Raw genomic sequence first — 57,157 nt, forward strand, 5'->3', positions numbered from 1 at the left:
CAGGTCAGCGGCTCAGGTCAGCGGCTCAGGTCAGCGGCTCAGGTCAGCGGCTCAGGTCAGCGGCTCAGGTCAGCGGCTCAGGTCAGCGGCAGGGTCTTGCCGACGGCGGTGCGCTCCTCGATCGCGGCGTGCGCGTCGGCGGCGCGTGCCGGCGGGAAGGTCCGCCCGATGAGCGGCCGGACGAGCCCGGCGGCGGCCTTGGACATCATCCGCTCCGCCCACCGTGTCACGGTCGGCCCGAACTCGAAGAGCTGCTCGATGCCGAGCACCCGCACGCCCTTCGCCACCAGCTCCTCCGGACCCCCGAAGCGGACCACCCGAACCACCCGCATACCGCCCGACTTCCCTTCGTTCACCGACCTGCGCCGACCTGGGCTTCGAGCATGCGACCTTAACCCGGATCGAGGTCAACCGGGCCGACGAGCCTGGAGTGATTACCATTCGCCATCGATCGGTTACCATGGGTATGGGTGGGCGTTGACCTCGACGAAAGACGGCCGAAATGAACACCGAACCGCTCACCTACCCTTTCCAGCGGCCCGGCCCCCTGGCCGTCCCCGCCGAACTCCGCACGATCCGAGACCATCCGGTGCACCGCGTGATCCTCCCCAGCGGGGACCAGGCGTACCTGGTGACGCGCTACGACGACGTCAAGACGCTGCTGACCGATCCCCGGATCAGCCGCAACATGAACCGGCCCGGCGCGCCGCGGATGCTCGGCGGCAACAAGATGTTCCAGGATCCGAGGATCGACCCCGACCCGCCGGAGCACACGCGGATCCGGCAACTGGTGATGAAGGCGTTCACCCCGCGCCGGGTCGAGCGGCTGCGGCCGCGCGTGCGGCAGATCACCGGCGAGCTGGTCGAGGCGATGGCCGCGAAGGGCCCGCCGGTGAACCTCTGCGAGAACCTGTCGTTCCCGCTGAGCATCCGGGTGATCTGCGACCTGCTGGGCGTCCCCGTCGCGGACCAGACCCGCTTCCGGAACTGGACCGACCACTTCCTGTCCACCGGCAAGTACGACGGCCGGCAGATCCGCGGCGCGCTGGCGGAACTCGACGCCTACATGGCCGAGCTGATCGGCTCCCGCCGCGAGCACCCCGCCGATGACCTGGTCAGCGCGCTGATCGGGGTCCACGACGAGGACGACACCCGGCTGAGCGGATACGAGCTGCACTGGTGGTGCCGGCTGCTGCTGATGGTCGGCTACGAGACCACCGCCAGCCAGCTCGGCCTGAGCGTGGCCAAACTGCTGGCCGAGCCCGCCCAGCTCGCGCTGCTGCGGGCCGATCCCTCGCTGCTGCCCCGGGCCGTGGAGGAGCTGCTGCGCTGGAAGCTGATGAGCGGCTCGCTGTCGATGCTGCGCTATGTCACCGAGGACATCGACATCGGCGGGGTGCGGATCCCCGGTGGCACGGGCGTCATCCCGGCGGTGGAGTCGGCCAACTGGGACGAGCGGGTGTTCGACCGGCCAGGCGACTTCGACATCACCCGCGAGCACAACCCCCACCTCACCTTCAGCGCCGGGCCGCACTTCTGCGTCGGCGCCGCGCTGGCGCGGGTGGAGCTGGAGACGGCGCTGGGCGCCCTGCTGCGCCGGTTCCCCCGGGTGCGGCTGGCCATCCCGGCCGGGGAGCTGCGGCGCACCCAGGGCACCCTCATCGAGAGCCTGATCGAGATCCCGATCACCTGGTGAGGCCCGGGCCGTCAGCCGAGCCGCTGGGCCAGCGCCACGATGACGCCCTCGGGGCCTCGGACGTAGCAGAGCCGGTAGATGTCCTCGTACTGCGTCACCTCGCCGACGAGTGTCGCGCCGTGGAGGCAGAGGCGGGCCAGGACCTCGTCCACGTCGTCCACGGCGAACATGATGCGGCGGATGCCGAGCGCGTTCGCGGGGGCGTTCTCCGGCTGGGTGGCGACCGCCGCCGGGCTGCGGAAGCTCATCAGCTCGAGCCGGCCGTGGTTGTCCGGGGTGCGCATCATCGCGACGTCGACCCGGACGCCGTCGAGCCCGACGGTGCGGTCCACCCAGGACCCCTCGACGAGCGACTCGCCGTCCAGCTCCATGCCGAGCGCGGTGAAGAACGCGACGGCGGCCGGGAGGTCGTCGAAGACGATGCCGACATTGTCCATTCGCTCGATCACGGTGATTCTCCTTCATGCTCACGCGGCCCTCCATGGCCGCCGGTCTCCCTGGGACGGAGCCGGCGCCACGCTCTCGACACGTTCAGGGCGTGACGACGGCGAAGTTTCGCGTCGGCTCGTCCAGCACGGCGGCCAGCCGGTGCAGGACGGCGATGTCGCCGTCGTGGTCGAGGTCGTCGGGAAAGCCCTGGATGAGCAGATCGAGCAGGCGCCGGCTGGTCAGCCGCAGGGTCAGGTCCGCCCCGTCCTGCCCGTCCCCCCCGCCCTTCCCGGACGGCGTGCGCCGGTGGGTCAGCGCGCCGTCCGACATCGTGGTGCGGTGGCGCTCGTCCAGGTCGGTCAGGTGCCAGTCGATGACGAAGCGCTCGTCCCAGGCCCGGGGCCCGTCCACGCGGATGGCGAGGGAGTCGAAGACCTGTTCCGGGCTGAGCGCGCCGAGCATGTCCGGTGAGGTGGTGTCGGTCGGTGGAGACGAGGGACCGCCGGCCAGCTCGGCCGCGCCGGTCAGGTAGACGTTGCGCCAGGTGGCGTTCTCCGCGCCGTGCCCGAGACGGGTGTAGACCCGCGCCAGCAGTTCACGGGCCGCACGGTCGCCCTCGTCGGCGAACACCACGTGGTTCACCAGGGTCGCCGCGAAGCGGAGATCGCCGTCCTGGAGGTAGCGTTCGGCCGTCTTCAGCACGGCGGCGGAGCCGCCCAGGCACTCGACGTACCTCCTGGCCTGTTCCACGGGCGGATGCTCCCACAGGTGAGCCGGGTTGCCGTCGAACCAGCCGAGGTAGCGCTGGTAGATCGCCTTGACGTTGTGGCTGACCGAGCCGTAGTAGCCGTGGGTGTGCCAGGCCTGTTCCAGGGCGGGCGGCATCCGCATGACCTCGGCGATCTCGGTGCCGTTCAGGCCGCGGTTCAGCAACCGCAGGGTCTGGTCGTGCAGGTAGGCGTACAGGTCGCGCTGCCGGGTCAGGAAGCGGACGATGTTCGCCCTGCCCCAGGTGGGCCAGTGGTGGGACGCGAAGGCCACGTCGGCCCGGTCGGCGAACAGCGTGATCGCCTCGTCCAGGTAGCGGGCCCAGACGCGCGCGTCACGGACCAGCGCGCCGCGCAGGGTGAGGATGTTGTGCAGGTTGTGGGTGGCGTTCTCGGCCATGCACAGGGCCCGCTGGGCGGGGAACAGGAAGTTCATCTCCGCCGGGGCCTCGGTGCCGGGGGTGAGCTGGAAGACGATCCGCACGCCGTCGATCGTCTCCTCCTGCCCCGTATGGGTGATGTCCAAGGTGGGCGGGATGAGGGAGACGGTGCCCGACGAGGTGCCCATGCCCAGCCCGCAGCCGAGCCGGCCCTCGGGGGAATGCGGCAGGAGCTGGCCGTACATGTAGAGGGCCCGGCGGTTCATGGCGGTGCCCGCGTAGACGTTCTCGGCGACGGCGTGCTCGATGAAGTGCGCCGGGGCGAGGATCGGGACGTCCTCGGCGTCGATGACGCCTCGCGCTCCCCCGAAGTGATCGACGTGCGAGTGGGTGTAGATCAGGCCGGTGACCGGGCGTTCGCCCCGGTGATCCCGGTAGAGCCGCAGCGCGGCGGCGGCGCACTCGGTGGAGACCAGCGGGTCGATGACGATGACGCCCCGCTCCCCCTCGACGATGGTCATGTTGGACAGGTCGAGACCGCGCACCTGGTAGATGCCGCCGGTGACCTCGTACAACCCCTGCTTGGCGCAGAGCCGCGCCTGCCGCCACAGGCTCGGGTTCGCCTCCGGCGGAGGGTCCCCTTCGAGGAAGGCGTAGGAGTCGTTGTCCCAGACGACCTTGCCCCCCGCCGCCCGGACCACGCCGGGGCTGAGCCGCGCGACGAACCCGCGATCGGCGTCCTCGAAGTCGGCCCGGTCGTGAAAGGGAAGATCTGCCATGCAACGGTGGTGCCCCCGGCCACCTCGGATAAGGCAACGACATCTTCAATTGAAGTGCTCCCCACGGCTAAGGCCCAGGGGATTCCAGCCGGCTCGGGCTCCGTCTGCACGGTGGCCTGAGCTGCTGTTGCTTGGCGGTTCGCCGTCCGGCCCACGCGATTGCGTGGTTTGCGCGCCCCGGCTCGCGCACCCGTTCTGGGTTGCGCGCACTCCGCCCTCCCGGCGGAAGGGCTTGCCCCCATGGCTGAAGCCAGGGTCCGCGCCCTAGATCTCCGATCGGCGAACGCCGCCGTGCGGCCGTTGAACGAGACGCGGCCCGGCGGTTCTCGCCGGGCCACGGTCATCTCATCGATGGCGATTTTCAGATCCGCGTCATGGTGGACTCGTATCCGCCGCCGCCGGGGTAGACCCACTCGCCGATGACGGTCGCGCCGTCGGCGCTGAAGGTGCCCTCGTAGTAGGCGGGGCTGCCCTTCGCGCCGCCCCAGATGATCAGCTTGTCGCCGGTCAGCTCGTACACGTAGTCGAGCGTGTTGCCGGTCGAGTCGTAGAAGCGCGACATCACGTCCGCGCCGGCGGGCTCGCCGAACGGGCGCAGGTTGCCGATCACTTCCAGGCCGGTCACGGGCTGTCCGAACTGAGTGAGTTCGACGTGCTGAAGCATGAAGAAGCCGCCGGGCATCCACTCGTACCGAACGGTCCCCTCGGCGCCGCCGGTGATCGCCCAGGTGCCGACCAGGCGGTCCAGGGCCTTCAGGTCGGCGCTCGGCTCGTAGGTCTCCGACATCTCGTTCTCCTTGTGGTCTCGGTGCGTGTTCGCCGGTACCTCGGAGGCCGCCCGGGGGCTTTGACACATCCCGGGTGTGATTCACATCACATCACTCTCGCGTCAAAGGCGGCGGGTCGGCTCCGAGGTAGCGGCAGAAACCATCAAGGAGGAAGTCATGACCACCACCACCGCGACCGCCGCCCGGGTCCCGGCCGCCCGCCGCTCGGCGCAGCGCCTGCTGCTCGCGGGGGCCCTGGCCGGGCCGGTGTTCTTCGCCTCGGCGATCGTGCAGGGGCTCACCCGCGAGGGCTTCGACATCACCCGCCACCCGATCAGCCTGCTCGCGACGGGCGGCCCCGGCTGGATCCAGATCGCCACGTTCGCGCTCGCCGGCCTGGGCGGGGTCGCACTGGCCGCCGGAATCAGGCGAACCCTCACCGAAGGGCTCGGCCGTCGGGCACTGCCCGTCCTGGTCGGGGTGTTCGGGGTCGGGATGATCGCGGCCGGCGTGTTCCCGATGGACCCGGAGAACGGCTTCCCGGCCGGAACCCCCGACGGGCCGGTGGCCCAGATGTCCTGGCACAGCGTCACGCACTCGGCCGCGGCGGCCGTCTCCTTCACCGCGCTGGCCGTGGCAGCGGTCGTGCTCGCCGTCCGGCATGCCCGCCGCCGGGCCGTACTGCCGTTGATCGGCAACGGCGCCGCCGCGCTCGTCCTGCTGCTGCCCATGTCGCCGGACCACATGAGCATCCAGATCGCCGTGAACGGCGTGGTCGCCTTCACCTGGACGACCGTCCTGGCCCTGAGCCTGGCCCGGTCGTCGCGGCGTCCAGCCTGACCTCGCATAACCTTGCCGGAACATTCGAAACGAGGACTCATCATGAAGTACCTGCTACTCGGTTACACCCCGGCCGCCGCCTGGGACGCCGCCACCGCCGACTCCCCGACCGACGAGGCAATGGCGGCGTTCGCCGCCTACCAGGAGTTCGAGCGGGAGCTGATCGAGAGCGGCGAGTTCGTCGGCAGCGAGGGCCTCGGCCACCCGGCGGTCAGCACCACGATCCGAAAGACCCCCGACGGCGTGACGGCGACCGACGGACCGTTCGCCGAACTGAAGGAGGTCCTGGCCAGCTTCGCCGTGATCGACGTGAGCGGCCGCGAACGCGCCGTTGAGATCGCCTCCCGAATCGTCGAGGCCCTCGGCGAGCCCATCGAGATCCGCCCCATCATGGGCGAGGACTTCATCACGTGACCCCCGACGCCGGACCCCAGCAGGACGACAACCGGCGGACCGACGGCGGGCCACGGAACGATCGTGGGCGGCGGGGTGGTGGGGAGGGGGCGTCGGCCGTGGGCGCGGATGTCGAGCATCTGTTGCGTACTGAGGCGCCGCAGGTGCTCGGTGCGCTGGTGCGACGGTTTGGGCGTTTCGATGTCGCCGAGGACGCGGTGCAGGAGGCGCTGCTCGCCGCGAGCCGGGCCTGGCCCGCCGACGGCGTGCCTGAGAACCCGCGGAGCTGGCTGATCCGGATCGGCTACCGGCGCATGGTCGACCTGCTGCGCGCCGACCAGGCCAGGCGGCGGCGTGAGCAGGAGGCCGGCGTCGCCGAACTGGCCATGCGCGAACCGGCCCGCCGGGCGGGCCCGGCCCCGGAGACCGACGACAGCCTCGCCCTGCTGCTGCTCTGCTGCCACCCCGCGCTGGGCACCACCGCGCAGGTCGCGCTCACGCTGCGCGCGGTCGGCGGCCTGACGACGGCCGAGATCGCGCACGCCTACGGGACTCCCGAGAACACCATGGGCGCCCGGATCAGCCGCGCAAAGCAGCGGCTGGCCCGTGCCGGGGCCCGCTTCACCCCGCCGACCGACGCCGACCGGGACGGCCGGATCGCCGCCGTGACCCAGGTGCTCTACCTGATCTTCAACGAGGGCTACACCGCGTCCGCCGGCGCCCATCTGGCCCGCGTCGACCTGACCGGCGAGGCCATCCGGCTGACCCGCATGCTCCACCGCACCCTGCCCGATGACCACGAGGTCACCGGGCTGCTCGCGCTGATGCTGCTCACCGAGGCCCGCCGTCCGGCCCGCGTCGGCGGCCACGACGAGCTGGTGCCGCTGGACGAGCAGGACCGCGGCAAGTGGCACCCGGCTCTGCTCCGCGAAGGCACCGAGCTGATCGACAGTGTCTGGAACCGCCGCGAGGTCGGCCCCTACCGGTTGCAGGCGGCGATCGCGGCACTGCACGCCGCGGCCATGTCGCCGGAGCAGACCGACTGGCCGCAGATCGCGATGCTCTACCTGTGGCTCGAACGGCTCAGCCCCACCACGCCGGTACGGCTGAGCCGGGTGGTCGCGGTGGCCAAGGCCTTCGGCCCCGAACGGGGGCTGGCCCTGCTCGACGACCTCAACAGGCGCTACCGGCTCGACCAGGACCCGCTGGTCGAGCAGCGCGAACGCGCGGTTCGCGCCCATCTGCTCCAGATGACCGGCGCGGCGGCGGACGCGGCCCGGCTCTACCGCGAGGCGGCCCGCATGACCGCCAACCAGGTCGAGCGGCGCTACCTGCTCGACCGCGCCGACCACCTCACCTGAGCCGCGACGACGCGGCGACCTGGTCCTAGCGGAGGCTCAGGAGACGCCCGCCTCGCGCATGTCTCTCAGCTCGCGCTTGAGCTCCTTGATCTCGTCGCGCAGCCGGGCCGCGACCTCGAACTGGAGGTCGGCGGCGGACTGGTGCATCTGCTCGGTGAGCGACTCGACCAACGATTCGAGCTGGGCACGGGGCATCTCGCCCGCGATGGCCTTGGCGTGCTGCCCGGCCTGGCGGGACAGGCCGGGCACGGGGGCCTTGCCCCGGCTCTGACGGCGCCCGCCGCCGAGGAGCTGGTCGGTGTCGGCGTCTTCGCGGGAGAGCTGGTCGAGGATGTCGGCGATCTTCTTGCGCAGCGGCTGCGGGTCGATGCCGCGCTCGGTGTTGTAGGCGACCTGCTTCTCGCGACGCCGGTTGGTCTCGTCGATGGCCCGCCGCATCGAGGGGGTGATGGTGTCGGCGTACATGTGGACCTGGCCGGAGACGTTTCGCGCGGCGCGGCCGATGGTCTGGATGAGGGAGGTCTCCGAGCGGAGGAACCCCTCCTTGTCGGCGTCGAGGATGCTCACCAGGGACACCTCGGGCAGGTCGAGGCCCTCTCTGAGCAGGTTGATGCCGACCAGCACGTCGAACTCGCCGAGGCGCAGCTCGCGCAGCAGCTCGACCCGGCGCAGCGTGTCGACCTCGCTGTGCAGGTAGCGCACGCGGATGCCCAGTTCGAGCAGGTAATCGGTGAGGTCTTCGGACATCTTCTTGGTGAGCGTGGTGACCAGCACCCGCTCGTCGCGGTCGGCGCGCTCGCGGATCTCGTGCACCAGGTCGTCGATCTGGCCCTTGGTGGGCTTGACCACGACCTCGGGGTCGATCAGGCCGGTGGGCCGGATCACCTGCTCGACGACCTCGCCCTTGACCCGGCCCAGCTCGTAGGGGCCGGGGGTGGCCGACAGGTAGACCGTCTGGTCGATGCGGTCGAGGAACTCCTCCCACTTCAGCGGGCGGTTGTCCATCGCGGACGGCAGGCGGAACCCGTGGTCGACCAGTGTGCGCTTGCGCGAGGCGTCGCCCTCGTACATCGCGCCGATCTGCGGGACGGTCTGGTGGGACTCGTCGAGGACCAGCAGGAAGTCTTCCGGGAAGTAGTCGAGCAGGGTGTTGGGGGCCGAGCCCGCCTCGCGCCCGTCGATGTGGCGGGAGTAGTTCTCGATGCCCGCGCAGGTGCCGACCTGGCGCATCATCTCGATGTCGTAGCTGGTGCGCATGCGCAGCCGCTGCGCCTCTAGCAGCTTGCCCTGGCGCTCCAGCACGGCCAGCCGGTCGGCCAGCTCCAGCTCGATGCCGGAGATCGCCCGCTCCATGCGCTCGGGACCCGCGACGTAGTGGGAGGCCGGGAAGATGTAGAGCTCCTGGTCCTCGGTGATCACCTCGCCGGTGAGCGGGTGCAGGGTGGCGAGCTTCTCGATCTCGTCGCCGAACATCTCGATGCGCACGGCGAGTTCTTCGTACTGCGGGATGATCTCGATGGTGTCGCCGCGCACCCGGAAGGTGCCCCGGGTGAAGGCCATGTCGTTGCGCGCGTACTGCATGTCGACCAGGCGGCGCAGCAGGCGGTCGCGCTCGATCTCCTGGCCGACCTTGAGCCGGACCATCCGGTCGACGTACTCCTGCGGGGTGCCCAGGCCGTAGATGCACGAGACGGAGGCGACCACGACGGTGTCGCGGCGGGTCAGCAGCGAGTTGGTGGCCGAGTGGCGCAGCCGCTCGACCTCCTCGTTGATCGAGGAGTCCTTCTCGATGTAGGTGTCGCTCTGCGGAACGTACGCCTCGGGCTGGTAGTAGTCGTAGTAGGACACGAAGTACTCGACGGCGTTGCCGGGCAGCATCTCGCGCAGCTCGTTGGCGAACTGGGCGGCCAGGGTCTTGTTCGGCTGCATCACCAGGGTCGGCCGCTGCAGCCGCTCGATCAGCCACGCGATGGTGGCGGTCTTGCCCGTGCCGGTGGCGCCCAGGAGCACGCTGTCCTTCTGGCCGCCCCCTACCCGCGTCTCCAGCTCGGCGATGGCCTGGGGCTGGTCGCCGGACGGCGTCATCTCGGTGACGACCTCGAAGGGCGCCACGCTGCGCTGCAGATCTGTAACTGGCCTCACGCACTCCACTGTAGGTGGCGCCGCCGACAAAAACGGACGGCCGGCGGCCGCCCCCGCGCACCCCTCGCGACCTGCTCGGCGGCCAGGCGGGCAGTCACGTCGATCGGGATCAATCAGGCGTTAAGCGGATCGCAAGCGACGTTCCGTTAACTGTCGCCCGAAATCGGGATGCCTGGTGTACCTGCCGTGATATATCCGGGCTCTACTAAGGTCTCAGGTTCACCGTAGGTGACAATCCGGAGGTGTAATGGATGTCCCGTCCACGACAGGCGGTCATCGACAGGGCGAGGGGCGTGGCCCAGCAGGTCGCCGGGGGAGGTGATCTGCGCGGCGCGGTCGGGCAGGCCATCGGTGATCTCACCGGGCAGCTCTCCGGCGAGAAGGGCGAGAGCTTCACGCTGAACCCCGACGACTTCATGGCCGCCCGCGAACAGGGCAGCTCGGTCGGCACCCTCATCGAGGCGCGCTCCGCCTCGCTGAACGAGGCCGGGGAGATCGTCAACCGCAGCTTTTCCGGCAAGGGCCCCAACGGCGAGCCCGCGCACGTCATCTCGCCGGTGATCATTCCCAAGGCGGGCACCGCCAAGGTGATCATCCCGCTGGTGATCCTCGCCGGCCTCGGCCTCGTCGGCCTGGTCGTCAGCGGCCTGCCCATCGAGGCCGGTGTGCTGTTCGGGCCGCACTACTGGGTGGTGCTGGTGCTGGCCGCCGCCTTCCTGTGGTGGCGCAGGAGCGTCGTCATGGTGCCCGAGGGCTGCCGCGCGCTGATCACCAAGTTCGGCAAGCTCGTGCAGGTCGCCGAACCGGGCAGGGTGACGTTGTTCAACCCGTGGAAGCGGGTCAGCTACATCGTCAACACCACCCGCGAGTACCCCTTCAACGCGCCGATCCGCGAGGCCCCCACCCAGCAGGGCGTCAAGGCCAGCGTGGACCTGTTCCTGCAGTTCCGCATCGAGGACCCGGCCGAGTTCATCTTCGTGCTCGGATCGGTGACCGGCTTCCAGGCCAAGCTGCAGAACGCGATCAGCGAGGTCACCAGGAGCCTCATCTACGCCCAGCGGGCGGAGGACATCTACGACCTGGTCGGCGAGAGCACCCTGGGCATGCTGGAGAACCTCAACCAGCAGTTTCTGCCCGCCGTCCGGCTGACCGACGTGAACATCACTCACGCCGAGCCGTCCAGCCAGGAGTACCGCATGGACCTGGCGGCCCCCGAGATGGTGCGGGTGGCCAAGGAGGCGTACACGTACGAGTACGAGCTCCAGCTCCGCAAGGAGCAGAACGAGGGCGACCTGACCAAGGAGCTGGCCGGGCTGCAGGAGACGCTGTCGGCCATCCACGCCGAGATCGCCGGCTACCAGGCGCAGATGGACACCGCCCTGGAACGTGCCTCCCACCAGGCCAAGGCACAGGCGCGGCAGCGCCTCGTGGAGGCCGAGAGCACCGCCAACGCCAACGCCGCGCTGCTGGAGGCCCAGGCCCTGGACATCCGGGCGCTGTCGGCGGCCGAGGCCCCGGAGATCCTGGACTACCGCTTCCAGACCGACCTGCTGGACAAGCTGGAGGGCGTCGCCGCGCGGCTCCCCCAGGTCGTCCAGGTGGGCGACAGCGGCGACATCGACTTCCTGGAGCTGGCCAAGCAGCTCGTCGGCGGACGAGACGCGACGCTGTTCTCCAGCGAGGACATGGCGGCGATCCGGGCCAGGCTGAGCGAGATCCAGCGGCGCATCACCGAGCGGGAGGCGGAGATCACCTCGCTGCTGGCGGCGGCCGCGACGCCCGCCGTCCAGGAGGTCCCGCCCGCGCCCGCGCCGGAGCCGTCCGGACGGCACGCGTTCGCGACGCGTCAGGACGCGGTCGCGCCGCACGCGCCCGGCGGTGACGAACCTCCCTACACCGCAGCCTCGATCCCGAGCGTGGAGCCCCGATGAACCGCGACTTCTCCAAGATCAAGGAATCCCTGGCCTCCTGGTCGGAGATCCGCCAGTTGCTCAGGGGCGGCGAGCACGGCCAGCTCGTCCCCGTCGTCATCCCCAAGGACCGGCGCGGCTTCTCCTGGATGGCCCTGCTGTTCTTCGCGCTCTACCTGGCCGGTACGGCGGTGCTCTCCACCATCACCGTGATCACCCTGCTCGCCTGGATCGGCGCCGCGTTCTTCCTGTTCGTCGCGCTCGTCTGGATGTGGCGGCGGTCGATCATCGAGATCGAGCAGGGCACCACCGGCGTCCGCAGCCGCTGGGGCGCGATCACCGGGACGCTCGACCCCGGCCGTCACTACCTCTGGCTCCCGTGGGACCGGGTGGACGCCGTCGTGGACACCTCCACCGAGATCCCCTACACCGCGCCCATCACCGCCTGCCCGACGGCCGAGAACGTCCCGCTCAAGGCCATCGAGTTCTTCCTGAAGTTCCGCATCGTCGATCCCGTCGCGTTCGTGCGGACCATCGGCGCGGGCAACTTCGACCTGGTGCTGTCCAGCGCCGTCCAGGACGCCATCCGCCAGCGCAGCCGCAGGGTGAACACCGAGCGCGCCTACGACCTGCGCGGCTCCGACGTCAACGACATGCAGGACGCCCTCAACCGCCAGCTCGGCCGGTACGGCGTGCGGGTCATGGGCTGCAACATCCCCGATGTGCAGCTCCCCGACCAGTACCAGCAGCACCTGTCCACCCGCGAGAAGGTCGCCAAGGAGCTGTCGGCCTACGAGCGGGAGTGGGAGCTGACCAGGAAGCGCCGCATCGACACGCTCCTGATGGAGATCGAGCGGGCCAAGAAGACCCGCGACGCCCGGATCGTCGAGGTCAAGGCCGCCCACAACACGGCCCGCAAGGACGTCGCCCGCATGCTGGAGGAGCACGAGACCGAGGCGCAGCGGGTGCGCTGGGAGATCGAGGCGCGCGGCCGGGCCGAGCTGACGTCGGCCGAGAACGAGGCCAAGGCGCAGCGCAGGCTGGCCGAGTCGTACCGCGACAACCGGGCCATCCTGCAGTACGAGCTGGCCAGGCGCCGCCTGGAGGTGGGCGCCAAGCTGGCCGAGAGCGCGCCGCAGCCGCTCGTGGTGCGGACCGGCGCCTCGTCGGGCGAGTCGTCCGCCCTGTCCACGCTGCTGCTCGCGCAGATGCTCCCGCGGATCACCAGTGGGAACGGGCCCGCTCTACCGGCCGTTGTACAGGCGCCGGCGCCTCCCATGCAGTGACGACTCCCGCGCCGGCCGTCCCCCGTCCCACCCGCCTCTAGTTCACCGTTCACAACACAGTTGGTCACTTCATATCTGGAGACGCCCCCATGGTGTTCCGCAAACTGATGGCCGCGTTCGGCGCCGGCGTCGAGGTCGACACGGTCCTGCACAACGCCAACGTCCGCCCCGGCGAGCCTCTGCGCGGGGAGGTGAACTTCCGCGGCGGGTCCTCCGACCAGCGGATCGACGGCATCTTCATCGACTTCACCGCGAAGGTCGAGGTCGAGAGCGGTGACAACGAGTACCACGCGACGTACAGCTTCCTGCGCCACCAGGTGTCCGGGCCGTCCGACCTGCCCTCGGGCGTGGCCCGGTCGGTCCCGTTCCAGATCCAGGTGCCGTGGGAGACGCCGATCAGCGCGATCGGCGGGCAGCCGCTGCGCGGCATGCGGCTCGGCGTGGCCACCGAGCTGTCCCTGGCCGGGGCGCTCGACAAGGGCGACCTCGACCCGCTCTTCGTCAACCCGCTGCCGGCCCAGGAGTACCTGCTGGGGGCACTGGACCGGATGGGCTTCGGCTTCAAGAAGGCCGACCTGGAACGCGGCACGCTGCGCGGGTCGAGCATGCCGTTCTTCCAGGAGATCGAGTACTACGCGGGGCACGAGTGGCGCCGCCACTTCAACGAGCTGGAGCTGACCTTCATCGCCGGGCCGCACGCGATGGACATCATCCTGGAGGCCGACAACCGGGGCGGCTTCCTCTCGTCCGGCGGCGACACCTACAGCCGGTTCACGGTCGGCTACGGCGACAACCCGGGGTCGGTGGAGCAGACCCTGCAGAGCGCGCTGCAGAGCATGGCCCGCCGCCGCGGCTGGTTCTGACCTACGGCGGGCCGGTACGGCAGGCGCTGTGCTGCCGTACCGCCCCGCCCGTTCCACGTTCCACCGTTCCACGGGGACGGCACGGCGCCGGGGGTCGTCAGGCGCGTTCGGCGGCCTGACGGCGCAGCGCGGCCCAGATCTCCCCCACACGAGCCTCCAGATCGGCCAGAGAGCCCTCGTTGGGCACCACGTGGTCTGCCAGTGCCAACCTGGCCTCCCGGGTCGCCTGAGCGGCCATACGGGCCTTAGCGTCGGCCTCGCTCATCCCGCGCACCCGCACCAGCCGTTCGAGCCGGACCTCGTCGGATGCGTCGACCACGATCACGGCGTCGTACATCCTCGACAGGCCGTTCTCGGCCAGCAGCGGCACGTCGTAGACGACGATCGCGTCGTCGGGGGCGGCGGCCTGCAGGGCCGCGACGCGCTCGCCGACCAGCGGGTGGACGATGCCGTTCAGCGTGGCCAGCCGCTCGGGGTCGGCGAAGACGACCGACCCGAGCCGCTCACGGTTCAGGGTGCCGCTCTCGGTGAGCATCTCCTCGCCGAACGCGGCCACCACGCGGGCGAGCCCCTCGGTGCCGGGCTCGACGACCTCCCTGGCGATCTGGTCGGCGTCGATCACCATCGCCCCGCGCTCGGCCAGCCGGCGCGCCACCTCGGTCTTGCCCGATCCGATCCCGCCGGTCAGGCCCACCTTGAGGATCACGACCGCTCCTGTCTGCGCATGTGGACCAGGGTGAGGTGGTCATGGACCCGCTCACGCCCGGTCTCCCGATAACCCTCCTGCCGGTAGAGCCGCAGGTTGGACTCCGAGAGATGACCGGTGAACAGGTCGAACGCGGTGATCTCGGTGTCCTGCGGCGCCTCCCGGTGTAAGGCGGTCAGCAGCGCGCGCCCGATCCCGCGCCGCTGCAGGTCCGGCGCGACCACCAGGCGTCCCACCAGACACGTGGTGCCCGCGATCCGCCCACGCACCGCCCCGGCGATCCTGCCCCCGTCCATCACCTTGAGCACCAGCGTGTCCTCGACGGCCTTGCGCACCTGCTCCGCGGTCTCCACCAAAGGCGGCAGGAACGGATCGCCGTACAACTGCGCCTCCGTCACATAAGCCGCCCGCTGCACCGTAAGGATCTCCCCCGCGTCCCCGACCCCGGCCCGCTCGATCCGCATCACGCCGCAACCCTACTAACGCCCCACCCACCACAGCACACGCCCCATCCACCGCCACCGCGGCCTGCCAGGTGCGGCATCGGGACGGGGGTAGGTACAGGCCCTCCACCGGCGAAGCCCGCGCCGACACATCCGACGCGGCACCCGGAACGCCCCCGGGTGGGCGGGTCCTCCTACGGCCCACGACCTGCCGGGCGCGGGATAGTGCGGGCGGGATGGGTGCGGGCCAGGGGCGGAGCCGACGCGGCCAGTGCGTTCGACGGGGCTCTTTCGTTGATGGGGGAACGCGAGGAGACCCCGCCCTGTCTGGGCGGGGTCTCCTTTGGTCACTTGAACCCGAGGGTCAGCTCTGGCCGCCGGCCAGCTTCTCGCGGAGGGCCGCGAGGGCCTCGTCGGAGGCGAGGGCACCGCCCGTGCCGCCGCCCTGGGACGGGGCGCTGCCGCCACCGGTGCTCTGCGACTCACCGGAGTAGGACTGCGCGGCCTCGCCGCCGGCCTCGGCCTCGGCCTTGCGGGCCTCCTCGACCTGGCGCTTGTGGGCCTCGAAGCGGGTCTGGGCCTCGGCGTACTGCCGCTCCCACTCCTCGCGCTGCTTCTCGAAGCCTTCGAGCCACTCGCCCGTCTCGGGGTCGAAGCCCTCCGGGTAGATGTAGTTGCCCTGGTCGTCGTAGGTCGCCGCCATGCCGTACAGCGTGGGGTCGAACTCGACGTCGGCTCCGATGGCGCCCTCGTTGGCCTGCTTGAGGGACAGCGAGATGCGACGGCGGTCGAGGTCGATGTCGATGATCTTCACGAAGATCTCGTCGCCGACCTGGACGACCTGCTCCGGGATCTCCACGTGGCGCTCGGCCAGCTCGGAGATGTGGACCAGGCCCTCGATGCCCTCCTCGACCCGCACGAACGCGCCGAACGGCACCAGCTTGGTGACCCGGCCGGGAACGACCTGGCCGATCTGGTGGGTGCGGGCGAACTGCTGCCACGGGTCTTCCTGCGTCGCCTTGAGCGAGAGCGACACGCGCTCGCGCTCCATGTCGACGTCGAGCACCTCGACGGTGACCTCCTGGCCGACCTCGACGACCTCGGAGGGGTGGTCGATGTGCTTCCAGGACAGCTCCGACACGTGCACCAGACCGTCCACGCCGCCGAGGTCGACGAACGCGCCGAAGTTGACGATCGAGGACACGACGCCCTTGCGGACCTGGCCCTTCTGCAGGGTGTTGAGGAACGTCTGGCGGACCTCGGACTGGGTCTGCTCCAGCCAGGCGCGGCGGGAGAGGACCACGTTGTTGCGGTTCTTGTCGAGCTCGATGATCTTGGCTTCGAGTTCCCGGCCGACGTAGGGCTGCAGGTCGCGCACGCGCCGCATCTCGACCAGGGAGGCCGGCAGGAAGCCGCGCAGCCCGATGTCGAGGATGAGGCCGCCCTTGACGACCTCGATGACCGTGCCGGTGACGATGCCGTCCTCGTCCTTGATCTTCTCGATCGTGCCCCAGGCGCGCTCGTACTGGGCGCGCTTCTTGGAGAGGATCAGACGGCCTTCCTTGTCCTCCTTCTGCAGGACAAGGGCCTCTACGTGCTCGCCTACCTCGACGACCTCGGCCGGATCGACATCGTGCTTGATCGAGAGCTCACGGGAGGGGATGACTCCCTCGGTCTTGTAACCGATGTCGAGCAAGACCTCGTCTCGATCGACCTTGACAACGGTGCCTTCGACGATGTCACCGTCGTTGAAGTACTTGATGGTCTCGTCGATCGCGGCGAGGAAGGCCTCTTCGGAACCGATGTCGTTGACCGCTACCTGCGGGGTGCTCGAGGTGGCCTCAGTGCTGCTCGTCATGTGTGGAATTGCTCCGAACGCGGACAGATGTCGATGTGTGGCTAGCGCGCGGCAGGCCCTCACTTCAACCCGAGGAATCGTTGATCGACATCGTCGAGCGCGAGCCCGCTCCGTCTGAGGCGCGCGCGAGCCCACAGCGCAGCGATCAGCATATGAGACGTGAGCAGCCTGGTCAATCCGGAGACGGAAGACACCTTGGGTCGCATACCCCCGCACGGCCCCGCCTAGTAGGCGTTGACCTGCTGGCTCCCCTTGACCGCGATATTACCGCGAAGTTTCTTCGGTACGGATATCCGCCCCGGGTCACCGTCGGACGTATACCGCTCGCCCGGCCGCTTGCCCAGCCATTCGAGCCAATATTTGGAGCACCAGCGACGGCACTCACCCTTCTTGCCGTTGCTCTGGACGCGCTGGATCCGGGTGCGGTCGAACTCCTTATCGTACGGCGAGCGCGAAGGCTCCGCCCCCGCGAAGAAGACCCCGCGATAGTCGTACTTGGTGCCGTCCCACTCGCCCTTGTAGGAGGTCTTGCCTCCCGGCCGCGCCCCGTACGGCAGCGCGAAGGTCTTGAAGGAGGTCACCCCGAGCTGCCGCAGCATCCGCTCGCCCCGGACGATCTGCTCCCTGGCCCGCTTGCGCGACATCGCGGTCAGGCTGGGATGCCCCCAGGTGTGGTTGCCCACCTCGAAGCCGCGCTCGGTCAGCCAGCGCACGGCCCGCTGCTGCTCGGCCTTGTCGCGCAGCCCGAAGGGCTCCCGGTTCACCCAGAAGGTAGCGACAGGCCGAAAGTCTGGGTATTTCTGGGCAACGTCGTAGATGATCCGCACGGCGGTGTCCTTCGCGGGCATGCCGTCCGCCCCGAGGGCGAAGTGGCTCTCGTGACCGTCGTCGAAGGTCAGCACCACCGGATGGGTGCCCGCCGGGATGTCGATCCGGCCGTCCACGAACTCACTCGCGGTGACCGGGACGTACCGCTGCTCGGCCAGGCGCTCCAGCTCGTCGCGGACGTCTGCCGGGGTGCGGTCGATGGAGGCGATCCGCTTCTTGAGGATCCGGTGGTACATCAGCACCGGCACCAGGCCCGCCTCGTTGGCCCGGACCGTCCGCGCGGACTCGGGCGTGGCGACGATCGGCGGCGGGAACCGCCACCGCTCGGGCTCGGCGGGCGTCTCCGCGGGCTTCGGGGTCACCGTGGCGGCGACCGAGGGCGGGCCGGCCGGCCGCCTGGTGGGGGGATCGGGGTCTGGAGGGTCGGGAATCAGCCACAGGGCCATCAGCGCGGCCGTGACCACGATGACATTGGCGACGGCCACTGTTCGCGTGACGAAGGCCGGACTGCGCACACCTCTCCCGTGCCGATCGGACATGAACCGATCACCACAGTAGAACGTTCCCCCGCCATGCGCGCGAAACCGGACAAACCCCCCAGGGCCCGGCCCCCGCCGGGCAGGGTCAGTGGCCCGCGTCCTCCCAGGTGCGGCCGACCCCGATGGAGACGTCGAGCGGCACGCGCAGCAGGTAGGCCGTGCACATCTGCTCGGTGACCACCTGGCGGACCCGCTCCAGCTCGCCCGGGACGACCTCGAAGACGAGTTCGTCGTGGACCTGGAGCAGCATCCGCGAGCGCAGGCCCTCCTCGCCCATCGCGCGGCGCACGTTGAGCATCGCGACCTTGATGATGTCGGCGGCCGACCCCTGGATCGGCGCGTTGAGGGCCATCCGCTCGGCCATCTCGCGCCGCTGGCGGTTGTCGCTGGTCAGGTCGGGGAGGTAGCGGCGGCGGCCCATGATGGTCTCGGTGTAGCCGTCGCCACGGGCCTGGGCCACGATGGCCTGCAGGAAGTCGCGGACCCCGCCGAACTCCTCGAAGTACTCGTCCTTCAGCGCACGCGCCTCGGCCACCGGGATGTTGAGCTGGCCGGACAGCCCGAAGTCGGACAGCCCGTAGGCCAGGCCGTAGTTCATCGCCTTGATCCGCGCCCGCAGCTCGCCGTCGACCTGCTCGGGCGGCAGGTCGAACACGCGGGCGGCGGTGGCCTGGTGGAAGTCGTGGCCCGACTCGAAGGCGGCGATCAGCGACTCGTCGCCGGACAGGTGGGCCATGATCCGCAGCTCGATCTGGCTGTAGTCGGCGGTCAGCAGGGTCTCGTAGCCCTCGCCCACCGTGAAGCCCTGGCGGATGCGCCGGCCCTCGCTGGTGCGGATCGGGATGTTCTGCAGGTTGGGCTTCTCCGAGCTGAGCCGCCCGGTGGCCGCGATGATCTGGTTGAACGTGGTGTGGATGCGCCCGTCGTCGCCGATCTCCTTGATCAGCCCCTCGACGGTGACCCGCAGCTTGGTCTGGTCACGGTGCCGCAGCATGATCGTCGGCAGCTCGTGCTCGGTCTGCGTGGCCAGCCAGGCGAGTTGGTCGGCGTCGGTGCTGTAACCGGTCTTGGTGCGCTTGGTCTTGGGCAGGTTGAGCTTGCCGAACAGGATCTCCTGGAGCTGCTTGGGCGAGCCCAGGTTGAACTGCTCGCCGACCACCCGGTGCGCCTCCTCGACGGCCTGCTTCACCGCGGCGCCGAACTGGGCCTCCTGCGCGGCGAAGTGCTCGTGGTCGGCGGCGATGCCCGCGCGCTCCATCTCGGCCAGCACGGTGATCAGCGGCAGCTCGACGTCGGTCATCAGGTGGGTGCCGCCGCGCGAGGAGAGGAACTCCTCCAGCCCGTCGGCCAGTTCCCGGACCGCCTGGGCGCGCAGCGCGAGGTCGCGCGCCTCGACGTCGTCGCCCTCCTCGCCGTCGGTGTCGAACAGCGTGCCCTGGCCGTCGGGGCGGGCCTCGGCGCGCAGCTCGCGCGACAGGTAGCGCACGGCCAGGTCGTCGAGCTTGAACTCGCGCTGGCCGGGAGTGGCCAGGTAGGCGGCGAGCGCGGTGTCGCAGGTGAGCCCGCGCAGCTCCATGCCCTGGGCCCACAGCGCCAGGATCGGGCCCTTGGCGTCGTGGACGGCCTTGGGCCGCGCGGGGTCGGCGAGCCATTCGCGCAGCGCCCGCTCGTCGGCCTCGGTGAGCGCGGCCGGATCGATGTAGGCCGCCGCGCCGGACGGCGAGGCGATGGCGACGGCGTCGATGCGGCCGGTGCCGCTGCCGTAGGAGCCGCGGAACTCGACCCCGGCGCGCCCCTCGGGCATGTCGGCCAGCCAGGCGCCCAGCTCGTCGGGGCCGGGAAGGGCCAGCTCGACCTCGAACCCCTCGTCGGCCTCGGCCTGCGTCTGGCCGAGCGTGGCGAACAGCCGCTCGCGCAGCTCGCCGCGGATCTGCAGGGTGTCGAGGAGCTTGTGGATGCCGTCGCGGTCGAAGACGCCCATGGTCAGCGTGCCGACCTCGGCGCCGACCGGGACATCGCGCTTCAGCTCGGTCAGGCGGCGGTTGAGCAGCACCTGGTCGAGGTGGTCGCGCAGCTTCTCGCCGACCTTGCCCTTGACCTCGTCGACGCGGTCGACCAGCTCCGAAAGGGAGCCGTACTCGCGGATCCACTTGGCGGCGGTCTTCTCGCCCACGCCCGGGATGTTCTTGAGGTTGTCGCTGGAGTCGCCCCGGATGGCGGCGAAGTCGGGGTACTGCACCGGGGTCAGCTCGTACTTCTCCAGGACGGCCTCGGGGGTGAAGCGCGTCATGTCGCTGATCCCCCGGCGGGTCATCAGGACGGTGATCCGCTCGTTCACGAGCTGGAGCGCGTCACGGTCGCCGGTGACGATCAGGACGTTCATGCCCTCGTCGGCGGCCTTGGTGGCCAGGGTGGCGATCAGGTCGTCGGCCTCGAAGCCGGCCTGGGACATGCGCGGCACCCCGAGGGTGTCGAGCACCTCGAAGATCAGACTGACCTGGCCGCGGAAGTCTTCCGGGGTCTCGCTGCGGTTGGCCTTGTACTCGGCGTACTGCTCGTGCCTGAAGGTCGGCTCGGACCGGTCGAAGCAGACCGCCACGTGGCTCGGCCGCTCATCGCGCAACGCGTTGACCAGCATGGAGGTGAACCCGTATACCGCCTCGGTGTGCTGACCGTCGGTCGTGACGAGGTTGGCCTCTTTCAGGGCGTAGAACGCCCGGTAGGCCAGTGAATGCCCGTCGAGCAGCATCAGGCAAGGGGACGTGGGGGTCACATCTGTCTTCGGCACATCACGCAGCCTAGCCGCACGGTAGGACAGAAAACCCGAGCTCGGAACTTCGCGGGGCCGCCCTTGACGCTGCCCACACCGCGCCGGCGGGGCCCTGGCGAGGCCGCATAACGGAGGATGGTGGGCCCGGGGGTGCCTTTGGTGCCGCGATGGGCTTCCCCGCCCTGCACGTTGTCTACTCAGCGGCCCCCGGGCTCCGTTGACCCCACGGTAGCGAGCCGAGGGGGTGATGCGCAAAGGGAGACCTGTCGCCCGTTTTGCGGATTTTGCCACCTATGGGCCCGTTGGGGTACGTGAGACGGGATGAGACTCCGTCCACGCACCTTCCTGACCAGGGCGATCGAGCCGAGCCGAAAAGGCGTAATCACTCAAAGCCCAAGACGGCACTGTCGGGCTTCACATGTTCAGTAAATATGCTCTGACCTGGTCGATTTTTCCTCACGCCGAAGAAACACCCTGGTCACCGATTGGTGACGAACGGCCCCTTACCGGGCGGCCCAGAGCTAAGCTCCGGCCCAGCATTGCACCTCATTCTTGCGATGTGGCGTGCCGGGATGGGGGCACAACCTCCACCACGACCTCATTAGGGAGCACCATTGCGCAGAGCCGTGATCGCGTTCACGGCGTTCCTGGGCGGACTCATCTTCCTGCTCACGTCCTCCACCACCTCGGCGTGGGCAGAGGGCGAGGGCCTGAAGGGGACACTCAGAAATCAGAGTCAGCCAGTGAACGGTGTGAAAATCAGCGTCGTCGACGAAGGCGGCGCCTCCGTCGGCGACGACACCACCGATGCCAAGGGCGAATGGGCGATCCCCGTTCCCAAGGCAGGCACCTACAAGGTCACCCTGGATCAGTCGACGCTCCCGCAGGGAGTCGCGCTCAAGTTCAAGGACAAGGGATCACTGACCGTCAAGGTCTTCGAGGGCAATGAGCGGAACGTTCTCTTCGCTCTCGTCCCGGCGGGCGGCGGCCAGCAGGGCGACCAGGGCGCCGAAGCCCCGCCCAGCGAGTCGGCCCAGTACTGGACCCGGGTGGCCCAGCTCGGCTTCGAAGGGCTGAGCCTCGGCCTGATCATCGCGCTGGGCGCGGTGGGCCTCTCCCTGATCTTCGGGACGACGGGCCTGACCAACTTCGCCCACGGCGAGCTGCTCACAGTCGGCGCGTTCCTCGCGTTCGTGCTCAACGCCTGGGTCGGGCTCCACCTTCTCATCGCCGCCCCCCTGGCGGTGATCCTGGCGGCGGGCTTCGGCTACGCCCAGGACCGCTACTTCTGGGGCGTGCTCCGGCGACGTAAGACCGGCCTCATCTCCATGATGATCGTCTCCATCGGCCTGGCGATCTTCCTGCGATACCTGCTGCTGTTCATCTTCGGCGGGCAGGGCCGGCCGTACGAACAGTACGTGGCCCAGGAGGGCATCCAGATCGGCCCCATCTTCGCCACGCCGAAGAGCCTGGTCGCGATGGGCATCGAGATCGCCGTCCTGATCGCCATCGGGCTCGCCCTGATCTACACCCGTATCGGGAAGGCGACGCGCGCCGTCGCCGACAACCCCGCCCTCGCCGCCTCATCGGGCATCAACGTGGACCGGGTCGTCCGAATCGTGTGGGCGGCCGGCACGGCCACCGCCGCGCTCGCAGGAATCCTGCTCGGCGTGACGCAGAACCTCACTTACCAGATGGGTCTGCAGGTGCTGCTGCTGATGTTCGCGGGCGTCACCCTCGGCGGTCTCGGCACGGCCTTCGGCGCCCTGGTGGGCTCCCTGGTCGTGGGCGTCTTCATCCAGGTCTCCACGCTGTGGATCCCCCCGGAGATGAAGACGGTCGGCGCGCTGGTGGTCCTCATCATCGTGCTCCTCATCAGGCCGCAGGGCATCCTCGGCCGCCGCGAGCGGATCGGTTAGGGGCCACGACATGGACTGGACTCTCATCATCAGCCGCGCCGTCGAAGCCGGCATCGGCACCGAGGCCGTGATCTACGCGCTCGCCGCGATCGGCCTGAACGTGCACTTCGGCTACACCGGCCTGCTCAACTTCGGCCAGGCCGCCTTCCTCGCCGTGGGCGCCTACGCCATCGCCGTGACGGTCTCCACCTTCGGGCTGCCGTTCTTCCTGGGCGTCGGCATCGGCCTGCTGCTCGCCGTGATCCTCGCGCTGCTGCTCGGCATCCCGACGCTGCGGCTGCGCGCCGACTACCTGGCCATCGTCACCATCGCCGCGGCCGAGATCGTCCGTCTGGTGGTCCGCGCCGTCGCGCTGGAGGGCACCTTCGGCGGCACCGACGGCCTGCAGGGCTTCTCGGACTCCTTCTACGCGCTCAACCCCTACCCCGCCGGGCAGTACGAGCTGGGCTCGATCATCGGCTTCGACCACCGCACGATGTGGGTGCTCACCGTCGGATGGGTCCTCGTCGCGGCGTCCTGCTTCGTGATCTATCTGCTCATGAAGAGCCCGTGGGGCCGTGTGCTCAAGGCCATCCGCGAGGACGAGGACGCCGTGCGCAGCCTCGGCAAGAACGTCTTCTCCTACAAGATGCAGTCGCTGGTCCTGGGCGGCGTCATCGGCTCGCTGGCCGGCTTCATCTTCGCGCTGAGCCGCGCCGCCGTGCAGCCCGACCTGTTCAGCACGGAGCTGACGTTCTACGCGTACACCGTGCTCATCCTGGGCGGCGCCGCGCGGATCCTCGGGCCCGTGGTCGGCGCGGCGCTCTTCTGGGCGTTGCTTATCCTGATCACGACCGGGTTGGAGGAGGCCGTCGGTTCCGGCGTCATCACCTTCCTCGCCGTCAACCAGGTCGGAGCCATCAGGTTCATGCTGGTCGGTCTCGGGCTGATGCTGCTGCTCATCTTCCGGCCGCAAGGCATCTTCGGCGACAAGAGGGAGATCGCGCTAGATGCACGCTGACGAAGCCGCAGCGGGCGGGACGGCGGACGCCGCCGCCGGCCGTACGGCAGAAGCCCCCGCGGGAAACCGCAGATCCGGAGCCGTGGCCGCCCTCGCCGGGCTGGCCACCGAACCGGGCGTGGCCAAACCCGACCCGATCCTGATCGTGGACAACGTGGTGCGGCGCTTCGGCGGCCTCACCGCGGTCAACGTCGAGCACGTCGAGATCCAGCGCGGGTCGATCACCGCGCTGATCGGCCCCAACGGCGCAGGCAAGACCACGTTCTTCAACCAGCTCACCGGGTTCGACACCGCCGATTCCGGCGAGTGGACCTTCAACGGCCGCCGGATGAACGGCGTCGCCGCGCACAAGATCGCCAGAATCGGGATGGTCCGCACCTTCCAGCTCACCAAGGCGCTGTCCAAGCTGACGGTCCTGGAGAACATGCGGCTGGGCGCGCAGGGCCAGATCGGCGAGGGCTTCCTGCGTGCCCTCATCCCCGCCCTGTGGCGGGGCCAGGAAGACGAGATCACCGAGCGGGCCGAGGAACTGCTCAAGCGGTTCAAGCTCGACGCCAAGCGCGGCGACTTCGCAGGAAGCCTGTCCGGCGGGCAGCGCAAGCTGCTGGAGATGGCGCGCGCGCTGATGGTCAAGCCCGAACTGGTCATGCTCGACGAGCCCATGGCGGGCGTCAACCCCGCGCTGACCCAGTCGCTCCTCGGGCACGTCAAGGACCTGCGCGAGCAGGGCATGACGGTGCTGTTCGTGGAACACGACATGGACATGGTCCGTGACATCAGCGACTGGGTCATCGTGATGGCCCAGGGCTCGGTGATCGCCGAGGGCCCGCCCGACACGATCATGTCCGACCCGCGAGTGGTGGACGCCTACCTGGGCGCGCACCACGACACGCCGCTGTCCGCCGAGGAAGAGGAGCGGCAGCTCGCCGAGGCCGAGGCGGAGCTGGAGGAGGGGGCCCCCGTTCAGGAGCCCGCCGCCGACGGCAAGGACGCCCCCGCGCCCGGCGAGGACGCCCCCGCTCAGGAAGGAGCAGGCCGGTGACCGAGGCGAACGGACAGCCGCTCACCCGGGCGGAGGACGCCCACGACAAGTCGGCTGCGGCCGTCACCGACCGCAGCGCGCACGTCGAGGCCGCCAAGGACGCGGTGCTGCGGTGCGACGAGCTCTTCGCCGGATACGTCCCGGGGGTGAACATCCTCAACGGGTGCGACCTCTACGTGGGACAGGGCGAGCTGATCGGCATCATCGGCCCCAACGGCGCGGGCAAGTCCACGCTGCTCAAGGCCATGTTCGGGCTGGTCGAGGTGCGCACCGGCACGGTGACGCTGAAGGGCGAGAACATCACCCGGCTCAAGGCCCACGCGCTCGTCGCGCGGGGCGTGGGCTACGTGCCGCAGACCAACAACGTGTTCCCGAGCCTGACCATCGAGGAGAACCTGGAGATGGGCGCGTTCCAGGCGCCCAAGAAGTTCAAGGAGCGGTTCGAGTTCGTCGCCGAGCTGTTCCCCGCGCTCAAGGAGCGCCGCAAGCAGCGGGCGGGCTCGCTGTCCGGCGGCGAGCGGCAGATGGTCGCCATGGCCAGGGCGCTGATGACAGAACCGTCGGTGCTGCTGCTCGACGAGCCCTCCGCGGGGCTGTCGCCCAAGCTGCAGGACCAGGTGTTCATCCGCGCCCAGCAGATCAACCGGGCCGGCGTCACGGTGATCATGGTGGAGCAGAACGCCCGCCGGTGTCTGCAGATCTGCGACCGGGGCTACGTCCTGGACCAGGGCCGCAACGCCTACACGGCCACCGGGCGGCAACTGATCAACGACCCGAAGGTGATCGAGCTCTACCTGGGCACCCTGGCCCGGGCCTGAGCGGTCCCCGGCACGACGGCCCCGTGAACGCCTGTCGCGTTCACGGGGCCTTTCGCCGTTTCGGCTCACCCGGGGGCTTCCGGTCATCGGGCTCGTCGGCGGACCATGGTGATCATGCGTACCACCGCCATGGCCGTCATCTGCCTCAGCGCGACCCTGCCGCTCCTCGCCGCCTGTTCGGCGGGCCGGTCCCACCGAGGGCCGTCCGGGCCGCTGAGCGCCGTACAGAGCCCTACGAGAGACCCCACGAACGGCCCCTACATGGTCGGCGCCGATCCGGCCGACGACCCCTGCGCCCGCGTCGTCTCCGCGATCGGCTTCGCCGACTCGGTGCTCGAACCGGCGGGCGAGGAGCGACGGCAGAACTTCGACGCGGCGGTCAGAGGACGGCTGGCCTACGTCGAGGGCGTGGTCCGCGAGTACGGCCCCCGCCTGCCTGAACGGGCCCGCAGATTCGAGGTTCCCCTCCGGGACGCCACCGACGGCCTGAGCCCGGCCGCCACCCCCCGCGAGGAGCAGCTCCGCCTGCTGAAGCAGTACCGCTCGGCCGCCCAGGGCGTACGACGCACCTGCCCCAAGCCCTGACCCGCCCCCAGGACCCGGGTCACGCGCGGCTGACCTTCACCCCGCCGAAGAGGCCGTACGCCCGGACACGGACCACAGGAGCCGATGGAGAGGACTCCCCCGGCTCCACGCTGCGCGCGCCGAACAGCCTGTGACGATCGTCATGGACGACGACGGCGGCGGCGGCTCCGGAACAGGGCAAGGGCCCCGGCCGGTGGCCGGGGCCCTTGGGGTTCGCGATCGCTTCGGGGGTGTCCCTAGGCGGCGTGGAGCTTCCGGCGAATCAGCCGGCGACCTTTCCGGTCTGGAAGCCCACGTTCTTGTGGGTGTTGCTGTCGTCGTACTGGAAGATGCCGATCGTGGCCTCGGACGGGTCGCCCGCGTCGCTGAACTCGATCGGGCCGCTGACGCCGTCGTAGTCGATGTCAGAACCGGCCTTCAGCAGCTCGGCGCACTTCTGGAAGCTGTCGCACTTCTCGCCGCCCTTGCTGACCTCGACGAGCTTGGCGGCCACGTCGGTGCCCACGTCGCTCTTGGCGGCCTCGGCGGCCAGCGCCAGCAGGATCGTGGCGTCGTACGACTCGGGACCGTAGTTGAAGTCCTTCAGGTCGGGGTTGACCTTGAGGAGCTTCGCCTTCAGGTCGTCCTTGACCTCCGCGCCGGGCTGGGTGCCCTTGACGCCGGTCAGGGTGCCCTTCGGGAAGTCCTTCGAGTAGTCCGCGAGGTTGCCGTCCACGAAGTAGATCTTGATCTTGTCCGGGCCCAGCCCCTGCTTCTTCAGCTCAGGGATGATCTTCTTGGCCTCGTCGAACGAGATCAGCGCCAGCGCCTTGGGGCTCTTCGCCTTGAGCTTGGCGACGTCGGCGGAGAAGTCCGCCGCACCCGGGTCGTAGGCGATCTTGTCGGTGATCTCGCCGCCGCCACCGGTCACGGCCCGCTCGACCTCGTTGGCGAGGCCGGTGCCGTAGGAGTCCTGGCGGTTGAGGATCGCGACCTGGTCGCTGCCGTCCGAGATGATCAGGTCACCGAGCACGCGACCCTGCAGGACGTCGGAAGGCGCCGTACGGAAGTACAGCCCCTTGTCGTTGTAGGTCGTGAAATCGGGCGAAGTGTTGGCAGGCGAGAAGTGGATCACGCCAGCGTTCACGATCTTGTCAATGACCGTGAACGACACTCCGGAGGAGGCGGCGCCAACGATGGCATCGGCCTTCTGCTGGAGCAGCTTGTCAACGGACTGCGAGGCGATGTCGGTCTTCGCGTCACCGGAGTCGGTGTGAATCTTGGCCACGGGCTTGCCGAGGACGCCGCCGGCGGCGTTGATCTCCTCAATGGCGAGGTCCACGCCGGCGAACTCCGGTGGTCCGAGGAACGCCAGGTCACCCGTCTGCGGTAGCAGAGTTCCGATGGTAAGCGTGCCGTCGCCCTTGGCCTGCGCCGCGGACGTCGATGGCACCGCGGACGTAGTGTCGGCCGGCGCGGCAGCGTTGTCGCCGCCGCCGCAGGCCGTCAGGGCGAGACTGGCGGCCGCTGCGACGGCCAGCACGCGCCCGACGGGGGCAATGCGGATCATGAAGCATCTCCTTCATCCAGGCCGGGATATGTCAGCGCTGCCGACCCGTCCCGATCGAATGACGGAAACGTATAAAACCGTGTGGCCCGCAAGCCATAGATCCGCCTGAACTGAGGACACTTGGATGCGGAGTCGTAATCACTCCTCAACTTACCGGGCGCGGTACCGGCAATATCGGCGTGACGTGTAACAACGCGCAACCGAGCGTTGCCAACGTCTCACCTTGTGACTACCGCGTCTCAGATGTCGGAAGCGATGGCGATCTACCCGCACCGGGGTCCGCGCCGGTCCGCCTTCGTCGGCCGTCCGTGGTCATTCACTGCTCTGTCGCGGGCCCCGCCACTGAGGCCCAATAATGCCCTATAACGCGATACTTTCCCATGTGTCGGGTTATGTAATCACGATCAACCGGCTATGGTGCCGATCGTGACCGGCCCCGCCGCCTCCAGCCCCCGAGCCCGGCGCACGCGCCGCGCCCGCTCCCTCCTCAACAGCCCAGCGGCCCTCGCTCTCACGGTCGCGGCGGCGGCCACCTCATGCGGCGCGCTTACTGCCCAGGGCGGCGAGACGAACGGCGGACGACCTGTGCCCCCGCTCACCGCGACACTGCAGCAGGCCCGCATCGACGAGGCCAAACACGTGCTCTCCGTGGCGGTGCGCAACCCCGGCCCCGAGCCCGTCCACATCGAGCGGATCCAGCTCGTCGCGCCGCCGCTGCCCGTCCTGCCGCCCGAGCCGGTGGACACGCTGGTCAGGACCACCCCCCGGGTGGACCTGCGCATCCCGTACGGCACCGCCACCTGCGAGGGCGCCACGGCCGTCCCCGTGCCCGGCCCGGCCCACGCCCTGGCGTGGATCAGGGAGGCGGGCGGCGCCCGGCAGATCAGGCTGCCGCTCCCCCACCCCGATCCGCTGCTGACCCGGCTGGTGCGCCTGGACTGCGGCGCGTCGCTGGTCCGCCGCTCGGTGGACGTGCGCCTCGGCGAGCGCTGGACCCGTGAGGGCGACGCGCTCACCGGCGTCGTCGTCGTGGAGCGCAAGGGCGCGGCCGGGGAGGTCACCCTGCAGGACATCGCCGGGAGCGTGGTCTTCGGGCTCGCCCCGGCCAAGGCGGACGGCAAGCCGCTGGCCATCCTCGCGGCGGGCCGGGCACGCGTGGACGTGCCGGTCCGCTTCACCGCGCCGAACTGCTCGGCGCACACGCTCGCCGACGCCAAGAAGCCCTACGCCTTCCCGGCCTGGGTGGGGATCACCGGTCTCGAACCGCAGTATCTGGAGTTCGCGGTGACCCCCGACCTGCGGCAGCGGCTCGACCTGTTGGTCCGGGAGACGTGCCGGGGCGAGTGACGCCCCCGGCCGCTCAGGACTCCGCGGGCTTGTCGCCGGCCTCGTCGGCGGGCTTGGCGGTGCCCTCGTCCACGACGACCTGGGCGACCTGGCGCATGCTCAGCCGCCGGTCCATGGACGCCTTCTGGATCCACCTGAACGCCTGCGGTTCGCTCCAGCCGTGCTGGGCCATCAGCAGGCCCTTGGCCCGCTCGACCAGCTTGCGGGTCTCCAGGCGGTCGGACAGCGTGCCGACCTCGCGTTCCAGCGCCTTGATCTCGTCGTGCCTGCTGACCGCCATCTCGATCGCCGGCACCAGGTCGGACTTGGTGAACGGCTTGACCAGGTAGGCCATCGCCCCGGCGTCGCGCGCCCGCTCCACCAGATCCCGCTGCGAGAACGCGGTCAAGATCAGGCACGGCGCCACCCGTTCCGAGACGATGCGCTCGGCGGCGGAGATGCCGTCGAGGATGGGCATCTTCACGTCGAGGATCACCAGGTCCGGGCGCAACTCCAGGGCGAGCTTGACCGCGGTCTCCCCATCCCCGGCCTCCCCCACGACGGCGTAGCCGTCCTCTTCCAGCATCTCCTTGAGATCGAGGCGGATCAGGGCCTCGTCCTCCGCAATCACCACTCGCCGCTGCGTACTCACGACCAGAAGGGTACCGACGTCCGGTACGCTAGGACCACGCTGACGGGCTCCCGCCGATCAACCTGGATGTTAGCCACACGATCAACAGCGGGCGTTTCCCATTCGCCCGAATTGATGCCCCGGTACTCCAATTGGCAGAGAGAGCGGATTCAAAACCCGTAAAGTGTGGGTTCGAATCCCACCCGGGGCACCTTCTCGCCGCCCGGCCGCACAGGCCGGGCGGTTTTTGCTTATATGGCCGATGACCTGGTGATATGAGCCTGATTGCGCCACCATCTCGGGCCCGCTCCGGCCCGAAAACGGCCTTGACCGCCGGTTGATGGAATGCCCCGTCCGAGGCCCCTCGCACGGCCGTCCGGACGGGTTCACGGAACCGCTCGCGCCGCGCCGCGCGACGGCATCGGCGGTGACGAAATCGGTATCCCATCGATGCGCATCCGAATGCGTCGGCGCGGTCGCGGGGCAGGCGGGAGGGCGTTCCGGTCTCCTGGTGACGCCGTTTCGGTCTCACGCCGAAAGGAGTCACGCGGCAGCCGAGTTCGGCCGCGAAATACCGGACGGCAGGCATGAAGAATTCGGTGAACGCCGCAAATCTCCGCGCCGTCGCCGCCCTCGGACGAGGCGGAGTGATTATGCGCGGAAAACGCGGACTCCCCTCGCGGCCCCGTTCAAGACCGGGGCCGCGCGCGGAGGAGAACGCTAGCTGGGGTGAGAGACGGCCGACCCGATGGTGTGGACCCGAAGCGCGTTGGTCGAGCCGTGGGTGCCGGGCGGGGACCCCGCCACGATGACGACCTTGTCGCCCTTCTCACAGCGGCCGAGGTTGAGCAGCGACGACTCGACCTGGCGGACCATGTCGTCGGTGTGGTGGACGAACGGCACGTGGAAGGTCTCCACGCCCCAGGTCAGCGAGAGCTGGCCGCGGACGTGCGGGGCGGAGGTGAAGGCCACCAGCGGGATCGGCGAGCGGTAGCGGGCCAGCCGCCGCGCGGTCTCGCCCGACATGGTGAAGGCCACCAGGACCTTGGCCCCGACGATGGCGCCGACCTCGGCCGCCGCACGGGCGATGGCCCCGCCGGTGGTCTCGGGCATGCGCTCCAGGGTGTGCGTGGCGTGCAGCGAGGCGCGCTCGGCGGCGCAGGCGATGCGGTCCATGGTCTGGACCGACTCGATGGGGTAGTTGCCGACCGAGGTCTCGCCGGAGAGCATCACCGCGTCGGCGCCGTCCATGACGGCGTTGGCGACGTCGGACGCCTCGGCGCGGGTGGGCCGCGGCGAGTGCATCATCGAGTCGAGCATCTGGGTGGCCACGATCACCGGCCGCGCCTTCTCGCGGCACAGCTCGATGGCCCGCTTCTGCACGATCGGCACGTCTTCGAGGGGCAGTTCGACGCCGAGGTCGCCACGGGCGACCATGATGCCGTCGAACTCCTCGACGATCTCCGGGAGCCGGTCGACGGCCTGCGGCTTCTCGATCTTGGCGAGCAGCGGCAGCCGGACGGCCTCCTGCTCCATGATGTTGCGCACCACGTGCGCGTCGGACGGGCGCCGCACGAAGGACAGCGCGATCATGTCGAAGCCGGTGCGCAGCGCCCAGCGCAGGTCGGCCTCGTCCTTGTCGGTGAGGGCGGGGGCGCTGACGTTGACGCCGGGGAGGTTGAGGCCCTTGTTGTCGGAGATCATGCCGCCGACGACCACGCGGGTGGTGACGCGCGGGCCGTCGACCCGGGTCACCTCCAGCACCAGCCGGCCGTCGTCGACGAGCACGGTGTCTCCGGCCCTGACGTCGTTGGGCAGCCCCGCGTAGGTGGTGGAGACCTGCTGGCGGTCGCCGGGGACCTGCTCGGTGGTGATGGCGAAGACGTCACCGAAGCCGAGCCGGACCGGTCCTTCCTCGAAGGTGCCCACTCTGATCTTCGGCCCCTGGAGGTCGGCGAGCAGGCCGACGCCGCGGCCGAGGTCGGCCGCGGTCTCCCGCACCCTGTCGTAGATCTCCTTGTGCAGCTCGTGGGTGCCATGGCTGAGGTTGAACCGCGCGACGTCCATGCCCGATGCGACCAGTTCGCGAATGCGCTCGGGGGAGGATGTGGCGGGACCTAGGGTGCAGACGATCTTTGCGCGACGAGTCACACGACTACTTTAATTGGTACAGACCACTTGGTGATGACGATGGCGATAGCGGGCCGGAAAAACCCGGTGACGTCACTCGACCTGGCACGACTCACCGCGAGCCCTCCGGTGCCCGGCGCGGCGGCGCATGACGAGCCCCGTCCACGACGTCAGGATGAGCGCCACGACGACCCATCTGACGAGGGTCGTGTACTCCTCGGGATAGATGACTCCCTTGAGGTAGGTGTCGATGAACCCGCCGGGGCGCAGGCCCGCCAGTCCTGCGCGGTGCCTGGCCCAGTTCTCCAGGACGGTCAGCGGGCACTCCAGGGGCGTGCTGATCGAGGCCAGGCCCCAGGCGGCCATCGCCAGGTGCGGCCAGATCAGCAGGGGGCGCGGCCAGGCCAGGAATCCGCCCAGGGCCAGGTAGATGAGCACGAGGAGATGAACGCCCATCGTCACCTCCGCCAGGATGCGGTACCCCATATATCCGACGTTAGATGCATCACAGGGGGGCTCGTATCCGCTCGCGTACTCAGTTCGGCCGTCAGGGCTTCACGGTCGCGGCGTTGGCCGCGTCCACCAGCCCCCGGCCGTAGAAGCCGTTGCGCACCGAATCGCCCTCGCACTCGTGGCTCTGGTTCTGGTAGCTGTGCCGCCGGGGCACGGGGCAGGCGAGCGGGACCGCCGTCTGGTAGAGCAGCCGCTGGACCTCCGCCGGGTCCATGGTCAGGCCGTCCGCCCCGCCCTTGGCGCCCTGGCCCCCGCGGCCGAACCGGCTGATCAGGATCGCGGCCACACCGGTGGCGTGCGGGGCGGCCATCGAGGTGCCCTGCAGGTACTGGTAGTAGGCGCAGGTCGCGCCCTTGCAGTCGCGGACCACCGAGGAGCTCTTCGGCATCCCGTCGGCGCCGACCAGGCCCTGGGCGCGCACCACGTTCTCTGGGGCGGCGGCCAGGATGCCCTTGGTGGCGTCGCCGTCCGTCGCGTCGCCGCCGGGGGCGGTCAGGTCGGTCTGCTCGATGCCGTAGTCGGAGTAGCCCGTCTTCACCTTGTCGGGGCCGACCGCCGAGACCGAGATGACGCCCTTGGACTCGGCGGGGACGTTCAGGCAGGAGTTGTCGATCTTCCGGGTGCGCTCCTTGCCCAGCGGGTAGTCGGGGCTCGTCGCGTCGCGCTCGGGGTTGCCCAGGTCGGTCGCGCCGTTGCCGATCGCGCTGATCAGCGTGACGCCCTTGCCCCGCGCGTAGTCGAGCGCACGCTGCATGCCGACGATGATGCCCCGCTGCTCCAACCGCTCCTCCGGGGAGTCCGCCGGGTTGTCCTCGCAGTTGAACAGCCACGGGTCGATGTAGTAGCTCATGTTGACCACGTCGATGCCGGCGTCGGCGGCGTAGGTGAGCGCGTCCAGGCTGGGCTTGAGGAAGAACAGCCCGGAGTCCTGCCCGGCGCGCACGTTGACGATGGTCACCCGGGGGGCGACCCCCGCCACGCCCAGGCCGTTGATCGGCGAGGCGATGGTGCTGGCCACGTGGGTGCCGTGCCCGTCGTCGTCCACGTCCACCGGGTCCTTGCAGCCGGTGTGCTCGCACGCCCCGTCCAGCTTCTCGCCGTTGGGGTCGGTGGGCTTGTCCACGACGAAGTTGCGGCTCAGCTCGCGATTGAAGTTGGGCGCGATGTCGGGGTGCTTGCCGTCCACGCCGGTGTCGATCACGCCGACGAGCACCCGCTTGTCGCCGGGGGCGCCGGCGTAGGACTTCTCGGCGGTCGCGCCGATCATCTTCATGTCCCACTGCCGGTCGGCGAGCGGTTCGGGGGCCGAGCCGATCGCGCCGGTCAGGTCGGCGTGCCCGGCGAGGTCCTTGTCCACCGCGGGGACGGCACGCGCCACGCTTGCCGCGCGGATCCCCCTGGCCGTGCCGATCCGGCGGTTGGAGGAGACCCCCACGACCGCGTCGCTACCGCTCAGGGCCCGTGCGAAGCCGCCGGCTCCGTCGGCCACCACGTAGCCGAGGCGCGGATCGCCGCCCTGCGCCCGGAGCGCGCCGCCCGCCTCGCGTACGGCCCGCTCGGCCTCCGCCCGCGCGCCGTCGGCGTAGAAGACCAGATACGGACGGCGGGCCTGTGCCTCCCCCGAGGCGCCGCCCACCGGTGCCACGCCGGTCGCCCCCACCGACGCGACCGTTACGGCGAGCCCGGCGGCCACCGCGACCGCCGCGCGGGCCAGGCGACTGCTCCCCCGTCTCATGCACCCTCCCGCTGCGCCGGCATCCACCAGCATTCTGTCCAGGGATCCAACCCTAGACGCTATCCAGTGGCGGTTTATGAGGCTTTTGACTGACATTTCGCGAATTGAACAGCCGTAGTGGGGGGATTCCCTACGGCCCCCCGCCGCCAACAAAGATCATGCACGCCCGGCCGGGAAACGGCGCGGACGTGCATGATCGACGGTGTGTCGGCGGCTCAGACGAGCGGCCGGGCGGTCGGCGGGATGGACACCGGGAGCGCGGTGCTGCCCGTGAGGAACCGGTCCACGGCGGAGGCCGCCGAGCGTCCCTCGGCGATCGCCCAGACGATCAGGGACTGGCCGCGGCCGATGTCACCGGCCACGAACACGCCCTCTACCCCCGACATGTAGGACTTGTCGCGAACCACGTTGCCCCGGCCGTCGAAGAACGCCCCGGCGTCCTCCGCGTGCGCGGCCAGGTCGGAGAGCAGGCCGTCCCGCTCAGGGCCGACGAAGCCCATCGCCAGGGTGACCAGGTCGGCCGGGATCTCCCGCTCGCTGCCGGGTACGGGCGCGAAGCCGTTCTGCGGCCCCTCGACCTCGACCAGCCGCAACGCCCTGACCCTGCCCTCCGCGTCGCCCACGAACTCGGTCGTGGACACCGCGTAGACCCGGTCGCCGCCCTGCTCGGCGAGCTCCTCGTGGGCGCTCTCCATCTTGAACAGCAGTGGGTAGGTCGGCCATGGCTGGGCGCCCGGCCGCGACTCCGGCGGCCTGGGCATGATCTCAAGCTGGGTGACCGAGGCGGCGCCCTGGCGGACCGCGGTGCCGATGCAGTCGGCGCCGGTGTCGCCGCCGCCGATCACCACCACGTGCTTGCCCTCCGCCGAGATCGGCGACACGGCGTAGTCGCCCTCCTGGACCTTGTTGGCCGGGGGGAGGTACTCCATCGCCTGGTGCACGCCGTCCAGCTCGCGGCCCGGCACGGTGAGGTCGCGCCAGGCGGTGGCGCCGCCCGCCAGCACCACCGCGTCGAACCGCTCCCGCAGCTCGGCGGCGGTGATGTCGACGCCCACGTTGACGCCGGTGCGGAACTCGGTGCCCTCGGCGCGCATCTGCGCCAGCCGGCGGTCCAGGTGCCGCTTCTCCATCTTGAACTCGGGGATGCCGTAGCGCAGCAGCCCGCCGATCCGGTCGGCCCGCTCGAAGACCACCACGTCGTGCCCGGCCCTGGTGAGCTGCTGGGCTGCGGCCAGGCCCGCGGGGCCGGAGCCGATCACGGCGACGGTCTTGCCGGTACGGGTCTGCGGCGGCTGCGGGACGACCCAGCCTTCGGCGAAGGCCCGGTCGATGATCTCGACCTCGACCCGCTTGATCGCCACCGGGTCCGCGTTGATGCCGAGCACGCACGCCGCCTCGCACGGGGCGGGGCACAGCCTCCCGGTGAACTCCGGGAAGTTGTTGGTGGCGTGCAGCCGCTCGATCGCGTCGCGCCAGTCCTCGCGGTACACCAGGTCGTTCCACTCGGGGATCAGGTTCCCGAGCGGGCAGCCGTTGTGGCAGAACGGGATGCCGCAGTCCATGCAGCGGGCGGCCTGCCGGTTGAGCGCGGGCTTGGGGAAGTCCTCGTAGACCTCCCGCCAGTCACGGATCCGCACGTCCACGGGGCGGCGGCGCGGCAGCTCGCGCTCGTGCGTGAGAAACCCCTTCGGGTCAGCCATCGTCGAACCCCCTTATCCGTGTGCGGCGGTCATGACCGCCTCGTCGATGTCACGGCCCTCGGCCTCGGCGGCGGCCCGCGCGGCGAGCACCCGCTTGTAGTCCTTGGGCATGATCTTGCCGAACCGCCCGAGGGCGGCGTCCCAGTCGGCGAGCAGCGCCATCGCCACAGTGGAGCCGGTCTCGGCCAGGTGGCGTTCCACGATCTCGCGCAGGAACTCGACGTCGGCGCCGGTCGGCTCCTCGATCTCGACCATCTCGCGGTTGACCCGCTCGCTGTTGAGGTCGAGCACGTAGGCCACGCCGCCCGACATGCCGGCGGCCAGGTTGCGGCCGGTGGGCCCGAGGATGACGGCGCGTCCGCCCGTCATGTACTCGCAGGCGTGGTCGCCCACGCCCTCCACGACGGCCGTCGCGCCCGAGTTGCGGACGCAGAACCGCTCGCCGACCACGCCTCGGACGAACACCTCGCCCGAGGTCGCGCCGTACAGGCCGACGTTTCCTGAGATGACCTGCGTCTCCGCGGCGTACGGCGCGTCCGGGTGCGGGCGTACCGTGATCCGCCCGCCGGAAAGGCCCTTGCCGAGGTAGTCGTTGGCGTCTCCGGTCAGGCGCAGCGTGATGCCCCGGGGCACGAACGCCCCCAGGGAGTTGCCCGCGCTGCCGGTGAACGACACGTCGATGGTGTCGTCGGGCAGGCCCGCGCCGCCGTACCGGCGGGTGACCTCGTGGCCGAGCATGGTGCCGACCGTGCGGTTGACGTTGCGGATCGGCAGTTGCAGGGTGACCCGCTCGCCCAGCCGCAGCGCGCCCTCGGCGAGCTGGATGAGCGTGTTGTCCAGCGCCCGGTCCAGGCCGTGGTCCTGCGTCTGGGTACGGCGCAGCGCCGCGCTCGCCGGGATCTCCGGCCGGTACAGGATCGGCGACAGGTCCAGCCCGGCCGCCTTCCAGTGGTCCACGGCGGCCTCGGTGTCCAGCACCTCGCTGTGCCCGATGGCCTCGTCCAGGGACCGGAAGCCCAGCTCGGCCAGCAGCTCACGGACCTCCTCCGCGATGAACTCGAAGAAGTTCACCACGAACTCGGGCTTGCCGCTGAACCGCTTGCGCAGCTCGGGGTTCTGCGTGGCCACGCCGACCGGGCAGGTGTCCAGGTGGCAGACGCGCATCATCACGCAGCCGGAGACCACCAGGGGCGCGGTGGCGAAGCCGTACTCCTCGGCGCCGAGGAGCGCGGCGACGACCACGTCGCGGCCGGTCTTGAGCTGGCCGTCCACCTGCACCACGATCCGGTCGCGCAGGCCGTTCAGCAGCAGGGTCTGCTGCGTCTCGGCCAGGCCCAGCTCCCAGGGCGCGCCCGCGTGCTTGATGCTGGTCTGCGGCGACGCGCCGGTGCCGCCGTCGTGCCCGGAGATGAGCACCACGTCGGCGTGGGCCTTGGACACGCCCGCCGCGACCGTGCCGACGCCGACCTCCGCCACCAGCTTCACATGGACGCGGGAGGCCGGGTTGGCGTTCTTCAGGTCGTGGATGAGCTGGGCGAGGTCCTCGATGGAGTAGATGTCGTGGTGCGGCGGCGGCGAGATCAGGCCGACGCCCGGGGTGGAGTGCCGGGTCCTGGCGATCCACGGGTAGACCTTGTGACCGGGAAGCTGGCCGCCCTCGCCGGGCTTGGCGCCCTGCGCCATCTTGATCTGCAGGTCGGTGGCGTTGACCAGGTACTCGCTGGTCACCCCGAACCGGCCGCTGGCCACCTGCTTGATCGCGCTGCGCCGCTCGGCGTCGTAGAGCCGCTCGGGGTCCTCGCCGCCCTCACCGGTGTTGGACTTGCCGCCCAGCCGGTTCATCGCGATGGCCAGCGTCTCGTGGGCCTCCATGGAGATCGACCCGTAGGACATGGCCCCGGTGGAGAACCGCTTGACGATCTCCGACACCGGCTCGACCTCGTCGATCGGCACCGGGGCGCGGTCCCGCAGCCGGAACATGCCGCGCAGGGTCATCAGCCGCTCGGACTGGGAGTCCACCAGCGAGGTGTACTCCTTGAACAGCTCGTAGCGGCGGGTGCGCGTGGCGTGCTGGAGTTTGAAGACGGTCTCGGGGTTGAACAGGTGCGGCTCGCCCTCGCGCCGCCACTGGTACTCCCCGCCGACCGCCAGGCGCCGGTGGGCGTTCTCCACCCGGGGGTAGGCCCGGACGTGCCGTTCGGCGACCTCGCGGGCCAGCACGTCGAAGCCGACGCCGCCGAGGCGCGAGGTGGTCCCGGCGAAGCAGGTGTCGATGACGTCCTGGCCGAGGCCGAGCGACTCGAAGATCTGCGCGCCGGTGTAGGAGGCGACGGTGGACACGCCCATCTTGGACATGACCTTCAGGACGCCCTTGCCGTACGCCTTGATCAGGTTGCGCACGGCCTTGTGCGGGTCGAGGTCGAGCACGCCGGTGGCGATCATGTCCTCGACGGTCTCGATGGCCAGGTAGGGGTTGACCGCCGAGGCGCCGTAGCCGATCAGCAGCGCCATGTGGTGGCACTCCCTGGCCTCGCCGGTCTCGATCACCAGGCCGACCCGGGTGCGGGTCTTCTCCCTGATCAGGTGGTGGTGGACCGCTCCGGTGAGCATCAGCGCCGGGATCGGCGCGCGCGCCGCGGACGAGCCCCGGTCGGACAGCACGATGATCCGCGCGCCGTCCGCGATGGCCTGGGTGACCTCGGCGCGGATCTCCTCAAGACGGTTGAGCAGCGCCTCGCCGCCACCGGCGACCTCGTAGAGGCCGGAGACGACGTGCGGTGCGAAGCCGGGCAGCGCGCCCTCGTCGTTGATGTGGATGATCTTCGCGAGCTCGTCGTTGTCGATCACCGGGTACGGCAGGACCAGCCGGCGGCACGAGGCCGAGCCGGGCTCCAGCAGGTTGCCCTCGGGCCCGATGGTGGACTGCAGCGAGGTGACGAGCTCCTCGCGGATGGCGTCCAGCGGCGGGTTGGTGACCTGGGCGAAGAGCTGGCTGAAGTAGTCGAACAGCAGCCGGGGCCGGTCGCTCAGCACCGCCACGGGCGTGTCGGTGCCCATCGAGCCGAGCGGCTCGCCGCCGGTCCGCGCCATCGGCGACAGGATGATCCGCAGCTCCTCCTCGGTGTAACCGAAGGTCTGCTGCCGCTTGACCAGCGCCTCGTGCGTCGGGATCTGCCGCTCGCGCGCGGGCAGCTCCTCGAACCGTACGAGCCCGGCGTGCAGCCACTCCTCGTACGGCAGTTCGGCGGCCAGCTCCGCCTTGACCTCGTCGTCCTCGATGATCTTGCCGCGGGCGGTGTCGATCAGGAACATCCGGCCCGGCTGGAGCCTGCCCTTGCGGACCACGTCCTCGGCGGGGATGTCCAGGACGCCCGCCTCGGAGGCCAGCACGACCAGGCCGTCGGCGGTGACCCAGAACCGGCCGGGGCGCAGGCCGTTGCGGTCCAGCACGGCCCCGACCAGGGTGCCGTCGGAGAAGGTGATCGACGCCGGGCCGTCCCACGCCTCCATCAGGGTGGAGTGGAACTCGTAGAAGGCCCGCCGCGCCGGGTCCATCTCGGTGTGGTTCTCCCACGCCTCCGGGATCATCATCAGCACCGCGTGCGGCAGGCTGCGCCCGCCCAGGTGCAGCAGCTCCAGGCACTCGTCGAAGGAGGCGGTGTCGGAGGCGTCGGGGTCGCAGATGGGGAACAGCCGCGCCATGTCGCCCGGGATCAGCCCGGTGCCGAGCATGGCCTCGCGGGCGCGCATCCAGTTCCGGTTCCCCTTGACCGTGTTGATCTCGCCGTTGTGCGCCACGTACCGGTACGGGTGCGCCAGCGGCCAGGAGGGGAAGGTGTTGGTGGAGAAACGCGAGTGGACCAGCGCGATCGCCGACTGGTAGCGGGGGTCGGAGAGGTCCGGGAAGAAGGGTTCGAGCTGCGGCGTGGTCAGCATGCCCTTGTAGACGATGGTCCGTGAGCTGAGCGAGGGGAAGTAGACGTCCACTTCGTGCTCGGCCCGCTTGCGCAGGCAGAAGGCCAGCCGGTCCAGCGCCAGGCCCTGCTCGCCTCCCGGTGAGGCGACGAAGAGCTGCTTGAAGGACGGCATGACGGCACGCGCGCTCGGCCCGGCGTTGGCGACATCGACCGGAACGTCGCGCCAGCCGAGCACGGTCAGCCCCTCCTCGGCGGCGATCTCCTCGATCATCCCGACCGCGATCGCCCGGGCCTCCTCGTCGAACGGGAGGAACGCGATACCGGCGGCGTAGGCGCCGGCCTCGGGCAGCGGGAACGGCGTCACCGCGCGCAGCAGGGTGTCGGGGATCTGAGTGAGGATTCCGGCTCCGTCGCCGGTGTCCGGTTCGCTACCCTTGGCTCCCCGATGATCAAGATTGCAGAGCGCTGTCAAGGCCTTCGCGACGATGTCGTGACTGCGCCGACCGGCGACGTCGGCAACCATGGCGACACCACAGGCGTCATGCTCGTTCGCGGGGTGATACAGGCCCTGAGGCTCGGGGAACCCGAGGCGGGCAGCAGGCATTGAATCCCTCCCGTCGTCTTCGTCTGCTCGATAGCTAGAGGCGAGGGACGACGTTGGCCCTGCTGCGATTGTGGGTAGAGGTTACCTCACCCTGCCGGAATAGTGCCCACCCGGCCCACATCACGAACATTCATGACACGTCTACGCAGGCACTTCACGGTGGCGCCTTCGCCACCAGAGCGCCCAACGACGGGCGACTCTTCCATATTCCCGGATAGATGCTCCCCAACCCTGACGGACGCCGCTAGACGGCGGCGACGACCCGGTTCTGCACGGCCTGGCCGAGGGTGTCCAGGGCGAGCAGATGGCGGGTGAGGTCGGCGGGGGCGCCCTCGGCGGCCGGTGCCGTCCAGCTCACGGTGACGTAGTGGCCGAGCGCCTGCGCATGGGCGCGGCTGTGGGTGGGGTCGAAGCCGCCCGGCATACCGGCGGCCAGCCGTACGAAACCGCCGGTACGGCCCGCCAGGGCCGCGACCAGGCGGTCGGCGGCGGAGGCGTCGGCCAGATTGAAGATCACGAACTGCCCGGCCACCCGGCCGTCGGGGGTCGTGTAGCCGCCGCGCAGCGCCTGCGTGCACCCGGCGACGGCGGTGGTGACCACCTCGCCCCAGACGGCCTCCTCGCAGTCGGCGAGCGCCTCGGTGCGGCCCCGGTTCATGGTGACCACCCCCGCGCCGCCCCTGCCGGAGGTCACCCGCGCCGCCGTGAACACCTCCGGGACGGTCAGCGGCGACGGGTCCAGCGCGCGCGTGGCGATCGGCTTGTAGACGGCCGACGAGGGATCGCCCCGGACCACCGCGGCCTGCGGGGGATCCTGGGCCAGCACCCAGGCCAGCGCGCCCGCCCCGACGGCGAGCAGGCACACGGCGACGACGGTGATCGTTATGGTACGGCGGGACATGGCTCCTACTGCGTCGGCGTGGCCGAGGCGGCGACGATCCTGCGGTAGACGGCCTTCTCCGCGCCGCGCACCGCCAGGGACAGCGTGACCAGGTCGTCGCCCTTCTCCGGTTCGGCTCCATCTTTCCTGGCGATCCAGACGAGCCCGGCATAGTGTCCCATGGCGTGGCCGCTGGCCTCGGTGTGGCCGTCGGCGGGAAGTGCCGCCCGCCCGGACGTCAGGGCCAGCGCCCACCCGGCCCGGTGCTTGGTCTCCAGCTCGCGTACCAGCGTGTCGGCCGCCTCGGTGTCACGCAGGTTGAACAGCGTGTACTGGGCGACGTAGCGGTTGTCGGCGCTGGTGTAGATGCCGCGCACGGCCTGCGCGCACTCCCCCGCGTTCAGCAGGTCGACCAGCGGCGTTCCCCACACGGCGGCGGCGCAGCTCTGGTCGAGCGTGCTGCCGGCCAGCTTGAGCGTGATCTTCCCCGCCTTGAGGGTCTTCCCGCCGAAGACCTCCTTGGCGGTCAGCGGGCGGGTGTCGGCCTCGCGCTTGGCGATCGGCGCGAACACCTTGGTCGAGGCCCAGCCCTGGTAGGCCGACGGGCGGTCCTGGCCCACGCCCGACCCGGAGTCGGACTGCACGGCCCGCACGTCTCCGCCCAGCGAGGCGAAGGCGTAGGTGAGCACGACCGCGGCGATGATCACGCCGGCCGCCACCGCGATGATCGTCAGGATGCGCTGCTGGCGGTGGTCGAGCCCGAACCTGGCGAGCGCGTTCTCCTCGATCGGCGGGGGCGGCGGCGGACGCCGACGCCGTCGCGGCGCGGGGGCGCGGCTCATACGTGGGTTCCGATCAGGCTGCCCAGGCCAAAGGTCAGGGCGGCGGCGACCATGCCGACGACGAGCTGGCGCAGGCCGGTGTACCACCATCGCCGCGCGGTCACCTTGGACACCAGCGCGCCCGCGCCGAACAGCGCGACGCCGGACACGATGGCCGAGACCCACAGGCTGGTGACGCCCAGCAGGTAGGGCAGCACGGGCAGCAGCGCCCCCATGGCGAAGGACAGGAACGACGACACCGCTGCCACCCTCGGCGAGGGCAGGTCGGTGGGATCGACGCCGAGTTCGGCGCGGGTGTGGGCGACCAGGGCCTGCTCCGGGTCGCGGGAGATCTGCCTGGCCACCTCGGCGGCGATCTCCGGCTCCACTCCCCGGCTCTCGTAGCGCTCGGCCAGCTCCCGCTCCTCTTCCTCGGGGTTCCTCGCCAGTTCGGTACGTTCCACGTCGATCTCGGCCAGGGCCAGTTCGCGCTGACTGGCGACCGAGACGTACTCGCCGCCGGCCATGGAGAAGGCGCCGGCGGCCAGCCCGGCGATTCCGGCCAGGGAGATGAGCCTGGTGTCGGACGTGCCGCCCGCCATACCGGCGATCAGCGCGAAGTTGGACACCAGGCCGTCCATGGCACCGAACACCGACGGCCGTAGCCAGCCGCCGGTGACGTCACGGTGCTGGTGGTGGATCTCGGCACGCCTGCGCGAGCCGCCTTCGGTCATAGGTCGCCGGTCTCCGGATCGGACCCGACCGCCACCGAGTCGTCCTTGCCGCTCGAACCGCCGCGTGAGCCGCCGCCGCTCGAACGGCCGGAGCCGCCGGTGCTCGCCCCGGACCCGGTGGAGCTCGTGCCGGACGTGCTGGAGCCGGTCGCCCCGGACGACGCGTCCGCAGGCGCCGTGGCCCGTCCGGCGACCTCGCCTTCGTCGGCGTTGTCGGCGGGATGCGCCGGATCGGCCGTCTCGTCGGCGGGCTCGGCCGCCGACGAGGCGGTCGGCACCGGTTCCTCCGCCGATGTCCGCTTGTCGCCGTCGTCGTCATCACCGGGCCCGGCCTCGGCGGAGTCGCCGGCGGCCTCGGACGTCTCCGGGAGGTCGGCCTCCGAGCCCTGGTGACCGGGATCGACGCCGTCGTCAGGGGTCGCGGGCTCGCCCAGGGACTCCTCGCCGGTGCGGTTGCGCGTCACCCAGAAGTAGGCGAGCGCGGCGAGGAACAGCACGATGGAGGTCCACTGGTTCAGCCGCAGGCCGAGGATGATGTGCGCCTCGTCCACCCGCAGCCCCTCGATCCAGAACCGGCCGAGGGTGTATCCGGCGACGTAGAGGGCGAACAGCCGGCCGTGCCGCAGGGAGAACCGGCGGCCCGCCCAGATCAGTACGAAGGCCAGCACGAGGTTCCACAGCGACTCGTAGAGGAACGTGGGGTGGTAAGTGTCGACCCCGGGCACCGTGCCGTCACGGCCCGGCTCGATCTCCAGCCCCCACGGCAGATCGGTCGGGCTGCCGAACAGCTCCTGGTTGAAGTAGTTGCCCCACCGGCCGATCGCCTGCGCGACGGCGATGCACGGCGCGAGCGTGTCGGCGACCGCGCTCAGCGATATGCCGCGGCGGCGGCACGCGATCCAGACCCCCACCCCGCCTAGCGCGATGGCGCCCCAGATGCCCAGCCCGCCGTTCCAGATGTAGAGCGCCGCGAGCGGCCGATCAGGAAAGTAGAGCTGGTAGTCGGTGATGACGTGGTAGAGCCGCCCGCCGACCAGGCCGAACGGGACGGCCCACACGGCGAGGTCGACGATGGTGCCGGGCGCGCCGCCGCGGGCGCGCCAGCGACGCTCGCCCATCCAGACGGCGACGATGATGCCGAGCAGGATGCACAGGGCGTAGGCCCGCAGCGGGATCGGTCCGAGGTACCACGTGCCCTCGGACGGGCTGGGAATCGAGGCGAGGGGCATGTCAGGTGAGATTAGCGTGTCGAGGGCCTACTTGGCGGCATCAAGAACGGCTTGGCGTAGCTCGGCGGGCTTGAAGGCCACGTCGCCGAGCTCCGTGTCGCCGAGCAGGACGGTGGGCGTGCCGCGCTTGATCACCCCGGAGTCGAGGACCTTCTTGCTGTAGTCCTGCTGGGTCCGCAGGTGCTGCTGGGAGGTCACGCACTTCTCGAACGCGGGGTCGGTGATGCCGACGTCCTTGCCCCAGGAGGCGAGGTCGGGCAGGGCGAAGCCCTGGACGGTCTCGCTGGGCTGCTCTTCGAACAGCTTGTCGTGGTAGGCCAGCCATTGCGAACCGGGGGCGCACCGCGAGGCCGCTCCCGCGCGCAGCGAGTTGGACCTGGTGGGCTCGGCCCCGAAGATCGTGATCGGGTGGTAGACCACCTTGACCTTGCCCTCCGCGGCCAGATTCTTTACCGTCGCGCCACTGGTCTTCTCCAGCGCCTGGCAGGCCGGGCACTGGAAGTCTTCGTAGATGTGTAGCACCGGGGCCTCGACGCCCGCCTTGGCCATCACCACCGAGCCGTCCTGCTGGAGGGTGACCGGGGCGGTGGCCGCGGTCGCGGTCTCGGACTGGCTGCTGGAGGCGGCGTACCACATCCCCGCGCCGACGGCGGCGATCGCGGCCACCGAGGCGGCCACGATGGTGGTCAGGCGCTTGCGCTGTTCCTGCTTGAGCTGGGCCTCGCGCTGCGCCTTGATGCGCTCGCGTGCGGTGGCGTCACCCGCGGTCTTGCGACCCATCAGCCGTTCTCCTTCGTACCGGCCGCCTCGTCGGCGTCCGGGTCATCGTCATCGTTGAACCGGTCGTACGGCTCGCGTTCGGGCGCCAGCCCGAGGGCCGAGTCGAGCGCGAACCGCCCCGGAGGCCGGACCGTGATCCAGACGGCGAGCAGTGCGATCCCGAAGTCCCTGACGATCTCCCAGAAATAGTCCGGGGTCTGCCCGGCCGCCAGTTCGCCGCCGCCGCCGAAGCAGCCGCAGTCGATCAGCAGCCCCCTTGCCCACGCGGAGGCGATGCCGATGACGAAGGCCAGCATGAGCAGTGCGGAAATGGCTCCCGCGACCCGCGTGAGCAGGCCGACCACCAGCAAAACCCCTACGACTATCTCCAGGATAGGCAGGCCGTAGCCCACCGCGGTCGCCACGGCGTGCGGAAGCAGTTCGTACGCCTCGACGGCCCGGACCGACAGCGCGGGATTGCCTATCTTCAGCCAACCGGCCACGATGAGCACGCCCGCGACCACCAGCCGGGCGACGGTCGTCACCCAGGGTAGCGCCTTCCCGACGGTGCGCGACCGCATCGACGCGGGCGGTTCTGTAGTCACGAGCACCATGGTCTCCTAAAGGGGAGGTGGTCCTTGAGCCGGGCCGGGCGGGGGCGCACAGTACCCGCAGTAATCAGATCATGCGGCGGATAAGAGAGGGGTAAGACCTGGCGGTCTTTTACCTCACCCGACCACGACCGTCACGAGCCGTGGCCCGTGAGCGGCCGTTCCGGGCCTTCGCGCGGGTCAGCGCCTGACGCCCGCGGCCAGTTCGGCGGCCAGTTCGCGCGCCGCGGCGACGCCGGCGGCCTCGTCAGGGGCGTCGAGCAGGCGGCGGCAGAAGGCCGAGCCGACGATGACCCCGTCGGCGTATCCGGCGACCTCGGCGGCCTGCGCGCCGGTGCCGACGCCCAGGCCGACGCAGACCGGTAGGTCGGTGTGCGCGCGGGTACGTTTTACCAGGCCCTCGGCGCCGGAGGAGATGGACTCCCTGGCCCCTGTGACGCCCATCAGGGACGCCGCGTAGACGAACCCGGTGCAGCAGGCCGTCACGGCCTGGATGCGCTCCTCCGTGGAACTGGGGGCGACCAGGAAGACCGTGTCGATGCCGGCGGTGGCGGACGCCTCACGCCAGGGCCCGGACTCCTCGGGAGTGAGGTCGGGGGTGATCGTCCCCGCCCCGCCCGCGTCGGCCAGCGAGCGGGCGAACCGGTCGGCGCCGTAGCGGTCGATCGGGTTCCAGTAGGTCATCACCAGGGTGGCCGCGCCCGAGGCGGCCACGCCCTCGACCGTGCGCAGCACGTCGGCGATCCGGGTGCCGTTGCTCAGCGACACGTGCACGGCGTCCTGGATGGTCGGGCCGTCCATCAGCGGATCGGAGTACGGCAGGCCGATCTCGATCACGTCGCAGCCCGCCTCGACCATGGCCCTGGCCGCCTTGACGCAGCCCTCCTTTGAGGGGAACCCCGCGGGCAGGTAGCCGATCAGGGCCGAGCGCCCCTCCGCGCGGGCCTTGCCCAGCGCCGAGGCCAGGGTCGTAGTGGATGTCGTCATGGATGGCTGTCCGTTCTCACTGGCCGTTCTCACTGGACCGGGGCCGGTGGCCGCCGCGTTCGCGTCAAGGGTGGTCAGGGGGTCGCTGTCACAGGTCGAAGTACTTCATCGCGGTCCCCATGTCCTTGTCGCCGCGTCCGGAGAGGTTGACCAGGATGATCGCCTCAGGGCCCAGCGCGCGGCCGAGCTTGAGCGCCCCGGCCAGGGCGTGGGACGACTCGATGGCCGGGATGATGCCCTCGGTCCTGGCCAGCAGCGCGAACGCCGCCATGGCCTCGTCGTCGGTGATCGCCGCGTAGGCGGCCCGGCCGGTGTCCTTCAGCCAGGCGTGCTCGGGCCCGACGCCCGGGTAGTCGAGGCCCGCCGAGATGGAGTGGGACTCGATGGTCTGGCCCTCGTCGTCCTGCAGGACGTAGGTGCGCGAGCCGTGCAGCACGCCGATGCTGCCCTCGGTGAGGGTCGCGGCGTGCTCGCCGCTCGCCACGCCGCGCCCGGCCGCCTCGTAGCCGTGCAGCCGGACGTCCTCGTCTGCGAGGAAGGCGTGGAAGACGCCGATCGCGTTGGAGCCGCCGCCGACGGCCGCCGCGACCGCGTCGGGGAGCCTGCCGCACAGCTCCAGCACCTGGCGGCGGGCCTCGACGCCGATGATGCGGGCGAAGTCGCGGACGATCTCCGGGAAGGGAGCCGGCCCGGCGACGGTGCCGAACAGGTAGTGGGTGTGCTCGACGTTGGTGACCCAGTCGCGGAACGCCTCGTTGATGGAGTCCTTGAGGGTCTGGCTGCCGTTGTGCACGGGCACCACGGTCGCGCCGAGCAGCTTCATCCGCGCGACGTTGAGCGCCTGGCGCTCGCAGTCGACGGCGCCCATGTAGATCACGCACTCCAGGCCGAGCAGGGCCGCCGCGGTGGCCGTGGCCACGCCGTGCTGGCCCGCGCCGGTCTCGGCGACCACCCGGGTCTTGCCCAGGCGCCTGGTCAGCAGGGCCTGCCCGAGCACGTTGTTGATCTTGTGGGCGCCGGTGTGCGTGAGGTCCTCGCGCTTGAGCAGGACGCGCGCGCCGCCCGCGTGCTCGGCGAAGCGCGCGACCTCGGTGATCGCGGTCGGACGGCCGGCGTAGGTGCGCAGCAGATGGTCGAACTCGGCCAGGAAGGCAGGATCGACCTTGGCCTTGGCGTACTCCGCCGCGACCTCGTCGAGTGCCGGGATCAGCGCTTCGGGGACGAACCGCCCGCCGAACACGCCGAACTTGCCGTTGATGTCGGGATCGTCACCGATCACGGCGTTCCCCGCCAGGTCGGCGGCCGTGAGTACGGATCCGTCTGCTGCGCTCACTGGTGCCTCTCAGGTCTGTTCTCGGCCCGCGACGGGTCGAGACGCGTCGCCGGGTGCGCCCCGGCGGTGACGAGGTCGACCACCGCGGCCCTGGGGTCCTTGCCGGTGACCAGGCTCTCGCCCACCAGAACGGCGTCGGCCCCGGCCCTGGCGTAGGCCAGCAGATCATGCGGCCCGCGGACGCCCGACTCGGCCACCTTGATCATACCGTCGGGAACCTTCGGCGCGAGCGCCGCGAAGACGTCGCGGTCGACTTCGAGCGTCTTGAGGTTGCGGGTGTTGATCCCGATGATCCGCGCCCCGGCCTCGACGGCCCGGTCGAGCTCCTCTTCGGTGTGCACCTCGACCAGCGGGGTCAGGCCGATGGAGACGGAGCGCTCGATCAGCGAGACCAGCGCGTTCTGGTCGAGGGCTGCGACGATCAGCAGCGCGAGGTCGGCGCCGTGGGCCCGGGCCTCCCACAACTGGTACGAGGAGACGATGAAGTCTTTGCGCAGGATGGGGACGTCGACGGCGGCGCGTACGGCCGACAGGTCGTCGAGGCTGCCCGCGAAGCGGCGGCGCTCGGTGAGCACGCTGATCACGTGGGCCCCGCCGGCCTCGTAGTCCGCGGCCAGGGCGGCCGGGTCGGCGATGGCGGCCAGGGCGCCCTTGGACGGGCTGGACCGCTTGACCTCGGCGATCACCGAGACCTTGTCTCCGCCGAGCGCGGCGAAGGCGTCGCGGGGCGAGGGCGCGCGGTCGGCGCGCTGCTTCAGGTCTTCCAGCGACACGGTCCGCTGCCGCTCGGCGAGGTCGGTCCGCACCCCGTCCAGGATCTCGTCCAGCACTGTCATGCCATCTCCTCGCCTTGGAGCTCGGAGTCCGCGAACGTCGCGAACGTCGCGAACACGTCGGGCCGTACTGTTCGCTCGCTCAACCCGATCAGGGTCCCCTCCGGTCGACTTTGCTTGCTCGATGGTATCGGCCTGTGCGCACTCGACCGCCCGCAGGGTGGGTGGTCCGTTCCACTAAGGGGCAAGAAATGCCGCGAAAGGAAGATTGCGGACAATCCAGTAGGCGATCACGATGACCGCCCATCCCCAGATCCAGGCCGGGCGCACCCGCACCGGCCGCGCGCGGCCCGGCCGCAGCGTTATGACGACCCACCTCGCCCACAAATAGAGCACGACCGGTATCACCGCGATGGCGAGGGCGTTGAGCCCCAGCGCCGCCACCGGTTCGCCGTGCGCCAGGGCGTGCGTCGCGCGCAGCGTGCCGCAGCCGGGACAGTACAGCCCGGTCAGCGCGAGGAACGGGCACGTCGGGTAGTGGCCGGGCTCGTTCGGATCGACGAGCCCGACGTAGCCGAAGGCCGCGGCGGCGGCGAGCGCGGCCCCCACGGGGGCGAGCACGGGCGGGAGGCGGAGACGCCTGCTCGCGCCCCGCCCGGCCCCGGGCCCCCTGATATCCGTCATCCGCGCATCGCCACCAGGGTAGCCAGGCCGTCAGGTCGTGGTGCTTCCCGTGGAACTGGCCAGTTCGTCCAGCATCCAGAAGGAGTAGCCGAGGAAGCCAACCACGACGACGATGTAGACCAGCATGAGCCCCAGCATGATGTAGGACGTCACCAGCCCGGCGATGGCCATCCCGCGGCCCTCCTCGCCGGTCCTGGCGATCTGCTTCAGCGCGATGTGGCCGAGGATGATGCCCACGATGGAGGAGATGCCGCAGGTCATGAAGCCCACGATGCCCAGGATCATGGACGCGAGCGCCATCGAGTTGTTGGGCCGCGGGGGCGCGTAGTAACCGGGCGGCGGGTAACCCTGCGGGCCCTGCCCACCGGGGTGCCCGTAGGCGCCCGCCTGGCCGTAGCCACCGCCTGGCTGGCCGTAACCTCCCGCCTGGCCGTAGCCACCGCCGGCCTGGCCGTAGGCCCCCGCCTGCCCGTATGGGTCCTGGTAGCCGTAGCCCGCGTCCTGCTGCTGACCGCTCTGGCCGGGGCCCGCGTCCTGCGGTTCCCCGTACCCGCCGTGCTGGCCGTACTGGCCCTGACCGGCGTCCTGCGGATATCCGCCCTGGCCGTAGCCGCCCCCGGGCGGCTGCTCCTGGTAGCCGCCACCGCTCTGGCCGTAACTCATCAAGCTCTCCTCGAACGATCGGCACGCGCGTGCCGTCCGAGCCGAAGCCTAGCGAGATCCGGCCAGAGCCATTGGCGAAAAGTCCGCTTCGCCGGGAACTTGCGACGCAGTGGTCAGGCGGTCTGCTTGCCCATGCCCATCATCTGCATGACCTTGCCGACGACCCCGCCGAGCACGACGACGCCGAGCCCCGCGAAGAAGGTCGCCGGAGAGTCCCAGATGAGCGCCAGACCGCTCAGCGTCGTTCCGACCAGCATGATCGCCACGGCGGTCCATGCCGCCGGGCTGCCGTGGTCGTTGCTCGGGTCCTTGCCGGCCATTACCTCTCCCTGCTCTCCTGTACGGGGTCAACCGTGGGATCGACGCCTTCGTCGAGCGCGTCCCACATCGCGCGCTCACCGCGCGCCTCGGCCCGCGCCCCGCCCGTCGGCCCTGGGCGATCGTACCGGCCGGACATGCCGGCCCAGTGCCCGCCCCTGATCATGGCGACCACCCCGGCGCACGCCAGCACCACGCCGCCGGCCGCGGCGAGCCCCGGCCAGGTCCACAGCGTCTCGGCGGCGGCCTCGGCGGACAGCGCCAGCGCGTTGTCGCGCGCGGCGGCCTCGGCCGCGGCGCGCCCGGCCGCGCCGGTCAGCGCGGCGGCGGCCATGCCCGCGCCGCACAGGACCAGGACGACTCCCACCACGCACCGCCAGACCCCTCTGGCGGCCAGAACGGCGACGGCCGACGCGGCGGCGGCGAGCGCCAGCGGGGTCAGGACGGGCACCAGGGCGCTCCCGGTCACGCCGACCGTGCTCGGCCGCCCGCCGGTGGCGCCGGCCAGGGTCACCAGGGCCCAGTCTCGGCTCGCGGCGAAGAGCGCCAGCCCGGCGCCCACGGCGCAGGACGCGATCCAGACGCCGAGCTCCCGCCGGCTCGTGCCGGTCATCCCGCGGCGGGCACGGCCAGCGAGCCCGCGTCGAAGCAGGTGCGGTCACCCGTGTGGCAGGCGACGCCGACCTGGTCGACCCGGAGCAGGATCGTGTCGCCGTCGCAGTCGAGCGCGGCCGACTTCACCCACTGCGGGTTGCCGGAGGTCTCGCCCTTGACCCAGTACTCCCGGCGGCTACGCGACCAGTAGGTGGCCCTGCCGGTGGTGAGCGTGCGGTGCAGCGCCTCGTCGTCCATCCACGCCAGCATGAGCACCTCGCCGGTGTCGTGCTGCTGGACCACGGCGGGGACCAGCCCGTCGGCGTCGCGCTTCAGCCTGGCCGCGATGGCGGGATCGAGGGACATGCCGTCAATTCTGCCGCACGCCCCCTCCGGTCCCTTCACCAGTGGCCCGCCACGCCACCCCCAATGGTCACCTTCCGTCATTTCGCGATCGCTCCCCGTTATCGTCTGTCCCGGTGGCGTGCCGCCGGGGCGGCCACGGGAGTGGAGGATCCGTGTCAGGTTTCCGAGTGCGGGCCGCCGGGCTGGCCACGCTGGCGGCGGCGGCGTGCGGCACGGCCACAGTGGTGTCGACAGTGGCGGCGACAGTGGCGGCGACGCCCGTCCACGCGGTGCGCACGGCGCCCGAACCGCTCAGGTGGGTGGCGATGGGCGACTCCTACACCGCCGGGGTCATCAGGGCGGCGGGGGAAGAGTCGGAGAGCCCGCGCGACGGATGCGCGCGGACCACCCGCTCCTACCCCGAGGTGATCCGCCGCGCCCTGGGCACGGCGGTCGAGCTGGTGAACGTGAGCTGCGGCGGGGCCAGGATCGCGCACATCGCCGAGGCCAAGCAGACCCCGGACGGCAGGCACAGCCCGCCGATCTCCATGGACGCGGGCCACCCGTTCTCCCCCGTGCCGCCGCAGCTCGACGCGGTCAACGCGCGGACCGGCGTGGTCACCGTCGGGATCGGCGGCAACACGCTCGGGTTCGGGGAGATCCTCACCAAATGCGCGAAGCTGGGCGCGCTCACCGCCGGGCGGGGCGCCCCCTGCAAGCGGTCCTTCGCCTCCGGGATGGAGGAGCGGCTGCAGGCGGTGAGCCGGGAGTACGACCGGATGCTCACCGCGATCCGGCGCAAGGCCCCTTCCGCCAGGCTGGTCACCGTCGGCTATCCGCACATCGTGCCCGAGGACACCGCGAGGTGCCGCTACGGCCGTCCCGAGGACTTCTTCACGATCGCCAGGAACGACCTGGCCTGGCTGCGCACGAACGCGCTGGAGCCGCTCAACGCCGTGATCAGGGAGCGCTCGGCCGCGCACCACGCCACCTACGTGGACCTCTACACGGCGAGCGCCGGGCACAGCGTCTGCGACAAGGCGGGCGGCGCGAACTGGGTGGACGGCGTCTACAGCCGGGTGCCCGACCGTCCCGCGTTCGTGCACCCCAACGCCAGGGGGCACGCGCACGCGGCCAGGCTGGTCCGGGCGGCGCTGCTCGACCCCCGCTGAGTTGTTGCGTCCTAAGGGGCGGGCTCCAGGTGCCGCCACACCTCGCGCCAGCCGGCGAACCAGGCGCGGAACCACGGCTCGCCCTCGGCGAGCGGCAGCACGTGGCCCAGGGTCTCGCGGTGGTAGCGGCGGCGGAACGCGGCGGGCATCCGGTGCAGCTCCTGCACGTTGCTGACGCGGTCGGCGAGCTTGACGAGGACCGCCTCGCGCGGGGCGGCGGCCAGCGAGCGCAGGTAGGCCCGTTTGGCCGCGGCCTTGGCCGCCGGGTCGGCGGGCGAGGGCGGCTTGGTGACCAGGCCGACCAGCTCGGCGACCCGGTCGCCGTGCCGGTCCGCGACCTCTGCGATCGTGGTGGGGGTGTCCTCCACGACGTCGTGCAGGATGATCGCCGTCAGCACTTCGCGGCCGGTCACCCCGGCTCCGGCGACCGCCACCTCCAGCGCCTCCAGCAGGTGCTCCAGGTATGGCACGCCGGTGGGCCGCCGCTGCCCGCCGTGCCGGTCGGCGGCGAAGGCCACGGCCGCGCGGACCGCCTCGACGGTCTCCGGCGGCAGCCTCCCCGTCAGACCCGCCTCGGCCTCACGCCACGTGGGCCAGGAGGTGAAGGTCCTCATCGGCGTCTCCTCACGCGGGCAGCAGCAGGAAGACCTTGGGGCATACGCGGTTCATCTCGCCGCCGCGCCCGCAGATGAGCCCGGCGGCGAAGTCGACCAGTTGCCTGGCCTCCTCGTCGGGCAGCGCGTTGAGGTCCATCACCACCGGGTCGCCCGCCCGGAAGTAGTGACCGACGTGGAGCGCCTCGCCGTACGTCGCCGGTCGCAGTTTTCTGATCACCCTGCCAGTTTGCACCCCTTCGGGGCGCTCCGGGGAGTTCCGCTCATGATCGGGCCGCCGAGACCCAGGAGGCGTGCAGGTCGGCGTAGACGCCCGGGGTGGCCACCAGCTCGCTGTGCGGGCCGCGCTGGACGATCCGCCCCTGGTCGAAGACGAGGACCTCGTCGGCGGCCTCGGCGGTGGACAGCCGGTGGGCGATCGACACCGCGGTACGGCCGCGCGTGACGCTCTCCAGCGCCCGCGCCAGGCGCACCTCGGTGGCCGGGTCCACGGCGGAGGTGGCCTCGTCCAGCAGCAGCAGGTCGGGGTCGGCCAGGTAGGCGCGGGCCAGGGCGACGAGCTGCCGCTCCCCCGCCGACAGCGACTCGCCGCGCTGGCCCACGGGGGTGTCCAAGCCTGCGGGCAGGCCGTCCAGCCAGTCGGTCAGGCCGAGTTCGCCGAGCGCGCGGTGGATCTCGGCGTCGGTGGCGGCGGGCCTGCCGTACCGGATGTTGTCGGCGAGGGTGCCGTCGAACAGGAAGCCGTCCTGCGGGACCATCACGATGCGCTCGCGCAGCGAGGAGAAGGCCAGTTCCCGCAGGTCGTGTCCGTCCACGAGAACCCTGCCGGAGGCCGGGTCCATGAGGCGCGTCAGCAGCTTGGCGAAGGTCGTCTTGCCCGACCCGGTCTCGCCCACCACGGCGACGCGCGAGCGGGGCGGGATGTCCACGGAGACGTCGCGGAGCACCGGCTTGCCGCCCGGGTAGGCGAAGCCGACCTCCTCGAAGGAGATCGAGATCGACCCGCGCGGCAGGGTCATGCCGTCGTCCCCGGGGTCGGCCACGTCGGGCGGGGTGTCCAGGACGCCGAGGATGCGCCGCCAGCCGGCGATCGCGTTCTGCGCCTCGTTGAGGACCTCGGTGGCCATCTGCAACGGCGAGAAGAACAGGGTGATCAGGAACAGGAAGGCGATCAGCTCGCCCCGCATGATGTCGCCGTCCATACCGAGCCGGACGCCGAGCAGCACCACGCCGGCGATGGCCAGTGCCCCGACGATCTCGGTGAGCGGGAAGACGAATCCGACGATCTTCTGGGCGCGGGTCTGCGCGGCCCGGGTCGATTCGATCGCCTCGTCCACCTTCGTGGCGGTGCGCTCCTCGGCGCTGTGGGCGCGGATGACGCCCGCGCCGACGACCGCCTCGCCGATGCCGCCGAGCATGTCGCCGGTCCGCTCCCGCACGCGGGTGTAGGCGGCCGACAGCCAGCGCTGGAAGCGCGGCAGGGCCACGAGCAGCGGCGCGAAGGTGGCCCAGACGAGCAGGGTGAGCTGCCAGGAGTAGATGAACATGAGCACGCTGGCGACCAGGATCTGGCCCAGCGCGACGATGATCATCAGCCCGCCCCACTGCATGAAGTTGCTGATCTGGTCCACGTCGCCGGTCACCCGCGAGACCAGCGCGCCGCGCCGCTCGGTGTTCTGGGTGAGCACCGACAGGTCGTGGACGTGGCGGAAGCCGCGTACCCGCAGGGTGGCGAGCGAGGACTCGGTCCGCTTGTAGAGGCGGACGTTCATGAGGTAGGCCGCGACGGCGGTCAGCACCACGGCGGCGGCGCACACCAGGACGGCCGTGCGGATGTACGGCAGGTCGGGCACCGCGTCGCGCAGGCCGTTGTCGATGGTCTGCTGCACCGCGATGGGCACGATGACCTTGCCGAGCGTGGCGAGCACGGCGAGCGCCAGGGTGCCCGCCAGTCCCTTGCGGAACTCCGGGGTCAGTGAGAGGCCGTGCCGGACCGTGGCGAGCGCGGAACGCTCGACTCCTTGCAGCGCGCTCACGCGGAGACCTCCTCGGGGTCGGTGAGACCGTCGCCGGCGGCGGCGCCGGGGGGTGGCGGCTCGGCGGCCATGCGCTCGGCCTCCTCGCGCTGGTAGGCGGTGACGAGTTCGCGGTATCCGGGGCAGTGCACGATCAGGTCGGCGTGGGTGCCCTGGTCGGCGACGCGGCCGTGTTCCAGGTAGACGACCTCGTCGGCGAGGGCGATGGTGGCCATCCGGTAGGCGACCACGACGACGGTGGCGGCCTCGGCGGCGTCCCGCAGGCCGTACAGGATCCTGGCCTCGACCTGGGGGTCCACGCTGGAGGTGGCGTCGTCGAGGATGAGCAGCCGGGGACGGCGGGCGAGCGCGCGGGCCAGGGCCAGGCGCTGACGCTGGCCGCCGGACAGGGTGGCGCCGCGCTCCCCTACGCGGGTGTCGAGTCCCTCCGCCAGGCCGCTGACGAACCCGTCGGCCTGGGCGAGCCGGAGCGCGGCCCAGACGTCCTCGTCGGGGATCGGCAGGCCGAGGGTGATGTTGCCGCGCACGGTGTCGTCGAAGAGGAACGTCTGCTGGGGCACGAGCGTCGCCACCCGGCTGATCTCGCCCCTGGCGGCGTCACGCAGGTCGGTGCCGTCCAGGCGGACGGCGCCCCGCGCGGGGTCCACGAGCCGCACCAGCGTCTGGGCGAGGGTGGACTTGCCGGAGCCCGTGGGGCCCACCAGGGCGACGGTACGGCCCGCCGGGACTTCGAAGGTGACGTCCCGCAGGACGGGCGCGTCGGTGTAGGCGTAGTCGAGCCCCTGGACCTCCAGGCGGGCGGGCGCGTCCGCGCCGGGGAAGGTGGCGGTGCCGTACTCCATGGCGCCGCTCGCCTCCAGCACGTCCTGCACCCGGCGCCAGCCGACGACGCTGCGCGGCAGTTCGGCCAGCACCCATCCGAGGGCCCTGATCGGGAAGGCGAGCAGGGTGAACAGGTAGGCCACCTGGACCAGCACCCCGGCGCTGATCGCGCCGGACTCCAGCCGCATCGCGCCGACCAGCAGCACCGCGAGCACGCCCAGGGTGGGCAGCGCCTCCAGCATCGGGTCGAACAGGCCGCGGACGCGGCCCACCGCGACGTTGGCGTCGCGCAGGGCTCGTGCCCTGGCCTGGAAGCGCTCGGTCTCCAGGTCCTCACGGCCGAGCGTCTTGACCACCAGGGCGCCGTCGAAGCTCTCGTGGGCGATCTCGCTGACCTCGGCCCGCAGTTGCTGGGCGCGGGTGACCAGCGGGCTGAGCCGCCGCTGGTAGATCAGGTTCAGCACGGCGATGGCCGGGAAGATCAGGAAGCCGACGACGGCCAGGGCGAGGTCGGTGAAGACCATGGCCACGGCGGCGGTGATCAACATGACGATCACGCCGACGGCCATGGGCAACGGGGCGAGGGGCGCCCACGCGGCCTCGGCGTCGGAGCTGGCGTTGGACAGCAGTTGCCCAGTGGGGTGGCGGTGGTGCCACGACAGCGGGAGCCGCAGGTACTGCCGGGTGACGCCGCGGCGTGAGCGGGCCTGCATGCGGTACTGCATGACGCCCGCCAGGATGCGGCGCCCGCCCACGCCCAGTGCCTTCAGCAGGGCGGTGCCGAGGATCAGCAGCACCCCGGTGGCGACCGCGCCGTCGGCCACGCGGCCGTCGGCGAAGGCGTCGAAGACGACGTGCTCGGTGGCCCAGCCGAGAGCCCACGCGGAGGCGACGGTCATCGCCCCGTAGAGGGCGCTGGCGAGGACCGCCATGGTGAAGACGACCGGCTCGGAGCGGACGGCCACCCAGAGCACGTAGAGCCCCTGCCGCATGATGGCTGAGGTGACCTTGCTCGCCACGGTTTGGAGTGTCCTTTCGACGGCTGATCGGTTCTTGCACACTTCTTGGCTGAAATTTCCGCCTATCTCACTATCACGGGGAACCGACAGGTTTATTCCTGACCAAAGCGACGGACTCTCCTGCGACGGGACCGATCGACCCGCTTGTCCGATTCGCCCCGAGTGCCGCTACCAGGGGGTGGCCGTACGGATTGTTACGATCACCCGGTGAACTACGCCCGTACCGAACGCGCCGCGCTCAGCGACCTCCTCGAACGGCTCGGTCCCGACGCGCCGACGCTGTGCGCGGGCTGGACCACCTTCGACCTGGCCGCCCACCTGGTCCTGCGCGAGCGCCGCCTGGACGCCGCGGGCGGCATCGCGATCAAGGCGCTGGCGCCCTACACCGCCTCGGTCCAGGAGTCGCTGAAGAAGAAGCACGGCTACGCGGGCCTGATCCGGCTGGTCCGCGAGGGCCCGGGCGGCGTCTACGGCCTCGTCCCGGGCGCGGACGAGGCCGTCAACGGGGTGGAGTTCTTCGTCCACCACGAGGACGTA

At 70.6% G+C, this 57,157-nt stretch carries 50 protein-coding genes and 1 tRNA gene (1 of these 51 cut by a window edge); 16 read left to right on the top strand and 35 right to left on the bottom strand.

The window, feature by feature from the left end:
• Positions 1–77: 77 nt before the first annotated feature.
• Positions 78–332, bottom strand: a complete 255-nt coding sequence (locus P3X83_RS25380; RefSeq protein ID WP_277307714.1) for a zinc-binding dehydrogenase — start codon at positions 330–332, stop codon at positions 78–80.
• Between the two features lie 170 nt (positions 333–502).
• Here P3X83_RS25380 and P3X83_RS25385 point away from each other — a divergent pair, with 170 nt between their 5' ends.
• The gene (locus P3X83_RS25385; protein WP_277307715.1) at positions 503–1,696 is read left to right on the top strand and encodes a cytochrome P450; all 1,194 of its coding nucleotides are present in this window, start codon (positions 503–505) and stop codon (positions 1,694–1,696) included.
• A gap of 11 nt (positions 1,697–1,707) precedes the next feature.
• Here the strand turns inward: P3X83_RS25385 and P3X83_RS25390 are convergent, their stop codons facing one another.
• The 3 genes from P3X83_RS25390 to P3X83_RS25400 all read right to left on the bottom strand — a co-directional run bounded on the left by P3X83_RS25390 (position 1,708) and on the right by P3X83_RS25400 (position 4,838).
• Positions 1,708–2,133, bottom strand: coding sequence for a VOC family protein (locus P3X83_RS25390; protein WP_277307783.1), 426 nt, complete (start codon positions 2,131–2,133; stop codon positions 1,708–1,710).
• 94 nt (positions 2,134–2,227) lie between these two features.
• Complete coding sequence (locus P3X83_RS25395; RefSeq protein ID WP_277307716.1) at positions 2,228–4,051, bottom strand: alkyl sulfatase dimerization domain-containing protein; 1,824 nt, start codon at positions 4,049–4,051, stop codon at positions 2,228–2,230.
• 361 nt (positions 4,052–4,412) lie between these two features.
• Positions 4,413–4,838, bottom strand: coding sequence for a hypothetical protein (locus P3X83_RS25400; RefSeq protein ID WP_277307718.1), 426 nt, complete (start codon positions 4,836–4,838; stop codon positions 4,413–4,415).
• Between the two features lie 157 nt (positions 4,839–4,995).
• Here P3X83_RS25400 and P3X83_RS25405 point away from each other — a divergent pair, with 157 nt between their 5' ends.
• The 3 genes from P3X83_RS25405 (at position 4,996) to P3X83_RS25415 (ending at position 7,412) form a co-directional block, all read left to right on the top strand.
• On the top strand, positions 4,996–5,658 hold the full coding sequence (locus P3X83_RS25405; protein ID WP_277307719.1) for a DUF998 domain-containing protein: 663 nt from the start codon (positions 4,996–4,998) through the stop codon (positions 5,656–5,658).
• A gap of 42 nt (positions 5,659–5,700) precedes the next feature.
• On the top strand, positions 5,701–6,072 hold the full coding sequence (locus tag P3X83_RS25410; RefSeq protein ID WP_277307720.1) for a YciI family protein: 372 nt from the start codon (positions 5,701–5,703) through the stop codon (positions 6,070–6,072).
• A 98-nt stretch (positions 6,073–6,170) separates the two neighbouring features.
• Complete coding sequence (locus P3X83_RS25415; RefSeq protein WP_277307721.1) at positions 6,171–7,412, top strand: sigma-70 family RNA polymerase sigma factor; 1,242 nt, start codon at positions 6,171–6,173, stop codon at positions 7,410–7,412.
• 36 nt (positions 7,413–7,448) lie between these two features.
• Here P3X83_RS25415 and uvrB read toward each other — a convergent pair whose 3' ends face one another.
• Positions 7,449–9,554, bottom strand: coding sequence for an excinuclease ABC subunit UvrB (gene uvrB, locus P3X83_RS25420; protein WP_277307722.1), 2,106 nt, complete (start codon positions 9,552–9,554; stop codon positions 7,449–7,451).
• 251 nt (positions 9,555–9,805) lie between these two features.
• Here uvrB and P3X83_RS25425 point away from each other — a divergent pair, with 251 nt between their 5' ends.
• The 3 genes from P3X83_RS25425 to P3X83_RS25435 all read left to right on the top strand — a co-directional run bounded on the left by P3X83_RS25425 (position 9,806) and on the right by P3X83_RS25435 (position 13,613).
• Positions 9,806–11,485 (top strand): SPFH domain-containing protein, encoded by a 1,680-nt coding sequence (locus P3X83_RS25425; protein WP_277307723.1) that lies wholly within the window; start codon positions 9,806–9,808, stop codon positions 11,483–11,485.
• Positions 11,482–12,750 (top strand): SPFH domain-containing protein, encoded by a 1,269-nt coding sequence (locus P3X83_RS25430; RefSeq protein ID WP_277307724.1) that lies wholly within the window; start codon positions 11,482–11,484, stop codon positions 12,748–12,750. Before P3X83_RS25425 ends, P3X83_RS25430 begins: the two co-directional genes overlap by 4 nt.
• Positions 12,751–12,839: 89 nt before the next feature.
• Positions 12,840–13,613, top strand: coding sequence for a sporulation protein (locus tag P3X83_RS25435; RefSeq protein WP_277307725.1), 774 nt, complete (start codon positions 12,840–12,842; stop codon positions 13,611–13,613).
• A 97-nt stretch (positions 13,614–13,710) separates the two neighbouring features.
• On the opposite strand, the gene coaE is transcribed toward P3X83_RS25435, so the two are convergent.
• The 5 genes from coaE to polA form a co-directional block, all read right to left on the bottom strand.
• Positions 13,711–14,316: a dephospho-CoA kinase gene (gene coaE / locus P3X83_RS25440; protein ID WP_277307784.1), complete on the bottom strand. Its 606-nt coding sequence runs from the start codon at positions 14,314–14,316 to the stop codon at positions 13,711–13,713.
• Positions 14,316–14,783 carry a GNAT family N-acetyltransferase gene (locus tag P3X83_RS25445; protein WP_277307785.1) on the bottom strand — a complete coding sequence of 156 codons (468 nt, stop codon included), beginning with the start codon at positions 14,781–14,783 and terminating at the stop codon, positions 14,316–14,318. Before P3X83_RS25445 ends, coaE begins: the two co-directional genes overlap by 1 nt.
• A gap of 343 nt (positions 14,784–15,126) precedes the next feature.
• Complete coding sequence (gene rpsA / locus P3X83_RS25450) at positions 15,127–16,620, bottom strand: 30S ribosomal protein S1 (RefSeq protein ID WP_277307726.1); 1,494 nt, start codon at positions 16,618–16,620, stop codon at positions 15,127–15,129.
• 224 nt (positions 16,621–16,844) lie between these two features.
• Positions 16,845–17,963, bottom strand: coding sequence for a polysaccharide deacetylase family protein (locus P3X83_RS25455; protein WP_277307727.1), 1,119 nt, complete (start codon positions 17,961–17,963; stop codon positions 16,845–16,847).
• 109 nt (positions 17,964–18,072) lie between these two features.
• Positions 18,073–20,736, bottom strand: a complete 2,664-nt coding sequence (gene polA / locus P3X83_RS25460) for a DNA polymerase I (RefSeq protein WP_277307786.1) — start codon at positions 20,734–20,736, stop codon at positions 18,073–18,075.
• A 764-nt stretch (positions 20,737–21,500) separates the two neighbouring features.
• Between polA and P3X83_RS25465 the strand changes: the two genes are divergently transcribed.
• From P3X83_RS25465 to P3X83_RS25485, 5 genes are all read left to right on the top strand, one after another.
• Positions 21,501–22,676 (top strand): branched-chain amino acid ABC transporter permease, encoded by a 1,176-nt coding sequence (locus tag P3X83_RS25465; RefSeq protein ID WP_277307728.1) that lies wholly within the window; start codon positions 21,501–21,503, stop codon positions 22,674–22,676.
• A gap of 10 nt (positions 22,677–22,686) precedes the next feature.
• Positions 22,687–23,676: a branched-chain amino acid ABC transporter permease gene (locus P3X83_RS25470; protein WP_277307729.1), complete on the top strand. Its 990-nt coding sequence runs from the start codon at positions 22,687–22,689 to the stop codon at positions 23,674–23,676.
• The gene (locus P3X83_RS25475) at positions 23,666–24,718 is read left to right on the top strand and encodes an ABC transporter ATP-binding protein (protein WP_277307730.1); all 1,053 of its coding nucleotides are present in this window, start codon (positions 23,666–23,668) and stop codon (positions 24,716–24,718) included. Before P3X83_RS25470 ends, P3X83_RS25475 begins: the two co-directional genes overlap by 11 nt.
• Complete coding sequence (locus tag P3X83_RS25480) at positions 24,715–25,536, top strand: ABC transporter ATP-binding protein (RefSeq protein WP_277307731.1); 822 nt, start codon at positions 24,715–24,717, stop codon at positions 25,534–25,536. Before P3X83_RS25475 ends, P3X83_RS25480 begins: the two co-directional genes overlap by 4 nt.
• 114 nt (positions 25,537–25,650) lie before the next feature.
• On the top strand, positions 25,651–26,121 hold the full coding sequence (locus P3X83_RS25485) for a hypothetical protein (RefSeq protein ID WP_277307732.1): 471 nt from the start codon (positions 25,651–25,653) through the stop codon (positions 26,119–26,121).
• Positions 26,122–26,383: 262 nt separating this feature from the next.
• Here the strand turns inward: P3X83_RS25485 and P3X83_RS25490 are convergent, their stop codons facing one another.
• Positions 26,384–27,670, bottom strand: a complete 1,287-nt coding sequence (locus P3X83_RS25490; RefSeq protein ID WP_277307733.1) for an ABC transporter substrate-binding protein — start codon at positions 27,668–27,670, stop codon at positions 26,384–26,386.
• A gap of 426 nt (positions 27,671–28,096) precedes the next feature.
• Here P3X83_RS25490 and P3X83_RS25495 point away from each other — a divergent pair, with 426 nt between their 5' ends.
• Entirely contained in the window at positions 28,097–29,017 is a 921-nt protein-coding gene (locus P3X83_RS25495; protein WP_277307734.1) for a hypothetical protein, read from the top strand.
• A gap of 13 nt (positions 29,018–29,030) precedes the next feature.
• Here P3X83_RS25495 and P3X83_RS25500 read toward each other — a convergent pair whose 3' ends face one another.
• A complete protein-coding gene (locus P3X83_RS25500; RefSeq protein WP_277307735.1) occupies positions 29,031–29,648 on the bottom strand; it encodes a response regulator in 618 nt (205 codons plus the stop codon).
• 116 nt (positions 29,649–29,764) lie between these two features.
• Between P3X83_RS25500 and P3X83_RS25505 the strand changes: the two genes are divergently transcribed.
• A tRNA-Leu gene (locus P3X83_RS25505) sits at positions 29,765–29,838 on the top strand.
• A 509-nt stretch (positions 29,839–30,347) separates the two neighbouring features.
• On the opposite strand, the gene pyk is transcribed toward P3X83_RS25505, so the two are convergent.
• The 19 genes from pyk to hisI form a co-directional block, all read right to left on the bottom strand.
• The gene (pyk, locus tag P3X83_RS25510; RefSeq protein ID WP_277307737.1) at positions 30,348–31,778 is read right to left on the bottom strand and encodes a pyruvate kinase; all 1,431 of its coding nucleotides are present in this window, start codon (positions 31,776–31,778) and stop codon (positions 30,348–30,350) included.
• Between the two features lie 72 nt (positions 31,779–31,850).
• Positions 31,851–32,243 (bottom strand): DUF2784 domain-containing protein, encoded by a 393-nt coding sequence (locus P3X83_RS25515; protein ID WP_277307738.1) that lies wholly within the window; start codon positions 32,241–32,243, stop codon positions 31,851–31,853.
• Positions 32,244–32,304: 61 nt separating this feature from the next.
• Positions 32,305–34,005 carry a S8 family serine peptidase gene (locus tag P3X83_RS25520; protein ID WP_277307739.1) on the bottom strand — a complete coding sequence of 567 codons (1,701 nt, stop codon included), beginning with the start codon at positions 34,003–34,005 and terminating at the stop codon, positions 32,305–32,307.
• Between the two features lie 215 nt (positions 34,006–34,220).
• Positions 34,221–35,705, bottom strand: coding sequence for a glutamate synthase subunit beta (locus P3X83_RS25525; protein ID WP_277307740.1), 1,485 nt, complete (start codon positions 35,703–35,705; stop codon positions 34,221–34,223).
• Between the two features lie 12 nt (positions 35,706–35,717).
• Positions 35,718–40,226 (bottom strand): glutamate synthase large subunit, encoded by a 4,509-nt coding sequence (gene gltB / locus P3X83_RS25530; RefSeq protein ID WP_277307741.1) that lies wholly within the window; start codon positions 40,224–40,226, stop codon positions 35,718–35,720.
• A gap of 244 nt (positions 40,227–40,470) precedes the next feature.
• Positions 40,471–41,127 carry a hypothetical protein gene (locus tag P3X83_RS25535; RefSeq protein WP_277307742.1) on the bottom strand — a complete coding sequence of 219 codons (657 nt, stop codon included), beginning with the start codon at positions 41,125–41,127 and terminating at the stop codon, positions 40,471–40,473.
• A gap of 5 nt (positions 41,128–41,132) precedes the next feature.
• A complete protein-coding gene (locus tag P3X83_RS25540; RefSeq protein WP_277307743.1) occupies positions 41,133–41,948 on the bottom strand; it encodes a hypothetical protein in 816 nt (271 codons plus the stop codon).
• On the bottom strand, positions 41,945–42,661 hold the full coding sequence (locus P3X83_RS25545; RefSeq protein ID WP_277307744.1) for a VIT1/CCC1 transporter family protein: 717 nt from the start codon (positions 42,659–42,661) through the stop codon (positions 41,945–41,947). Before P3X83_RS25545 ends, P3X83_RS25540 begins: the two co-directional genes overlap by 4 nt.
• The gene (lgt, locus tag P3X83_RS25550) at positions 42,658–43,890 is read right to left on the bottom strand and encodes a prolipoprotein diacylglyceryl transferase (protein WP_277307745.1); all 1,233 of its coding nucleotides are present in this window, start codon (positions 43,888–43,890) and stop codon (positions 42,658–42,660) included. Before lgt ends, P3X83_RS25545 begins: the two co-directional genes overlap by 4 nt.
• A 27-nt stretch (positions 43,891–43,917) precedes the next feature.
• A complete protein-coding gene (locus P3X83_RS25555; RefSeq protein WP_277307746.1) occupies positions 43,918–44,670 on the bottom strand; it encodes a thioredoxin domain-containing protein in 753 nt (250 codons plus the stop codon).
• Positions 44,670–45,263: a MauE/DoxX family redox-associated membrane protein gene (locus P3X83_RS25560; protein WP_277307747.1), complete on the bottom strand. Its 594-nt coding sequence runs from the start codon at positions 45,261–45,263 to the stop codon at positions 44,670–44,672. The genes P3X83_RS25555 and P3X83_RS25560 overlap by 1 nt, the downstream gene beginning before the upstream one ends.
• Before the next feature lie 177 nt (positions 45,264–45,440).
• Complete coding sequence (gene trpA / locus P3X83_RS25565; protein ID WP_277307748.1) at positions 45,441–46,247, bottom strand: tryptophan synthase subunit alpha; 807 nt, start codon at positions 46,245–46,247, stop codon at positions 45,441–45,443.
• 88 nt (positions 46,248–46,335) lie between these two features.
• The gene (trpB, locus tag P3X83_RS25570) at positions 46,336–47,541 is read right to left on the bottom strand and encodes a tryptophan synthase subunit beta (RefSeq protein ID WP_277307787.1); all 1,206 of its coding nucleotides are present in this window, start codon (positions 47,539–47,541) and stop codon (positions 46,336–46,338) included.
• A 35-nt stretch (positions 47,542–47,576) separates the two neighbouring features.
• Positions 47,577–48,416, bottom strand: a complete 840-nt coding sequence (gene trpC / locus P3X83_RS25575) for an indole-3-glycerol phosphate synthase TrpC (RefSeq protein ID WP_277307749.1) — start codon at positions 48,414–48,416, stop codon at positions 47,577–47,579.
• A gap of 174 nt (positions 48,417–48,590) precedes the next feature.
• Complete coding sequence (locus tag P3X83_RS25580) at positions 48,591–49,037, bottom strand: DUF2752 domain-containing protein (RefSeq protein WP_277307750.1); 447 nt, start codon at positions 49,035–49,037, stop codon at positions 48,591–48,593.
• A gap of 30 nt (positions 49,038–49,067) precedes the next feature.
• Positions 49,068–49,700, bottom strand: coding sequence for a DUF4190 domain-containing protein (locus tag P3X83_RS25585; protein ID WP_277307751.1), 633 nt, complete (start codon positions 49,698–49,700; stop codon positions 49,068–49,070).
• A gap of 113 nt (positions 49,701–49,813) precedes the next feature.
• Positions 49,814–50,020 carry an HGxxPAAW family protein gene (locus tag P3X83_RS25590; RefSeq protein ID WP_277307752.1) on the bottom strand — a complete coding sequence of 69 codons (207 nt, stop codon included), beginning with the start codon at positions 50,018–50,020 and terminating at the stop codon, positions 49,814–49,816.
• Positions 50,020–50,631 carry a Trp biosynthesis-associated membrane protein gene (locus tag P3X83_RS25595; RefSeq protein WP_277307753.1) on the bottom strand — a complete coding sequence of 204 codons (612 nt, stop codon included), beginning with the start codon at positions 50,629–50,631 and terminating at the stop codon, positions 50,020–50,022. The genes P3X83_RS25590 and P3X83_RS25595 overlap by 1 nt, the downstream gene beginning before the upstream one ends.
• Positions 50,628–50,978 carry a phosphoribosyl-AMP cyclohydrolase gene (gene hisI, locus P3X83_RS25600; RefSeq protein ID WP_277307754.1) on the bottom strand — a complete coding sequence of 117 codons (351 nt, stop codon included), beginning with the start codon at positions 50,976–50,978 and terminating at the stop codon, positions 50,628–50,630. Before hisI ends, P3X83_RS25595 begins: the two co-directional genes overlap by 4 nt.
• A gap of 152 nt (positions 50,979–51,130) precedes the next feature.
• Between hisI and P3X83_RS25605 the strand changes: the two genes are divergently transcribed.
• Positions 51,131–52,129, top strand: coding sequence for an SGNH/GDSL hydrolase family protein (locus tag P3X83_RS25605; protein WP_277307755.1), 999 nt, complete (start codon positions 51,131–51,133; stop codon positions 52,127–52,129).
• An 11-nt stretch (positions 52,130–52,140) separates the two neighbouring features.
• On the opposite strand, the gene P3X83_RS25610 is transcribed toward P3X83_RS25605, so the two are convergent.
• The 4 genes from P3X83_RS25610 to P3X83_RS25625 are packed head-to-tail and all read right to left on the bottom strand — an operon-like array spanning position 52,141 to position 56,593.
• Complete coding sequence (locus tag P3X83_RS25610; protein ID WP_277307756.1) at positions 52,141–52,743, bottom strand: HD domain-containing protein; 603 nt, start codon at positions 52,741–52,743, stop codon at positions 52,141–52,143.
• A gap of 10 nt (positions 52,744–52,753) precedes the next feature.
• Positions 52,754–52,963, bottom strand: a complete 210-nt coding sequence (locus tag P3X83_RS25615; protein WP_277307757.1) for a cell division protein SepF — start codon at positions 52,961–52,963, stop codon at positions 52,754–52,756.
• Positions 52,964–53,006: 43 nt separating this feature from the next.
• Complete coding sequence (locus P3X83_RS25620) at positions 53,007–54,779, bottom strand: ABC transporter ATP-binding protein (protein ID WP_277307758.1); 1,773 nt, start codon at positions 54,777–54,779, stop codon at positions 53,007–53,009.
• Positions 54,776–56,593 (bottom strand): ABC transporter ATP-binding protein, encoded by a 1,818-nt coding sequence (locus P3X83_RS25625; protein WP_277307788.1) that lies wholly within the window; start codon positions 56,591–56,593, stop codon positions 54,776–54,778. The genes P3X83_RS25620 and P3X83_RS25625 overlap by 4 nt, the downstream gene beginning before the upstream one ends.
• 234 nt (positions 56,594–56,827) lie before the next feature.
• Here P3X83_RS25625 and P3X83_RS25630 point away from each other — a divergent pair, with 234 nt between their 5' ends.
• On the top strand, positions 56,828–57,157 hold the 5' portion of the coding sequence (locus P3X83_RS25630; RefSeq protein WP_277307759.1) for a TIGR03085 family metal-binding protein. Its footprint extends 303 nt past the window's final position; only the first 330 of its 633 coding nucleotides appear in the window; the start codon lies at positions 56,828–56,830; its stop codon lies beyond the right edge, outside the window.

Source organism: Spongiactinospora sp. TRM90649 (genome assembly GCF_029382225.1).
GTDB lineage: Bacteria > Actinomycetota > Actinomycetes > Streptosporangiales > Streptosporangiaceae > Spongiactinospora.

Bases quoted from the DNA above. Each gene is read 5' to 3' on its own strand.
- P3X83_RS25585 (WP_277307751.1), bottom strand. From the start codon at position 49,700: ATGAGTTACGGCCAGAGCGGTGGCGGCTACCAGGAGCAGCCGCCCGGG.
- P3X83_RS25445 (WP_277307785.1), bottom strand. From the start codon at position 14,783: ATGCGGATCGAGCGGGCCGGGGTCGGGGACGCGGGGGAGATCCTTACG.
- P3X83_RS25590 (WP_277307752.1), bottom strand. From the start codon at position 50,020: ATGGCCGGCAAGGACCCGAGCAACGACCACGGCAGCCCGGCGGCATGG.
- P3X83_RS25475 (WP_277307730.1), top strand. From the start codon at position 23,666: ATGCACGCTGACGAAGCCGCAGCGGGCGGGACGGCGGACGCCGCCGCC.
- P3X83_RS25595 (WP_277307753.1), bottom strand. From the start codon at position 50,631: ATGACCGGCACGAGCCGGCGGGAGCTCGGCGTCTGGATCGCGTCCTGC.
- P3X83_RS25560 (WP_277307747.1), bottom strand. From the start codon at position 45,263: ATGGTGCTCGTGACTACAGAACCGCCCGCGTCGATGCGGTCGCGCACC.
- P3X83_RS25430 (WP_277307724.1), top strand. From the start codon at position 11,482: ATGAACCGCGACTTCTCCAAGATCAAGGAATCCCTGGCCTCCTGGTCG.
- P3X83_RS25580 (WP_277307750.1), bottom strand. From the start codon at position 49,037: ATGACGGATATCAGGGGGCCCGGGGCCGGGCGGGGCGCGAGCAGGCGT.
- trpA (WP_277307748.1), bottom strand. From the start codon at position 46,247: ATGACGACATCCACTACGACCCTGGCCTCGGCGCTGGGCAAGGCCCGC.
- gltB (WP_277307741.1), bottom strand. From the start codon at position 40,226: ATGCCTGCTGCCCGCCTCGGGTTCCCCGAGCCTCAGGGCCTGTATCAC.
- lgt (WP_277307745.1), bottom strand. From the start codon at position 43,890: ATGCCCCTCGCCTCGATTCCCAGCCCGTCCGAGGGCACGTGGTACCTC.
- P3X83_RS25515 (WP_277307738.1), bottom strand. From the start codon at position 32,243: ATGGGGTACCGCATCCTGGCGGAGGTGACGATGGGCGTTCATCTCCTC.
- P3X83_RS25435 (WP_277307725.1), top strand. From the start codon at position 12,840: ATGGTGTTCCGCAAACTGATGGCCGCGTTCGGCGCCGGCGTCGAGGTC.
- P3X83_RS25540 (WP_277307743.1), bottom strand. From the start codon at position 41,948: ATGAGCCGCGCCCCCGCGCCGCGACGGCGTCGGCGTCCGCCGCCGCCC.
- P3X83_RS25625 (WP_277307788.1), bottom strand. From the start codon at position 56,593: ATGCGGCAGGGGCTCTACGTGCTCTGGGTGGCCGTCCGCTCCGAGCCG.
- P3X83_RS25525 (WP_277307740.1), bottom strand. From the start codon at position 35,705: ATGGCTGACCCGAAGGGGTTTCTCACGCACGAGCGCGAGCTGCCGCGC.
- P3X83_RS25520 (WP_277307739.1), bottom strand. From the start codon at position 34,005: ATGAGACGGGGGAGCAGTCGCCTGGCCCGCGCGGCGGTCGCGGTGGCC.
- P3X83_RS25405 (WP_277307719.1), top strand. From the start codon at position 4,996: ATGACCACCACCACCGCGACCGCCGCCCGGGTCCCGGCCGCCCGCCGC.
- P3X83_RS25610 (WP_277307756.1), bottom strand. From the start codon at position 52,743: ATGAGGACCTTCACCTCCTGGCCCACGTGGCGTGAGGCCGAGGCGGGT.
- trpC (WP_277307749.1), bottom strand. From the start codon at position 48,416: ATGACAGTGCTGGACGAGATCCTGGACGGGGTGCGGACCGACCTCGCC.
- P3X83_RS25385 (WP_277307715.1), top strand. From the start codon at position 503: ATGAACACCGAACCGCTCACCTACCCTTTCCAGCGGCCCGGCCCCCTG.
- P3X83_RS25470 (WP_277307729.1), top strand. From the start codon at position 22,687: ATGGACTGGACTCTCATCATCAGCCGCGCCGTCGAAGCCGGCATCGGC.
- hisI (WP_277307754.1), bottom strand. From the start codon at position 50,978: ATGTCCCTCGATCCCGCCATCGCGGCCAGGCTGAAGCGCGACGCCGAC.
- P3X83_RS25490 (WP_277307733.1), bottom strand. From the start codon at position 27,670: ATGATCCGCATTGCCCCCGTCGGGCGCGTGCTGGCCGTCGCAGCGGCC.
- P3X83_RS25410 (WP_277307720.1), top strand. From the start codon at position 5,701: ATGAAGTACCTGCTACTCGGTTACACCCCGGCCGCCGCCTGGGACGCC.
- P3X83_RS25400 (WP_277307718.1), bottom strand. From the start codon at position 4,838: ATGTCGGAGACCTACGAGCCGAGCGCCGACCTGAAGGCCCTGGACCGC.
- P3X83_RS25535 (WP_277307742.1), bottom strand. From the start codon at position 41,127: ATGTCCCGCCGTACCATAACGATCACCGTCGTCGCCGTGTGCCTGCTC.
- P3X83_RS25390 (WP_277307783.1), bottom strand. From the start codon at position 2,133: ATGGACAATGTCGGCATCGTCTTCGACGACCTCCCGGCCGCCGTCGCG.
- P3X83_RS25395 (WP_277307716.1), bottom strand. From the start codon at position 4,051: ATGGCAGATCTTCCCTTTCACGACCGGGCCGACTTCGAGGACGCCGAT.
- P3X83_RS25555 (WP_277307746.1), bottom strand. From the start codon at position 44,670: ATGGGTCGCAAGACCGCGGGTGACGCCACCGCACGCGAGCGCATCAAG.
- P3X83_RS25380 (WP_277307714.1), bottom strand. From the start codon at position 332: ATGCGGGTGGTTCGGGTGGTCCGCTTCGGGGGTCCGGAGGAGCTGGTG.
- rpsA (WP_277307726.1), bottom strand. From the start codon at position 16,620: ATGACGAGCAGCACTGAGGCCACCTCGAGCACCCCGCAGGTAGCGGTC.
- P3X83_RS25425 (WP_277307723.1), top strand. From the start codon at position 9,806: ATGTCCCGTCCACGACAGGCGGTCATCGACAGGGCGAGGGGCGTGGCC.
- P3X83_RS25485 (WP_277307732.1), top strand. From the start codon at position 25,651: ATGCGTACCACCGCCATGGCCGTCATCTGCCTCAGCGCGACCCTGCCG.
- P3X83_RS25545 (WP_277307744.1), bottom strand. From the start codon at position 42,661: ATGACCGAAGGCGGCTCGCGCAGGCGTGCCGAGATCCACCACCAGCAC.
- polA (WP_277307786.1), bottom strand. From the start codon at position 20,736: ATGCTGCTCGACGGGCATTCACTGGCCTACCGGGCGTTCTACGCCCTG.